The organism is Psychrobacillus sp. FSL K6-1464 (assembly GCF_038003145.1).
Taxonomy (GTDB): Bacteria; Bacillota; Bacilli; order Bacillales_A; family Planococcaceae; genus Psychrobacillus; species Psychrobacillus psychrotolerans.
In genome coordinates, this window is record NZ_JBBOOP010000001.1 from 1,844,079 (window position 1) to 1,901,749 (window position 57,671).

Here is a 57,671-nt window from a genome sequence, read left to right on the forward strand (position 1 = left end):
GATGATGTCCACATCCATACAGCAATACGCCTAAGTGGATTTGTTTTCTTTGATTTCCTTTCATTAGCTACTCCTCTACCTATGTCATGAGTGACTGCTTAAATCGTCTATTTTTGTAAGACTATCTATTGTAAATTAAGTTACTAGTTCATTGTCAAACCGCCATCTACTGTTAAATTCTGACCTGTAATACCATCAGCATTTTCTGAAGATAAATAAGCGACCATATTGGCTACATCTTCGGGACTAGTTACTTTCTTCAAAGGCGTTGATTGAGCAATTAAATCGAATACTTCAGGAGTTGTAACAGAACTGGCATCAGTCGTTTTTAATAATCCACCTGAAACTACATTTGCTCTTATGCCGAATTGTCCCAGTTCAGCGGCGATATTTCGCGTAAAACCAATTAGTCCAGCCTTTGCTGTTGTATATTCATGATAAGGAACAACAGGGTTTTGATACAAATTGGTACCAATGCTTATAATACTTCCATTTCGTCGTTCAATAAATTGAGGTATAACGCTTTGGACTACATTAAATGCGGCTTTTAAAGTGCCGTCTAGTTGTTTTTGATAATCCTCCCAAGTAAGTTCTGTAAAGGATTTCTGTTTGTTTGGATCAAATTTGAAACCTACCAATGCATTGTTGACTACAACATCTAATTGACCAAAATATTCGGTTGCTTTCTTTACCAAGGCATCGACTTCTGCCCGATTTGTGACATCTGCACAAATTGCAATTGCATTATCTTTACCTAGTATAGAAACAAGCTTTTCAGCGGCATCTTTACTTTTATAGTAGTTAATAACCACTTTAAATCCTTGTTGTGCCAATTCTTTTACAATAGCTGATCCCAAACCTCTACTACTGCCCGTTACCAATACTGTTCTGTTCATCATAACCACTCCCATGCTGTTAGTTTTGCTGAAACTTAAATGATAAAGTGATAGATATAATAAAAAAACGCAACCTTCCTTTAGGAAAGTTGCGCAAATACAAATAATTGCATAGTAAAAATTAGGCATCATCAGCCTGCTATTATGTATTAGAATCTACACTTTCCTCCGCTAGTATTAACTAGTTCAGGTTCAAAGGGTTTGAGTAAATACTCATCTCAGTTAAATAACACCCCTAGTGATTATATTTAAGTTACTCTCAATGTATAGTTTTTAGAATTTTATGTCAAGTCTTGTTTGTTAGGTGTTAAGGCATCGCTAAAATAATCAAGCCATTTTTCTCACAATAACTGGGCTTGAATCTGTATAGCATATATAAAATTACTTATGAAGCTTTCTCTATTTTATGTATTTAAGTACCTTTGGAACATGATTTGAATATAATAATGAGGTGAAACTATGTGTATTTCAACTAATATAATCGAACAACAAGCTTTTTTGATCAGCGATAAGATAATTAATAACTCTATATATAAACCAGTAAGTTTGGATTTTATTGATGAGAAAAATGTTGGGATATCAGATTTTACAATGAAAAGTTTCAGAGAAGAGATACCACTAATTACAAGGGTAAATTTAGAAAACAGTGAAGGATTACTAATTAGTGTAGAACCAAATGAAAATGGTTTAAGGTGCGCTATGGGGGAAATTTCTTATAAAGCTTATAAAAAACTGCAAAATCAAGAAAGTAGACAGTTTATTTCGTATTTCTTCGCTATATCGAGCATTTTTCTATTGATATCCTGGGCCTCTATTAGGTGGTTTTTTATATAATTCTAATGGAGAAAAAGACTAATAATAAATGGATAACTTAAAATGAATTGTAGAGAGGATCTCGACTAGTCAAAAAGAAAAAATAAATTATTAAATGTAAATTTTATTGAAATTGGAACTCATTTTATTTTCAAACGTATTTAAGTAAATAGCCATTTTGTAAAAGAAGTGTTAAAGATGGCAATACAAAGTAGGTGAATATTTGATTACAATAAAGAATTTACAGCAGGTAATTACTTATATTCAGTATAAATTTAAATGAACGGAGGTGTGGAAAATGGTGAAGAAGATTGCGATGGGATTCTTGTTCATGCTACTCGCTGGTTGTGCTGTAATTGGTGTTAGCACGTTGCACTTTGAAGGAGAAAGTGACCATTGGTTAGTAAAATATAAAGCAGTGGATGATGGGAAATCACAAACAGCCAGCTACATTATTGACTATATCGGTGAAGGGGATCCTCCGGAAACATTTGATTACATAGTTTCCACTAGCATAGCTAAGAGCGAGCAAAAAGTTACGGATGCGAGTTTTAAAGGAAAGGGCAGGCTCGAAGAAGGGAACATTCAACATGAAGTAAGGGTAGCGGAAGATGAAGTTATTGTGGCGGAATTTTCTTGGGATGGTAAAACGGAAAAAGTCGTATTAGAACTTAAATAAACGGATTACTCAATATACGGTTGCTTTACTTCAACAAGGAGTAAAGCTTTTTTCTTATTGAGCTAAAGCACCCGTTAGTTTAAGTGAAACTCTTCACATTGTTATAATTCAACGGTCTCCTTGTTCTTGAAATTTCTTAAGCCCACGAACATTGCAACAGCTATACTAATTAGTCCACTTACTAAAGCAATCCAGAATAAAATCCTTCCGCCAATGGTTGGTGAATTAAAAATAAAACCACTAAGTAATAACATAATACAACTTAATAATCCCCAAAATCCTGTAGTCCATTTAGACTTACTTTTTATAAGAAGATAACCAACTACACTCAAAATATAGAATGCACTAACTATCATAATAGCGGGAAATAGTGGGTGAAATTTAGCTGCATAAACAAAATAATCAAGTTGATTAATATCACGACCATTCGTAATCTCAATGTTAAATAATTTAGTAAATGGTGTTGAATACCCCCATTCCAAAGAATTATTGGTTATTGTACTTCCTTCATACCAAGCTATAAATGTTGATACCACTAAAGTAAAGATTCCAACGATAAATTGCAACACATACTTAAACATTTTTCGTCCTCCTAGTAACCTCCATTTATTACCAAGACGCCTTACATTACTTTCTGCATTAGTTGCATAACAAATCAGACTGTTTCTCGTTAGTTTTATTTTGCTAAAGCACCTCGTTAGTTGAAGAAGGATTTTTAGATATATTTGAATCAATTGTTTTCTAGGTTGATTTAACTGTTCATGAGGAATGAAGTACATCTTTCTTTTTCATATTAATTTGGGTCTTTTCCGATGTTTTGTGGCTTGTTCAAAGGCATAAGCAAGTTTGATTAATATACCTTCACTAAAAGCAGTACCAGCAAAAGTTATACCAAAAGGTCTTCCACTTTCCTTGTATCCAGCAGGTAGAGCAATAGATGGATATCCAGCTTTAGCAAAGATTGTCGACCCTATATATGAAGGGAAAAGAATTGCATCAAGGTCATACTTTTTCAAAGCAAAATCAATCCCAGACTGAGAAAAATATAAATCATCAAGTTTTGCATTCAAATATTCAGGATTTCTTAACGTATTAGGTAATCCCACAATTTCCTCCAACTTATTCTGTCCGTATTTCAATGCCCTATCTGCATTACTCTTGTTAAACTGAATCAGATCGGTTATAGAATGTACAGGTAAATGCGAAGGGAGTTTGGAAAGATAATTTTCTAGGCTATGTTTCAACTCTGATACTAGTACCACCCTTTTCCACTCTCTATGAAAAGAAGGAATCTCGATATCTTCAGTGACCATAGCACCTTCTTGATTTAAGGTCTGTATGGCACCCTCAAATAATCCCGCATCATATTCTTCAGATCCATAAAACGCTTTAGAAGCACCTTTGAATACACCAATTTTCGCTCCCCTTAAGCCCGTAGAATCCAAAAAAGTTGAATAATCCCGTTGAAGCCTTCCTATGTTTTTATGGGTAGCGGCATCAAGATTATCAACACCAACTAAAGCTCCCAATAAAATAGAAGCGTCCATAACGGTTCTTGCCATTGGACCAGCCGTATCTTGAGAATATGTGAAAGGAATTATACCTGTTCGGCTTATCAATCCAACCGTAGGTTTTATACCTACCACAGCATTTGTAACCGCTGGACTTAGAATAGAAGCATCTGTTTCAGTGCCAACAGCTAATACTGTAAAATTTGCAGCAACTGCCACAGCTGAACCTGAACTGGATCCACCAACAAAAAGATTAGCATCGCCATATGGATTTAATACTTGCCCACCTCTGGAACTATAGCCTGCCCACATTGTATTTGACATCCCATTAGCTAGTTCTGTCATATTAGCCTTTCCTAAGAGTACTGCACCTGAGTTACGGAGCTTTTCAACAATGAATGCATCATGACTACTAATATGATTCTCTAATGCAAGTGTTCCTGCACTGGTATGCATTGAATCATTTGTTTCAATACTGTCTTTCAGAACAACGGGAATACCGTGCAATGGACCTCTAACACCAGTTGTTTTTCTTTCATAATCTAATGCTTCCGCAATGAAGATTGCGTCAGGATTTATTTCAAGAATAGAATTTATTTTAGGTCCATCTTGGTCATACTTTGCAATTCTGTAAAGATAATACATAACTAACTCTTTAGAAGTTATCTCTTCATTTTCCATAGCTACTTGAATTTCATTAATTGTTAATTCTTCTCTAAAAAAGTTATTAAACCTTATTTCCAATTTAATGCCCCTTTATTGCTCCATTTTTTATTCATAAGTAATTATTCTATATTAATTCAAATATCCCTTTTTTAACTAAACATCCTCTTCTGGTGATATAGAAAAAAGAGCTGCCTAGGCAGCTCAATGATCTTCAACTAAAGCACCCGTTAATGCAATAAGGAAATTGCTACTAGTAGCTGATGTAGTGAAATTTTATTTATATTTGTTTAATTTAATCTTCAAGTAAACAAATATTTAAACGCTGCTTGATTTATATGCTTCAACATATTCCTCTAAATCCAATACTTCAATAACCTTAGACCAATGTAAAGCTGTCCCTACGAAATCCCTTATATCCTATCCTTTCATTTCATATGTAGCTTCGTCATTAACAGTACCTGTAGCATCTTCAATAAAAGTGACCTGATAGCCCCTGTCATAGGCTGCTATTGCAGTAAACTGGCAACAAAACTCAGTGTTAAATCCTGTTATAAAAAGATGTTCTACACCCAGTTGCTCTAACTTTTCACTAAGTTCTGTATGAAAGAAAGCACTAGGTGTCTTCTTTTCAATTACAATGTCTGCATATTCCTTTAGAGAATGATGAAGTTCTGAGCTTGGTAATTTTTTATTGAAAGGGCTTTTTTCATCATCATCTAAATTTCTTATAAATATTACAGGTTCTTCATTTACTTTAAAGTCTTGAATAATACTTTCAATACTGTTCAGTTCTTGCTGAAAATCTTTAAATTCCACAATTACATTTTGTACATCAATTACTAATAGTGCTTTCATACTGCGGCGTTAGTTCTATAAGAAAGACTTATCAAAATAGAAATTGAACATAAAAGTCTCCTTCACTCAAACATACACTTCACTGTTTTAAGTGACGATGATTGGATATTGAGTTTTAACAATGTCTCTTTCTTTCAATTTCAGCATTTGAATTATGAAAATGATAAACCTATTTACAATCGTGAAATAGATGACTGGTTGTATGAAGAGTTTCTATCAATTAACGAATCAACATTATCATTTGAAGTCGTTTTGTCCTCAGGAGGAAATATACTTTTACACTTTCCAGAGAAGTCGGTATCGATGAAAAAGTTAAAAAAAGCCTCTCAAATATCAAGAGGCTATCTATTTTAGTTAAGATTATTCAATGCTGTTACAATTGAATGTTCCCCGTTTACTACATTAAAGGAACGATGATATGTTTGTTTATTCTCTAAGGCTGCAATAAGTGTATGTGCTACGTCTTCCCGAGTAATGGTGCTCGGCTTGGCTTCCGCCCCTACCGTAATTTTGCAAATTGCAGGTTCATTCACAAGTCCACCTGGTCGAACTATCGTGTAATTTAAACCGCTCGCTTCGAGCATTCGGTCAGCATAGTGTTTCGCTACATAATAAGGACGCATTCCTTCGTTCCAATTTTGACGTTTATCAGCATCATATGCACTTACCATAATATAACGCTCCACTCCTGCTTGTTTAGCAGCCTCCATCGTTTTTACTGCACCATCTAAATCGATTAATAATGTTTTATCTGGTCCTGTATGTCCACCCGAACCTGCAGTAAAGATGATGGCATCTGCTCCAGTAATTACTTTTTCAAGATCTTCCACAGAGCCTTCTAAGTCCGCTACTATTGCTTGGATATTGCGATCCATAAGCTTTTCCGCTTGCTCTTTTTTTCGGACCACTGCGGTCACCGTATGAGTGTTACTTTGATGCAATTCATTTACTACATGTTGCCCAATTTGTCCGTTTGCTCCAATAACTATTACGTTCATTAGAAACGTCTCCCTTCTATATTGTTCTCCCTCTATCCTTTCACAAGTTAAAAGTCATTACAATTAATCAGCTTTTTCCCAAACAAGAAATAAACCAGCCAAGAGTTATTACTCTAGCTGGTTTATGTTGGGTAAGAATCAGGCGATATCCTCCACTACATTATTTTGTAGTAGATACATCTTATGATACAAACCTTTTTGGTTTAGGAGCTCCTGATGAGTCCCTCGTTCAACTATTTCCCCATGATGCAGTACAAGAATTAGTTCTGCATCCTGTATAGTACTTAAACGATGGGCAATCGCAATAGTCGTCCGTCCTTTTCTCATTTTTTCTAAACTACTTTGAATTGCAACTTCCGTTTCTGTATCAATGTTCGCAGTTGCTTCATCTAGCACTAAAATCTTAGGATTAGTAGCTATCGTACGAGCAAATGCTACGAGTTGTCTTTGTCCGCTTGAAAAAGTAGAGCCTCGTTCCGTTACTTTTTGTTTATAAGCATTCGGTAGTTTCTCTATAAAATTATTTGCCTGTACAAACTCCGCCGCTTCTTGTACTGCCGAATCCGTCATATCGGATGCATGAAGGCGAATATTACTTTCGATATCCCCATAAAACAGGAATGGATCCTGCAGAACGAGCCCAACCTTATCACGCATCTCTGCTGATTTGAAGTCTTTCACAGATTGTCCATCTATTTTAATATCACCCTGCTCGAATTCATAAAAACGCATCAGCAAGTTAATAATCGAACTTTTCCCACTACCGGTATGTCCGACTAAAGCAACAGTTTGACCAGGTTCAGCCGTAAACGAAATATCCTTTAGCACATCTGTTTTTCCATCATAGGAAAAAGTAATATTTTGGAATTCAATTTTCCCTTGTTCGATTTTCGCCGTTTCTACGTTTTGTTGTTTAGGTGCTAAGTCTGTCTCATCCAATAACTTGAAAACCCTGGATGCTGCGACAATTGCCTGTTGAAAAATAGAAAGCCGCTGCATTACTTGATTGATTGGCTCGAAGAACCGATCGATATAGGTAACAAAAGCATATATAACACCGACTTCTACGATATTACTCATAGAGGTAATCCCGAAGTAGCTAAGTACCATAATAATCGCTAAGGCATAGACCAAATCAATGGCTGGACGAAGTAATAAGCTATCCAGTTTAATATTTCGTCTACCAGCTTTCCAGTGTGAATCATTGATTTCGTTAAATTCATCCTGTAGACGATCTTCCTGTCTAAATGCTTGAATCATCGTCATTCCTTGTAAGGACTCAGCTAGCTTGGCATTTAACTGGCTTAATCGTTCTCTAAGATCTTGATAAACTACCGAACTATATTTTCGATAAGTTAGGATAATTATAGCTAATATTGGCAATAGAATCGTCGTAACTAGTGCTAGTTTCACATTTAATATAAACATGGCGATATATACACCAATTACTAAAAAACCACTTTGTACAAATCCAACCAACACACTAACGAACATATCCTTAATAGCTTCAGTATCATTAGTAACGCGGGATACAATACTACCCGCTGGTGTTTTGTCAAAATAGCGCATTCCTAATTTGTGAACTTTTGAAAATACATCAATTCGCATCTGCTGAATAATTTTCAGCGCTAGCTTTTGGAAAGTTAGTAGCTGAAAATAGCTGACAATTACGTTCCCAACTTGTATAAAAATATATCCAAGTGCAAGGCCTACGAGGGGTCCAGTTGGGAAATATCTAGGGGTTAAAAAGTCATCCATATACGTCTTGATCAAATAAGGCCCAAGAATATCACCTGTCACGGTTAGTATTAGTAATAGTAATGCGATGGCTATTACTTTTTTATGTGGTTTCAAGTAGCCCAGCAAACGTTTGAAAACCACCCACTGGTCTTTACCTGTTAGCTGTGGTTGTTTGTCATTCATTATGCTTCACCCCCCTGTTCCACTAATGACTCTAACTGCTGTAGTTGGTACATTTCATAATAGATTCCTTGCAGTTCCATTAACTCTTCATGCGATCCTTTTTCTACAATTGTCCCATCATTCATCACAATGATCTGATGTGCGTGTTGAATTGCACTCAGTCGATGAGAAGTAATAATAGTAGTTTCATCGCTGCGTTTAGCTTTTAATGCTTCTAGAATCGCTTCCTCGGTTTTAGCATCGACTGCCGATAAAGAGTCATCTAAAATGAGTAACTCAGGTTCCATCATCAGTGCGCGCGCAATAGATATACGTTGTTTTTGCCCGCCAGATAATGATACTCCGCGTTCACCAACAATTGTATTATAGCCATTTGTAAAATGTAAAATATCCTCATGAATATAAGCTAATCTTGCAGCTTCCTGCACTTCTTCTATCGTGGCATTTGCATTGGCAAAAGCTATATTACCAGCAACTGTAGTAGAGAATAAGAAATGATCCTGTGGTACATAACCAATCGCTTCACGTAAACTGCGTTTTTTGTATGTATCAATTGAAAAGTCACCATACAAAATATTCCCTGTATATCCTTCAAATTCTCGCATTAATAGCTTTAATATAGCTGTTTTCCCCGATCCCGTTTTACCGACAATACCGAGTGTCTCGCCTCGTTTAAGTGTAAAGTCTACATTATGTAATGCGCTGCGATTGTCACCTGGAAATTTGAAGTCCTCAATATGGAAATGTATATCTCCTTCGGGCTTTACATTCACTGCATCTGGAATATCATCTATTTCAATCTTTTCGTCCATTAGATTTTTAATACGGTCATAAGATGCGCGTCCTCGCTCCACAATATTGAACAGCCAACCGAACGCAAGCATTGGCCAAACGAGCAAACCAAGATAAGAAGTAAAAGCAAATAAATCCCCAATCGACATTTCATCGGCAAGTATGTATCTAGTACCAAATACTATAGATAAGAAGAAACACATCCCTACGACTAAAGAAATCGTCGGATCAAATAATGCGTCTACTTTTGCGACCCGTATATTTTTTTCTACTACTTCTTCTGATAATCGAACAAAATCCTTCGTATCTTCTTTCTCCTGCCCAAATGTTTTAATAACTTTTACACCAGAAATACTTTCCTGTGATTTGTCATTTAAGTTGGAAAAAGCTTCTTGTGCGTATCGAAACCGTTGATGTAATAGTTTACCATAATAGCTTGTTAGAATAGCCATTAGAGGTAGTGGTAACAATGCTATCAATGTTAGCTTCCAGTTTATCGTAATCGCCATTGCTGCTATTACGAACCCCCCTGTTGCTAGTGAATCTACAAGTGTCAGCACGCCTGCTCCAGCTGTCTGTTGAACTGCTGATAAGTCATTTGTAGCATGGGCCATTAAATCTCCAACACGCTTTTTCTGATAAAAGGATGGAGACATTTTCGTAAAATGACGAAACAAATTTTCTCTTAGCTGTCTTGCTAAATATATGGACGAACCGAAAATCATAATTCGCCAATAATATCGCAAAACATACATCCCAATCGACGCGAGTGCTAAAACAACTAACCATTTCACCAAAAACTCCGTAGTTAGAGTTTTTTGACTGATTTCATCTACTACATACCCTATTATTTTCGGTGGCAGCAGCTGTAGAAATGCTACGAATAGTAACATTAGAATCCCAATCAAATACTGCTTTTTTCTCTGTTTAAAAAACCATCCTAAATCTAAGAATACTTTCACTTTTCTTCCCCCACTATATGTATTAAGACTTTACCATTTTAGCAAATATTTGAACATTCCGATAGATGAAATAAAGAAATAATTCGGTTTCTGAAATATTCTTATTAGGTAACAAAAATTGAACGTTAACAATTTATTCACTTTTCGAAATTTATCGCAAAATATTTAATGTTTTCGCTTAAAAACCGTATATAATAGATAAATATATTGAATTCACTAGAATAGGAGAGTTTATATTGAGCCAATCAAACCAACGTGCGTATAATTTCAATGCAGGGCCATCTGCACTTCCAGTAGAAGTGTTAGAAAAGGCACAACAAGAATTAGTCAATTTCCATGGGACAGGTATGTCTATTATGGAAATGAGTCACCGTAGTTCCACGTTTGAAGAAGTACATAATGAAGCTATTTCTCGTTTACGTAAACTTTTTGCTATTCCTGACGATTATGAAGTTCTATTCCTACAAGGTGGAGCAAGCCTTCAATTCACTATGGTTCCGATGAACTTCCTACAGCTTGGAAAAAAGGCAAGCTATGTGATGACAGGAGTTTGGTCTGAAAAAGCTTATAAAGAAGCTACACTTTTTGGTGAACCTGTTCAAACTGCTAGTACTAAAGAAAATAAATATCGGAATATCCCTTCTTTAGAAGAAATCGATTTCGGGTCAGATGACGCATATGTTCATCTAACATCCAATAATACAATCTATGGAACACAATGGTCGGAATTCCCTGACACAGGCGAGGTTCCATTAATCGCAGATATGTCTAGTGATATCATGTCAAAACCTATAGACATTAGTAGATTTGATCTGATTTATGCAGGAGCACAAAAGAACTTAGGCCCCTCTGGAGTAACTGTTGTTATTGCGCGGAGGGATTTTCTTGCAAAAGCCAATAAAGAAATACCAACAATTCTAAAGTACAGCACACATGTAGAAAGTAATTCCTTATATAACACACCACCAACTTTCGGCATCTATATGCTTGGCGAAGTGTTAAAATGGATAGAAAAACAAGGCGGATTAGCTGCTATTGCTAAACAAAATGAGGAAAAAGCTAAACTGATTTATGATGTAATTGATAACAGTAATGGCTTCTATACAGGACATGCTTCAAAAGAAAGCCGTTCTCTCATGAACATTACATTCCGCGTAGCAGACGAGGAATTAGAAAAACAATTTTTAACTGAAGCAAAAGATGCAGGATTTGTCGGCTTAAATGGTCATCGTTCTGTAGGTGGTTGCCGTGCTTCCACTTATAACTCGGTTCCACTAGAAACATGTAAAGCTTTACGGGATTTCATGATTGCATTTCAAAATAAACATAAATAACTTTTTAAAACCCAAGGTGAATTTACCTTGGGTTTTATATGAATTACTCTTCTTTTCATTGATGACATTTAGGAGGAATATCTTTAACATAACTACTGAGGTTCTTCGAACGAATTTATAGACTTAAGAACGATAGCTTCATTTATATCCTTTATTTCACTTTGTTTACCGCTTAGGGTGTATTAATAATTTCTATTTATGTAAAAAAGAGCTGTATAAACAGCTCACAGTTTGACGACAAAGGTATTTTTATAATAGGTTATGAATAATAATAAATGGGTTTATTCATTCTATTAAAAGTAAGATATTGAATACTCTATTGGAACTGTTTATAAGGCAAGGTCCACCACGAAGACTCCAGTGGGAAAAGTGATGTGCACCCAAAATGTTGGACTTAAAACTAACTTGGGGGTGCACGTTATGAACATAAAAAAAGCAGAAGTAATTGATGCCTTTTTTGAGAAAGGAATGTCATTAAGAAAAATCGCACGCGACCTGGGTGTCGATAAGATGGTTATTAGTAGTTGGATAGAAATCTATCGATTTCATGGAATGGAAGGATTAATGGCTCCTGCTTGTAAAGGTTATGAGGAATCTTTTAAAATACACGTAATACAACATATGATAGAGACAGCTGAACCTTATTCAAAAGTAGCTGGTCGTTTTAACATTCCCAGTCGTGCAACCATCTGGAAGTGGATGCATCAATACATGTCAGAAGAGGAATGGACGCTCTATTATTTGAAAAGGGAGCGTCGTGATATGAAGAAAAAGCAGCCGAAACAAGGTATGACAGACATCGGAAAATTACAAGAAGAGCTTGAATACTTAAGAGCAGAGAATGCTTATTTAAAAAAGTTAGATGCCTTAGTTCAAGAAAAAAAGAAGTCCCAACCAAAGAGAAAGTAAGAGTGATTGATGAATTAAGGCATGAATTTCCTCTACAAATTTTATTACATGTTTCTGAAGTAAAAAAAGCAACTTACTATTATCATAAGAAGAACTTAGAGAAGGCAGATAAATACGCAACGATAAAAGAAGCGATTGAACGTATATTCTACCAACACAAAGAGTTGTACGGGTATCGCCGAATTGTTTTAGCCTTACGCAAAGAAGGATTTTTTATTAATCATAAAACGGTACGCCGCTTAATGAATGACCTTGGTTTACATGGTGTTCAAAAGGCAAAGAAATATCGTTCGTACCGTGGCGAGGTTGGTCAGATTGCGAATAATAAAATCAATCGTCATTTCGAGACAGAAAAACCAAATCAAGTATGGCTAACAGATGTAACAGAATTTAAAGTAGCCGGCAATAAACTTTATTTATCCGCCTTTTTAGATGTGTTTAACCGGGAGATTGTCGGTTATTCTATTACACAAAACCCGAACTTTGGACTAATACAAGATTCTTTTGGAAATGCGATCAAACGGGCAAATTTATCTCTTCAAGATCAAGTATTGATCCATTCGGATCAAGGCTGGCTGTATCAAATCCCGCGTTTTCAACAGTTGATAAAACCTTATAACATGTCACAAAGTATGTCACGCAAAGGAAACTGTTTAGATAATGCCTTAATGGAAGGTTTTTTTGGTATTTTAAAAAATGAATGTATCTATCGAAATTCATTTCGCTCTTTAGAAGAAGCGACGCAAGAAATAGAAACCTATATTGAATATTACAATACACTACGCATCAAACAAAAACTCAATGGGATGAGCCCCATTGAGTATCGCTTAAACTATGAAAAAGCGGCATAATAAGAGTACAACTTTTGGGGTTCATATCAAAGCTTGAGCTGAAGACCCCGCAGGAACGTAGTGACGAGGAGGCTAAAGCCAAGCCCACGGAAAGCGAAGTGGTGGGCCTTGCCGAGTTTAATATTCAACTCTATACACCTAAAATTGAGTTTGTCTACAGTCTGAGAGTTGTATAAACAGCTCATTATGTAAAGCACTATATTATTTTCATTTTTCGATCGCCATCCTCAAGTTCGAGATGACTCCTAGTAACAATATTAATGAACAAATCATTTTCTCAAAAGGTGTTCCTAGCAATTGTTGTACAAAACCAACTGACCAGAGTACTACAAAAAGCCAACATATAACGGTAATTCCTCTTCGGTACTTCTTTAATACATTTTTACTTATAAAAAGCGTAAATCCTATTCCAATAATAGAAATAAAAATATTGATTATAGATACTGGTAACTGAGTAGTGAAGGATTCAGAACGTCCGCCATTAATCCATGTTAACGGAATAATTCCGCTTAGAATAAGAAGATGTAGTAAGATAGTCAAAGAGTAAAAAACAATCCCTAGTATTACAGCAGTTTTCAGATTAATTTCTCTCAGTTTTTCTAACGTATAATCATCTCATTTCTTCCCATTTTATAATAGGTTCTAGTTATGTACTTATTCCTATCCTTTTTGAAGTATGACACTTAACGGCTAAAATATTTTCCTGTTAACTTTCCTGCTAAGTAGTGCATTGCTCTTCAAGTTAAACATCTTCGTACCCTTCTCCCACTTTAATCAGTAACTTTAAAATATATTCTAAACAGCTCTTGTCCCTAAAATAGCATATAAAAAAGGAAAGTATCCTGTAAAAGACAGAATACTTTCCTAAGATAGCTTACTTTATTTAATTATTAAAGTTAGTGCTCTATCATTTCGTGTGCAATATCATGTCCGTCCAATTCCGACGAGTAGTAAGTTGGCCAATTTGTAACTTCTTCTAGTAGAGCCGTACGGTCGTCACCCCAATATAAATGGAAGTGGTCAGATTCATTCGGACTAATGCTATGATCACTAAATTGAATAAATTGAGGCAGTCCATCACTCTCTCCTACTAATTTAAATATGTATCGGACCCCTCTGTTTCCAGCTTCATATGTTAGTATTTCATATCCATCATTGATATATTGCCCGGAATACTCTGTTTCTCCTTTGTAGAAAGTAACTTTCTCCCCTTGAATTATAATTCGCTCCACATTCGTCTTATAACCTTTGTCATAATATCCCTTAATCTCTTCGGTTGTCTTAGAATCGTCCAGCTCAGCTTTATATTCGAATACTTCGTCAAGTGTACCGTCTTGAAGATAGGGATAAACGGACTGCCAATCGCCTTCCAAATCCGAAAGGGAACGATTACTTACCTGGCTATCATCGAAAAACCCATCGTAAATTTCTGTCTTTTCATCATGTCCATGACTATGTTCATGATCATGGTCATGCTCTTGCTCACTAAAATCTGTTTGACTTTCTGCACTGTTTACTTCTTTTTCAGTGGAGGCCCCATCTGGTTCTGAATTCTGACAACCTACCAATATTGAACTTATGACTACTACACTTAACCCTGTTGCTAATGAAATCTTCATCTCTAAATCTCCTTTTCATAAATCGTAATGATTACTATTTAGAAGTATATACATGTCTTTTTTAAACGTCAAGTAAAAATTAACATATGGAGAATAGGACAAAATGGGTTGGGAGACTAATGTTATCTAACTAAAGCTCAGGTGGTTAAACAATATGTCATTATGTATAATTAGTTCATCAAGAAATGTCGAGAATTCATAAGGTATTTTCAACTGCTATTAATAACAGTTGAAGAGTCTGCGAAATACGAACACTTTCACCGATTTGGAGGAGCAAACGATGAAATCTAAAATTCAGTTCTTATTATCAATGATAATCTTTGGCACAATCGGTGTGTTTGTTCGATACATTGATTTGTCTTCTAGTGAAATAGCTTTACTACGCGGTTTAATCGGCAGTTTGTTTTTAACAACTGTGATGTTCCTGATGAAAAAGAAAATTTCGTGGGCAATAGTTAGAGTAAATGCGCTTATTTTATTACTATCTAGTATTGCTTTGGGTGGAAATTGGATTTTCCTGTTCCAAGCATTCAAGCATACGACTCTTTCTAATGCGACTTTAAGTTATTATTTTGCACCAGTTATTGTTCTAATTGTTTCGCCATTTGTACTCAAGGAAAAATTATCCGTGAAGAAAATAATTTGTATTGCTGTAGCTATGCTCGGTATGTTATTCATTGTTGGTAATGGTGGTGTAAATACATCTGGATTGAATGACTTAATTGGCATTGGTTATGGTTTAATGGCAGCTGTGTTATATGCTTCTTTAATGTTGCTAAATAAGTTTATTAAAAACATGGATGGGCTAGAAACTACTGTCCTTCAACTGGGAACAGCCACAATACTTCTCATGCCATATGTTTTCTTTACGGAGGGATTTGGAATTTTAGAAGTATCTAGTTCTTCCATTCCTTTTATATTAATCTTAGGGGTTATACACACGGGTATTGGATTCTTGTTATTCTTCTCAGGTATGCAAAAACTAAAAGGACAAAGCATCGCTGCACTAAGCTATGCAGATCCAATCACCTCATTAGTAATATCTGCGCTTATCTTGCAAGAGCAAATGACTTTTGTGCAAATACTTGGTGGTGCATTACTTTTAGGTGCAACATTTGTTAGTGAAAATAATTCTATTAATCTCCCAAACAGATTAAAAACAACAACTAAATGATTTAACAAAACAGTAGGAATATGAGATTCCTACTGTTTTATCATTTAAAACTAAGATACTACGTATATAAATTGTATTTCTATTCGTATCTTAGCCATACTAATGTATCCTTACTAAAATGGAGAATAGATGTATGAATAAGTTACAATATGTTTTAGCCGTTTGTGCTTTCGTTGTATTTTGTGTTTTATGGATAACTTATGAAACACCATTCATCCAAGCTTTTGATGAGGTTGCTTTTAATACGTTATATGGCAACAGTTTTATTGCAATATTCCATTATTTAGGTGAAACCAAGTTTATTTTTGCGATTATGATACTTGTTCTAATCCTCCTTTGGATTCGAAAACAAGACTACAGGTTAATGGTTTTTGTCCTACTATCCATCGGGGTGGGATATGGTTTATATCAATTTTTAAAACGAATTATTGAACGTCCTCGACCTGAAATTGTAGATCAGTTTTCTACTTTTAGTTTTCCATCCGGACATGCTTTTCATGGGTTAGTTTATTTATTAACAATCTCCTATCTAATTACGCTACATATTAATTCGAAGAAAATATCGCTCATCGTTTGGATTTCAGCCATTATATTAGCAGTGCTCATTGGATTTTCTCGAATAACAGAAGGACGTCACTTTGCTTCGGATATTGTAGCCGGGTGGCTGCTTGGCTATAGTTGGTTCATCCTTTGCGTATGGTGGTTAAACAGAGAACATCGGAATTTAAGCGAACAAACAAAAAGACTTAAGTCCACTAGAACTTAAGTCTTTTTGGTATTCCTATAAAATGTTCATTAGCTAGTCTTCTTCGGCGTAAACCAAGTAATGATAAACGCTATTATAGAAATTACAAACATATAGAAATACGTGTTACTTGCCGCATTAATATAAGCAGTATTAGACTCTAACGAGACATTCACTAATTGAATCGTATAGATTGTCATTATAACAGCTGTCCCTATTGCTCCCGCGAGCTGACGAACCGTATTATTAATAGCTGATCCGTGAGAAGCTAATTCTTTTGGTAAGGCATTTAAAGCAGCGGTATTTAACGGCATTGTGATAAATGCTAAACCAATACGCAATAAAATTGTACGAACTAAAATATATATTGTGGTTGTTTCGGGTGATAAATCAATAACCGCAAGCATCGATATCGCGATTAACCCTGTTCCTAAGATAAACAAAGGTTTTGCCCCAAATTTATCGAATAACTTCCCAGTTACTGGAGAAAGTATGGCATTAATAATTGCCCCAGGTAATAATAACAATCCTGCACCGAGTGCAGTAAACCCCCGCCCGTCCTGCAAATAAATCGGCAGCAATATTAAATCGGCATACATTAAAATGGTAATAACAATATTCACAACTGTCGTCATCGTAAACACTTTAAATTTAAAAACACTTAGATTCAATAGAGGCTCCGCAGATTTTATCTGTCGGTAACAGAACAAGATTGTTACGAGCAAACCTCCAACAATGGAAGTAAGGACGACTAAATCATCCCATCCTCGGCTACCTGCACTACTAAAGCCGAAAAGAACAAATCCAAACCCTAAAGTCGAATATATCACACTTACTATGTCGAGTTTTGCTTTGGACGTTTCCGCAACATTCACTAAATATTTACTTGCTAGAATGATGATTACTGCTACAAATGGAATCATCATGATAAATAACCATCGCCATGATAAATATTCTAAAATAACCCCTGCTAAAGTTGGTGCAATTGCTGGTGCAAAAATAATGGCAAAACCAATCTTGCCCATAACCGCGCCACGTTTTTCCGCTGGGTATAAGTATACAATTACCGTCATCATTAATGGAATGATAATTCCTGCACCTACTGCTTGAATCATTCTACCTGTTAATAGTACGCCGAAATTATTGGCACATGCTGCAACAATCGAGCCAATCAGTAAGAATAACAAAGAACTAATAAATAACTGACGAGTTGAAAATCGTTTCATTAAGTATGCTGTAATGGGCACTAACACTCCGTTTACAAGCATAAAGCCAGTTGCTAGCCATTGTATCGTCGAGGTATTTACATTAAAAACAATCATTAAATCACTAAGTGCAACATTTAATAGTGTTTGATTTAAGGTAGAAAAGAAGGTTCCTGTAATCATAATGATAAGTAGTATTTTTTTGGTAGTACTTGAGATTTCGTTTGGCATATAAAATTCCTTCCCATATAATAAATATTATCGACAAAGTGTCTATGAAATATATTAGCAAAAACAAATTAACATCCGTATACATTCAGATCATTTCTGTCGATTAGTAGATAATTTATACGAAAAAGGACCGATTCATATGACTTATAAAGAAGATCCTCGTGCTATACGTACACAGGAAATGCTCAAAGAAGCCCTCTTAACACTACTACAAGAAGGTCATTCTCTACACCAGATTTCTATTCAAAAATTGACACAGCGGGCAAACTTGAACCGGACCACCTTCTATTTACATTATCAGAATATTAATGAGCTAAAAGAACATTTAACGAACGACATTTTCCAAGTACTAACAGACAAAATTGAAAATTTAACTTCCACCTTTGACCGAAATCGACAACAGCATTTACTACAGTTATTAGATTATCTTCTGGAACAAAGAAATCATATATTGGCTTTAGTACAGTTTGAACAAATTGAGAAACACTTACTTTTACTGATGAAAGATTTAATAGTTGTTAGAAGGAGTAATTCTAAGAGTATAGGTAGAAAAGTCGTTGTAGATCCAGATGTCAAAACTGCTTCTATTGTAGGTATCATTATGTGGTGGTTAAAAGATGGCCTACATTTAGATTCAACCTATATTGCCGAGCAAATTAATCTTATGTATCGCTCCTAGTTCACTACAAAAATATGCCAACACATCAATTATTCAATGTGTTGGCATTAATTATTTTTCAATTATTGAACTGTCATATTATCAAATGGAATTGATTCTCCATTTACTAGAACATCTATCATTTCGTGTTCTGGACCTGTTGTTACATAATACGTATTTTGCTTTATGACTTCATCTTTTAGATTGGTTTCATTAAACATAATATTTAACTTATCTCCTTGTGTTTCTAAATATGCTTCTACCTCTCCAGTTGAATGAAATATAATATAATAACCTTTTTCCCCATCATTAATTGATTGAAGCCTTAAACTGGAATTCACATATTCTTGTAAATCTTTAGGAACATTTTCAATTTCTTTAATACTCATTGTGGAAGAATTACATGCTGATAAAATGAAAAGCATTAAAATTCCTAAAACAACTATTTTCTTTAACATTGCTACCTCTCCCTATTAATTGGTTCCTATTTAATGTAGTCAATTAAAGTCCAGTCATATGTATGGATAAACCCTTTGTCTTTTTATTTTACTGACATTTCTAACCGGGTCTATATTTTAAGACTTGATGCAATATAAAATTCCCTCTTTTTCCTCTTTCCATTAATCATCCGAGTTATTTATATTTGCATAACTACATAGTTCGATCAAAGTCCCATCAGTTGATGCTGGATTTATATATATGAGTCTTCTTCCACGAATGTTGGTACGTAGTGTGTCCTCTAAAAAACGGACTCCCTTTTTTCTAGCGTCGAGTATGGCTTTGTCCAAATCGTTCACTCGATAAGCGATATGATGTACACCTTTTCCTCGTTGCTTTATAAATCGAGCCATTGGCGAGTTCTTGTTGGTCGGCGCAAGTAATTCAATCATTTTATCACTAGTTCTGACAACTGCGACATGGACTTCTACTCCAGGGGCATCACTCGTATATTGGTCCTCCAGTGTTCCATTTAACACATTCAGGTAAAAGGGAAGTGCGTCATCAATACTTCTTACTGCAATTCCGATATGATCTAAAACATGTTCCAATTTAGTTCCTCCTTCATTTTAGTTTTTAATGGCACGATAAATCCTTTTGATCGTTTCCATATGCAGGGCCTCATGATAAAAACTGAATAGAAAAGTTTCTCCAAGTGTATGAAATGTAATTCCAGCTTTGTTAGTGAAAGGCTCAGGCAATCTATTCTGTAGTTTTCCAGGTAAGTAATGTTCTATTCGTTGTTTTTGTGCAATTAGTTCCTCCGAAATATGTGCTAGAGATGGTGGTGTTCCAATCCAATCAGCGGGTTTCGTACCCGCACTAAAAAATACTTCATATGCTTCCGGAAGATTCATCTTATCGCTAGAAACACCAAATACAAGCTTTTCCTGTATGTATGCAATATGACCAAAGTTCCAACGAATATTATTCGTAAATCCTGGTGCAATAATATCTGCCAGTTCCTCGGGTATTTGTAGGATAGATTTTTCTGTTATTCCCCTTACTACTTGCATATGCTGAAAAATTGTTTGTTCCAATATTAATCCCCCTCTTTTCTCTTAACACTCCTGCTCTTAAATGTATTCTCTTTGACCACACTAAATCCCTTCCCTTTCTCCTATTAAAAGAGATTCCTCAAGTTTTTTAGAACTCTTTATTGTATTATGTATTCTTTTTTCCTTTTTTCTTCTATGTAATGGTTGTGAAGCGTTTGGCTAATCGCTAACTTACATCATTCTAGGGGGAAAATAAAATGACGATTTATCTAAAGGAATATCAAACTTTTGAAAGTGTTACTGAAATGGATGGACATATTAGATCGCATCTAACGGAGCTTTATTACAAGTTGAGTGATACGGATCGTACAGTGTTATCCTTCCTGGCACAATATGCTTGTAAGTATCCTGGTGCTGCTCATTTAAAAGTAAAAACAGTTACACAATTGATTAATAAATCGGATTCAACGGTTCGAAGATCGTTACTTAAGTTAGAAAATCTTCGTATTATTGAAAGAATCTCTACCATTCGACGTGTGGCAAAAGGTTATGGCGCTAATATTTTAGTCATTTTGCCTTACGTTGACCAATCGGAAATGATCAGTCGTGAGGTATCTCAAACTCTATTAATATCAAGCACTGAAGAGCATTTCACGGAGAAAGAAACCGATTATTCTTTAAGCCCTAAAAAAGAATTATTACATAATACGTATTTTAAAGATACTGCGGATAATTCTTTACATAAAAACTCAAATACATTCTACCAACAGTTTAAATCAACTATTTTCTCCATGCTTGGAAAAGACCAAAGGACAGTAAGTCAATTGTATGGCGTCTACAGAAGCTTAACTCACCGTGTCATTAATTGCTTCCCTCAGTACAAAGATTTCTATGAAAATGTTGGATACCAGGCACTATCAATCTCCTTACATGCTACTAAAAAGAAGAAAATTCATAATCTTGCAGGTTATTACGCAGGTATTTTTGAAAAGATTTGCCAACGAGACTTATTTGAATTCTATGAGGAATTGGAGGAATGATCTCTTGTGAAGCAAATGAAGCTACTGTTTACCACTTTAACATTGGTTATTAATAGGCATTGTTTATTACCTGTCTTATTTCTGTTTTTTTCTCTAGGAAGTGTTGAATTTGAAATTAAAAACAGCGAGTTAGCAAACGATTTATCGTTCACTTACTCGCTGTGAAATAGCTCCGAGGACTTTACAGTGCTCTTAAAATTACTCAAACAGATTCTATTCTATTTAAGAGGGCATTCCCATAATCGCTTTAGGCTCCAGGAATTCTTCAATCCCATAATCTCCCCATTCGCGACCAATGCCGGATTGCTTAAAGCCACCAAATGGGGCCGATATGTCTGATTTACTATTATTGATTCTTATTTGTCCTGCTCGAATATTTAAAGCCACTTTTTTCAGTTCTTCTTTATCATTTCCGAATACGTAACCAGCAAGACCATATACGGTATCGTTGGCGATTTTAATAGCTTCGTCAATATTCTTATACATAATAACGGACATAACGGGGCCAAAAATTTCCTCCTGCGCAATTGTCATATCATTTTGCACATTCGTGAAAACAGTTATTTTGGAAAAGAAACCACGCTCCATTCCATCGGGTTTGCCAGGTCCCCCGATAGCGATAGTGGCTCCCTCTTCCTGTCCTTTTTGGATATAGGATTGAACGGTTTCCCATTGTTCTTTGGAAACCTGCGGCCCCATAAATGTACTTTCTTCCTGTGGATCGCCAACAGGAAACTCCGTTACTAATTCTTTCATTGCTTCTATAAAATCGTCATGCATTTCATCATGTACTATCACTCGTGTTGCCGCGGAGCATACCTGTCCCGTATTTGTAGCAATTTGAGTTAATGCAGTTTTTGCTGCTTCTTTTACATCAGCATCCTTTAAAATGACTAATGGAGATTTTCCTCCAAGTTCCAATGATACATTTTTAATACCATCTGCTGCATTTTTCATCAAACTACTTCCGACTTCTCCCGAGCCAGTAAAAGATACCAAATCGACATCCGGATGAGAGGAAATTGCCTCCCCTACTATTGAACCGGAACCATTCACTAGGTTAAATACTCCTTTAGGAACACCAACTTTATCAAAAATCTCCGCTAGAATAATAGATGCAAAGGGAGTTTTAGATGCAGGCTTCACTACTAAGGTGCTCCCTGCTGCCAATGCACTAGCGAGTTTTGTAGAAATTTGATTGGTTGGGAAATTCCATGGGGTGATAAGTCCAGCTACACCAATCGCTTCCTTTTGAATATAAGAATTTTCTCTTTCCTCTATGAATTCGAAGGTTTTCAACTCTTCTGCAGCCTGCCTAAAATGTTGAAGGCCCATTTGATAATGGATTTTCTCTGATTTGGTGATTGGAGCACCAAGTTCTTCGGTTATTATTTTTATCAAATCATCTTTCCGATTTTCGTATTCGTTTGCAATATCCTCTAAAAGTTTTATCCGGTCATCCACTGATGTTTTTGAAAAAGTTGGAAACGCTTCTTTGGCAGCCTCCACAGCTCGATCCACGTCATCTTTCGTGCCGCTGCTAATCTTACCAATTACTTTCTCTGTTGCAGGGTTTACTACTTCAATTGTTTCTGAACCAGTAGAATCCACCCATTCCCCATTGATGTATTGTTTTGTATGATTAAGCATAATAAAACTCCTTTATAAAATTGACTTATTTTATTTGTTCCCTTTTTGGCTGTTCGTAAACAAGTGGATACCAAGGATGGGGGTGACTTCTTTGGTGGAGCAGTAATTCCTATAACAAAAAATGACCCCCGAGTTGAAGTCGGAAGTCATTTTAAAGGTTTACTTATTGTGCTGTATATCCGCCATCCACCGTTAGAACATTTCCAGTCATAAAGGAAGAATCATCTGAAGCCAAGAATAGTACTGCTTTAGCCATTTCCTCTGACTGCCCTAGACGCTGCATTGGGGTCATCGTTTTTAATACTTCTTTGCTTTCTTCCGGAATAATCGGTGTATCGATGAAACCTGGTGCCAGTGCATTTACACGAATATTTTTGGTTGCATATTCTAATGCCAGTGAGCGAGTTAAGTTAATAACTCCGCCTTTTGCCGCATTATAAGCAGCAGATCCAGGAGAACCTACCCACCCATACATAGATGCAGTGTTGACAATTGTGCCACCACCAGATTTAAGCATTTCACGAATTGCATCACGCGCAACTAAGAATACGCCGTCTAAATCGACATTCACTGTATTCCGCCATTCTGCATACTCTAACTCTTCTGTAGGAGTAACGCGACCAATTCCAGCATTATTGAAAACTATATCTACTTTACCAAAAGCGGCGATGGTTTCTTTATATATATTTTGAACTTCTTCTTCACTTGTAATATTTGCTTTAACAAATAGTGCTTCGGCATTTTGAGCTTTTAGCTCTGCTTCAAACGCTTTGCCTTTTTCTACATTTAAATCTACTAACACAACTTTTGCGCCTTCTTCAACAAAAAGTCTTGCTGTTGCAGCACCAATTCCCGATGCACCACCTGTGATAATAGCTACTTTTCCTTGTAATTTCATTAGAAAATCTCTCCCTATCTAAATAAAATTTAAATATCTAAACTTTATATCTTGAATTGAAGATATTTATATTCTAAATATAGTCTTCTTACTTCCTAAAGTCAAAGTATTAAACTACCTAAGTTTCACTTTTTATGTCCACCGAGTAATCCTGCACGTTTTCTTGCAGTTCCTGCTTCTGTATATGAAACTGCACGTAAAACGGAAGTAGAACCGTATTTACTACGTAAGGCATCCATTGTTTTTCCAAGCTTCCGTTCCTTCCATTTACTTTCTTCGAACAAGCTTAGTTGCATGGAGTATTCTGGTTCTAAATTGGTAATCGAGATGGATAATTTTCGAACAGGACGGCGATCATAAAATTCATCAAAAATTTGCTCACATACTTTATAAATCGTCATGGTGGCGTTTGTCGGCTCATCAATAGAACGGGAACGATTAAATCCACCGCCAAATTCCTCTTTACTATACCCAACAGATAGATGTATGGTTCTTCCAACCATTTCCGCTTCACGTGCTCGTCTAGCTACGTCCTCGCACATTTCCAAAACGACTGCCATCACTTCTTTTTTACTACGATAATCTCTAAATAATATTTGTCCCTTACCATAACTAATCTGCCCTTCAGCAAGAGGTGCTCCGAGCTCGGATAGATCTACTCCCCAAGCATGGTAATACAGTTGGTTGCCCATTACACCAAACTTTTCCTCGAGTAAGGATAACGGGGTATTCGCCAATTGACCCACTTTAAAAATCCCCATATTGTTTAATGTTTTTTGAAGACGTGATCCTATCCCCCACATTTCAGTTAAAGGTGTTACCGGCCACAACTTTTCCTGAATATCTTCATATGCCCATTTAGCAAAGCCACTTTTTTTCGCCTCCAGGTCGAGTGCCAACTTAGCCATAAGCATGTTTGGCCCCATACCCACTGCACATGGCAACTGAAATTGAGCATATAATTCGTCTTGTATACGTTTTATCGTGTTTTCAATAGGTCCCCAAAGCTTTTCTGTTCCGCCAAGATCTACAAAACACTCATCGACACTATACACATGAATGGACTCATGTGGGACGAACTGATGTAAATAGCGTGTAATTTCCATCGATACTCGAACGAAAAACTCCATTTTAGGTTCAATAAGATGTATGGAAGGGTGATCTGGTATTTCAAACAAGCGAGTTCCAGTCTTCACACCAAACTGTTTTTTCATAGGTGGAGATGCAGCAAGCACGATACTTCCTTTTTGCTCCAAATTTCCGATGACTGCAATCGGTGTAGTCGTAACATCCAGGCCAGCATCTGCTGCTGCACAGCTCGCAAAAAAACTTCGTATATCAATACATATAATTTTCCGGTTTTTTAGTCCTTCATACATAATATTCACCACTCTCTTTCGGAACGTATGTTCTTTATAGTATATTACAAACAAACGTTCTTATTCAATGGTAAAAAATTGGGTAGATAGGCAAAAAAACGTTGTACTATTCGCTTTCTCCTTTTATTTCTCCTCGTTTAGCTCATTGATTTTTTGAATGGCATCATTGACAGTCTGGACTCCGATAACTTCTATTGGAAGATTTAATGATTCCACTACTTCATTGGCTTCTTCTAAATTTCCAAGAGGGAGAATTATATACGGGAGATTTATTTTATTTGCACTTAGAACTTTTTCTTTTACTTGACCTATTTCTATTACTTCCCCAGTTTTACTGATAGCTCCTGTCACACCAATTGTTTTTACATTTTTAACTTCCTCTTGTTCTATTAGACTGGATAATACGAGAGCCAAACCCGCACTGTTCCCATTTACATTATTTCTAGATAAAAATTCATCAATTGCTATATTACTCGTACTTAAATACGCATTTACATTCATGGACATCTGGTGAACATAATCTACTTCTAAATTGATACCAATCAATTGAATAAGTGCTATAGTTTTATTCGCATAGCGATGGATATTAGTAACTTGGTTTATATCAAAAATCATGGAGTGACTGTTAAGCTCTAAAAAATCTTGTTCTTCTAAGCCTTCCTCCAGTAGTACCTCGGTCGTATTTACACCCAACACGTAGATTCCAGAGCTTTTTACTAGTTCTTCTGGTGGATGATAAGATGATACGACATACCGGTTCCCTTCCATTGAAATCAGTGGTACTTCATATATCAATAAAAGAAACGAAGCGATAAAGGAAAATAGGAAGATATGTTTTAACGTGTTTGTTTTCCTAATTCCTAATAAATAAAATGGCCACAATATAACGAGCAATGCCAGGATGTTGCAAAAGAAAAAACTAGAAATATAATCGAGGAGAAACAAATAGAGCTCCGCATAGTAAACAAAAATTGTCATTACAAACGGAAGTATTTGATGCTTGTTTGTTGATTCAATTATCTTGATCACCGATCCTTCCGATACATACTCTTATACTAATTCGATTAGCTACTAAAAAAACCTTCCTATTGAATCCACAATTTCTAGGAGTCTTACCAAAGTTAAGTGCGGTGCTTGCGAAACAATAGAAACCTGATAGCTATTGCTGATTCGTTCATAGGAAATTTACATCAAATATCCAGATAACAAAGAAAAGCAAACGCTATTAGCTCGTTTGCTTCTTTTTCGATCAAATGGAGTTTTCCATACCTTCCCTTAAAAGCAGAAACTATCGTTCTATTGTTCGTGCTTGTCTTTGTAGAGTACTGTATACAGTTGCTGAATATTATATCCGTACTTATTCCAACCTTGCATTACATCTTTTCAGGAGCTGGCATACCTAATAAACGTAGGCATTCCTTTAAAACTATAGATACGGAAAACGCTAATGTTAACTTAGAAGAAGTGGTTTCATCCTTAGCTAAAATTTTGGTATTCGCATAATATTTATTGAACTGGCGCGATAGTAGTAAACAATACTTTGCTATTTGAGATGGATCAGCATAAGCAAACGCTTTTTCTACAACTCCAGGAAAATCCTCGAGTAGTTGGATAATTGGCCATGTTTCATCTCCAAGTGGTGAAAAGTTGAATTCTACAGCCTTAAAGTTGCCTTTTTGGAGCAACGAACAGATTCTAGCATTAGTATATTGTACATAAGGTCCAGTTTCCCCTTCAAAGTTAAGCATCTGTTCTAACGAAAACTCAATATCATTCATGCGATAATTTTTTAAATCATTGAAAATAACTGCTCCTATACCAACTTGCTTGGCAATTTCCTCTTTATCCTCTAAGGTTGGATTTTTCTCATTAATATTATGCTTTGCTGTGTGAATGGCATCCGCTATTACGTCAGCAAGCAAGATGATTTTACCTTTACGGGTAGACATTTTTTTGCCGTCTTTCAGCATCATTCCAAATGGAACATGCTCTAGCTGTTTAGCCCATTCATAGCCCATTTTCTCAAGTACCGAAAATAGTTGCTTAAAGTGAAGTGTTTGTTCATTTCCTACAACGTAAAACGTCTTAGTCGCTTGATATGTTTGTTGACGATAGATAGCTGCTGCTAGATCACGGGTCGCATAAAGGGTAGCCCCATCTTTCTTTGTAATCAGACTAGGGGGCATATCTTCGAGTTCTACTACAAACGCCCCGTTAGATTCCATTAACAATCCCTTTTCTTTTAAACCGTCTACTACACTAGTCATCTTATCGTTATAAAAAGCTTCTCCAGCATACGAATCAAAGCGAACACCCAAAAGTTCATAGATTTGTTGGAACTCCTTTAAAGATGCATCTTTGAACCAATTCCATAAGTTTAGAGCTTCTTCATCCCCTTCTTCGAGCGATTTAAAGGCTGCACGAGCTTGTTCGTTTAACGAGTCATCTTTTTCTGCCATGTCATGAAAATGCACATAAATCTTTAATAGCTCTGCAATCGGTGCTGCAAGAATATTGTCTTGGTTTCCCCATAATTTATAAGCGACAATAAGCTTGCCAAACTGCGTGCCCCAATCTCCTAGGTGGTTAATACGAACAGCTTCGTACCCATTTTTCTCTGTAATATTCGCTAACGAGTTGCCTATTACAGTTGAACGCAAGTGCCCCATTGAAAAAGGCTTTGCTATATTTGGTGAAGAAAAATCAATGATAATTTTTTCATGCTCTTTCTTTTTACTTCCGTACTGCTGTAAATCGCTCGTAATCGCTTGTAAAACTTGGTTAGTAACCAGTTCTTGATGGAGGAAAAGATTCACGTATCCACCAGCTACTTGTACGTTGGTGATTAAATAATCCTCTAACTTCTTACTTAACTCTAACGCTATTTGCTGCGGAGCTTTACGCATTTTAGGAGCTAATGTAAAACAAGGAAATGCCATATCCCCGTGTTTTGTTTGCTTTGGTTTTTCTAATAATTGTTCCACTTGCTCTACAGTCCATTCATTTTCTAAAGCATTCGAAATGATAGTTGCAATTTGATATGTCAGGCTCATATTTTCTCCTCCAATATAAAAAGCCCTCGTCTCTTATAAGAGACGAGAGCTATATTCCCGTGGTACCACTCTAGTTGCCACAAATGTGACCGCTTTTACGTTCGTAACGAGGTGTCTTCCCCGATTTTCCCTACTCCATTTCAGGACATTTCTCCGAAGTGCGCTTCATCGATCTTCTGTATTAGGCTCCCACCGTCCCTAACTCGCTTCCGCAGTTGTGCATCGATTACTCTCTTCATCAACGAATTTAACTTTATGATTTTACATATAGTACAGTATTTTCAAAATTGCGTCAACACCATCTTTCAAATTTTATAAATACTTATCATTGGTCCCGTCGATTGAATCACTCCACTCGCTTATCCAACTTACACAAGTTCCTCAGAAGCAACTAAAAAATTTTCACCAAAAACCACACTATGAATATAATGAGCACAAAAGGTAAGTGTAAATTATTGGAGGTTAACGACTTGGATAAAAATAAAAACTTTTTATTCCATGAAAATCAAAATGGTCAAAACCACCAAACAGATAGCCAAAGCGCTAAACTCGCTGTCATCGCAGGGGCAATCACTACACTTGGCGATGTTCTTGCTACGATGGCATCCGTATTAGCTATAGAAGAGGCACGGCAGGAACAAAGTGAAAATGGCAACAATGGAAATAGTAAAAATATGCAGAAACAGCTTGATTATTTAACATCTGAAATGGAAAAAATAAAAAAACATCTAAATCTGCCTAGGAGATAAAATTTAACTTAGTATTTTTAACTAGCATCTCTGCGGGTATTTTTTTGAGGGAATGGTGATCAGCTAATACAATCTATATAGTAAAACTGATCATTTCCTTTTTATTGTAAGGGATTTAGCAAATACATAACCTGTCAGTCCTAAAGATGCACTAATAACGTAGCATTTATAACTGTTTTCTTGAAAATAGTGTTCGAGTTCATTGGTTTCCTCGTATTCCCAAATCGGCCAAGCATATAATTTATAAGTGTCAAATAGTTTTCTATTCTCTACAAAAAACGATTTCAATTCTACTTCTTCTATATCGAATATAATACTTCCTGCCATTACATAACTGAAATTATGTGCTAAATAATTCCGAAAAGTAACAGTTACAGTTTCATCTACAACCGTTTGTATATCTAAAAGTAATTCATTTTCTAGAAAACTAACTGAGTAAGCAATTAAAACACCATCGTGAATAGATACCGTCATTCAAATCCCCCTATAAATGGCAACAATATCGTAAATTGTAGTGAGAGAAATACCTGTTAGCTTATGATATTTTCTATTAATTTGTTTACTGTGAAGAATTCTGTTTTTTAAATTTAAAGGTATATTTAAATAAATATACTAGCAACCGAATTAGTAAGATATAGATAAAGGTCTCGCAAAAACTTATACATAACACAAATACATAGCGTCCAAAATCTTCGGCTTCATTTACACTGAAGTCCTGCAATTGCCAATCAAAAAAAATATTGTAGTAACTCACCCAAAGAAAAATGGGTATCCATAAGCACCAATAATTCTTAGGCATACTGATCATATGACCTTTCACTAACATTGATTCACATCCATTTCTTTAGTAAATTCCCCTTTAACTCAATATAGCTAAGCTTTAAATATAGATTATTTTAGGTCTAATGCACATTCAAGAATTTCTTGATAAAGTTCGTTCCAATCATGATAATATTCTATTACTTCTCTAGTATTAATCAGTATTCTTTCAGCAGACTCAAACTGTGCTTGAAAAGCATGCATTAGCTCAATGTCTATCCGGTAAAACACTTGATATCCTACCTTTGGATAGATACTACTTGTATCCCATTTTAGGTTTTCATGATGGTCCACAATAATATGACCTAAAAGGGTGGTACTTCCTGTTATATAAGCCTCTTCGTATGTCTCGCGCTTTAGACATTCTTCGGGACTCTCTTCAAGCTCAATATGGCCACCTGGAAAATCCCAGCCTCTATGATTTAACTTAACCAAAAGAAGCTTTTCTCCTTTAAAGCAGAAGCCATGAACGCTTGTTATCAAACTTCTTGGAGGAAGTTGTGAATCACGCTTCCAGGTTAATTTTACTTTTGAATCTCCCCAGCTCACATATTTAGATGTCAATTCTTCACTATCCTTTCAAAATAGTAGGGTAGCTAGCATCATTCTTTTTTATTTTTGGTATGTAACCTATCTAGGGCATGGAGTGAATGGGATTGTACTTAATACTTCCATAGCATGCGTATCGGTGGTATCGAATTCGTATGTGATTCAGCTTCACACCACCTCAAAATGCCATTCCCTATCAAATGGGTTTGTTTGACCATTTCTCCAATACCTTTATAAATTCTCCTTGTCTCTTCTCCAAAACATACTATTCCACCTCTTCTGTCCCTAAAATATTCGTTACGGACTATCGTTTCACCTTCATTTTTGTTGTTAATATTTAGTAATCCGAATTACAATAAATAATTCTTTTTCTTAAAAATCCCCTTATATTATTACATTATCACTTTCTTTTTTTCATATTCTATATACATGGATGTCCTGGGGAGTGATGCATTTGATAAAAAAAGGCTTGGTTATATTAGTTGGAAGTGTTTTTATAGCATTAGGTATTAATCTTTTTTTAATCCCATATAAAGTGTTAGATGGTGGAATTATCGGGATCGCACTCATTTTAAATTATCTCTGGGGTTTAAAGCCTGGATTAATGATTATATTATTTAGTATTCCGGTTTTTATTATTGCGTGGTTTAATTATCGGGAATATTTCTATAATAGTTTGCATGGAATGATCATCTCTTCTTTTTTGATAGATATTCTACAACCAATGGTAGGGTTTATACATATCGAGGCGATTTATAGCTCCATATTAGGTGGAGTTTTTGTTGGAGCAGGAATAGGTTTAATGCTACGCTTTAAGACCAGCACGGGGGGCACCGATTTAGTAGCTCAACTACTCAGTGTGAAAACGGGTGTGAATGTAGGTATACTGATTTTTATTATCGATTCGATTGTGGTGTTATGCGGTGGGCTATTATTATCTGTTGATACATTACTTCTATCGATAATTACGATATTTTTTGTTGGTGTAACAACGAGTTTTATTACGAGGAAAGTAACGATTTCATAATAAGAGCCGCTAAGGATATAATTCCTTTAGCGGCTTAATGTTATTTTATACGTAGTTCTGTTTCTTTATCAAAGAAATGTGCTTTACTCAGGTCAAATGCTAAGTCGATTGTGTCCCCTGCTGTAATATTGAAACGAGAGTCAATACGAGCGACAAAGCTTTGATTGTTCACTTGTGAATATAGAATGATTTCCGCACCCATTAGTTCCGCAACCTCCACAGATGCATTCACTTTTGTTTCCGGAGAGAAGTCTAGGAATACTTGCTCATCATTAATATCCTCTGGGCGAATACCAAGAATGATATCTTTCCCGTCATACCCACGCTCTTTAAGGATCTTCAGTCTGCCGTCAGGAACTAATAACTTTACATCATCCATGATGAAATAATTACCGATCAATTTACCATTCAAGAAGTTCATCGCTGGAGAACCGATAAATCCACCGACAAATACATTGTCTGGCTCATCATACACTTCTTTTGGCGCTCCCACTTGTTGAATGATCCCGTCCTTCATAACTACTAATCTTGTAGCCATTGTCATTGCTTCTGTTTGGTCATGGGTTACATAGATCGTAGTCGTTTGTAGACGGCTATGTAGTTTTTGAATTTCTGCACGCATTTGCACACGAAGTTTTGCATCTAAGTTAGATAACGGCTCATCCATTAAGAAAACTTCTGCATCACGAACGATTGCTCTACCAAGTGCTACACGCTGACGCTGACCACCAGAAAGAGCTTTTGGCTTACGATTCAATAGATTTTCTAATCCTAAGATCTTTGCAGCATTATCCACACGTTTTTTAATCTCATCTTTTTTAAATTTGCGAAGCTTCAACCCAAAAGCCATATTATTGTATACATCCATATGAGGGTAAAGTGCGTAGTTTTGGAATACCATCGCAATATTACGATCTTTCGGTGGCACATCATTTACGCGTTTGTCTCCAATATATAAATCACCAGAAGAAATTTCCTCTAATCCAGCAATCATACGTAATGTTGTTGATTTCCCACAACCAGATGGGCCAACTAGTACTAAGAATTCTTTATCTCTTATTTCTAAGTTGAAGTCTTCTACAGAAACTACTTTATTGTCGTATACCTTTTTAACATTTACTAATTTAAGTTCAGCCATTCTATTTCCCCCTTGAAATTGTAAGTGCTTTCATTAGTAATAGAATACTATATTTCTAATTTTCAAGAAATGGGAATAGTGCACAAAGATGAACCAGATCTTTGTGTATATTTACTAACTATTATTTTCTTGCTAGCAATGCCAAGGAAACAGTCATTGCATTATGAAATTGACGAATATCGATTCCCGTCTTATCAACGAAGCGATCTAATCGATATTGCAGGCTATTTCGGTGTAAATGGAGTACTTTTGCTGTTTCGGAAAGGTTCAAGTTACATTCGAAAAAAGTCTCGATCATTTTAATCGTTTCTTCATCATATATGTACTCATGTAATATAGTTTTAGAAATATCCAGTCTTAATCCTTCATCGGTCTGCTTTGTTAAGATAAAAGGTATAGCATCGACATAAGTCACTACCGATTTGTTCGTATACTGGAATACTTGGTTGGCCACATTGGTCAAGGATTTATAGTGAAGGGAAAGATCATTAACATCCTTTTTATATGGTCCCACAAAGAAGTTAATTTTCACATAAAGGTCACTCATTAAAATATCGATTATCTGATCGTATGAAATGCTATCCTCATCCACCATTTGCTGCTCGATGATAAAACCTTCGTGTTCATTGTGCCAAAGAATGGACACTTGCTTGTCAAAGAGCGCATCTATGGCATCTTTAAACAAGATAGGTTCTACCTGATCTTTATTAAACGAAAAATATACGAAACGAAAAGGATTACTAGGTTTCCATTCCTTCTCTCCCTCTATTGGTTCGATAGAGAAAATAAGTTTCCTCCACTTTCCTTCTGCATCCGTTGGATTAGGGAATTTCACATTATAGGGGGATAGAAAAGCCGTTAATAATGAGATATCTTTGGAGGTTAGTTCGTCGTTACGGATGCCAATGACTTCATGGTTGTCTGTTGTAAACCATTTGTAATCTAAGCCTAATTCGTCGGAACTGTCCTTATATACTTGTAGTGTAGAGTAAATTTTTCTTAATTGATCGATCATTATATAAACCTTCTTTCGAAAGAATTACCTTTTTTGCAATCTACAGAAAAGTATTGACTATTCTACTATTATTGTAGCTTATCATAAACCAACACGCTTTTAATTTTTTTGGAAATACAATAAAACCTGTAGGCAACTCATTTTTAGAGTGTCTACAGGTTTTGTTTTTGTTATGCTAGGCGTTTCTTTGCCTCTTCAATTTGTACTTTCACTTGCTCGAAACCAGTACCGCCTAAAGAATTTCTTCTTCTAACAGCTGCTAGTGGTGATAGTACATCATAAATATCTGACTCTATCAAGCTACTTGCCTGCTGAAGATCTTCTAGTGGTAAATCGAGTAAGAAGTATCCACGTTGAATACATAGGAAAACTATTTTTCCAGTTATTTCATGTGCTTCGCGGAATGGAAGTCCTTTTGCAGCTAAATAATCCGCTAGTTCCGTTGCATTGGAGAAATCCTTGTGAACAGTATCATGCAGTCGTTCTGTGTGAACTACCATTGTACGTACCATGCCTTCAAAAATTTTCAATGAACCAACGATTGTATGTACAGTATCGAACATGCCCTCTTTGTCTTCTTGCATATCTTTGTTGTATGCAAGTGGAAGACCCTTAATGACAGTTAATAACCCCATAAGATTGCCGTAAACTCTACCAGTTTTCCCACGGATTAACTCGGCCATATCTGGATTTTTCTTTTGAGGCATAATACTAGAGCCAGTTGAAAAAGAATCATCTAATTCGATAAAATTGAATTCAGCACTTGACCATAATATAATTTCTTCCGCAAAACGAGACAAATGAGCCATTAACATAGAAGAATTACTTAGAAATTCTAGGATAAAATCACGGTCACTCACAGCATCCATACTATTTTCATAAACATTTGCAAAACCAAGATATTCAGCAGCTACCTTACGATCAATTGGAAAAGTCGTCCCAGCAAGTGCACCTGCTCCAAGTGGTGAAATATCGATGCGCTTCACAGAATCTTTGAAACGATCCTTATCGCGTTCTAGCATCCAAAAATAAGCCATCAAATGGTGAGCAAATGAAATTGGTTGCGCACGCTGTAAATGCGTATATCCTGGTGCAAGTGTTTCTACATGTGTTTCTGCTTGTGTAACAAGTGTTTGTTGGAAAGTCTCGATTAACTCAATTATTTCAATTACTCTATTCTTCAAGAATAAATGCATATCTGTTGCCACTTGATCATTACGGCTACGCCCAGTATGCAGCTTTCCGCCTACTGGCCCGATTAAATCGATTAGCATTTTTTCTAAATTCAAGTGAATATCTTCATTGGCAATAGAAAACTCTAATTTGTTTTCAACTGCCAGTTTTTTGAGTTGGACGAGACCTCCTAAAATACTTTGGACATCATCACATGGTAGTATATTGCAGTCTCCTAACATTTGAACGTGTGCAATACTGCCATCTAAATCTTCATTCACTAATGTCTGATCGAATCCGATTGATGCTCCAAATTCATCGACCCATTGTTCGGCAGATTTTTGAAATCTGCCGCCCCATAGTTTAGTCATGCCTTCACCTTCTCTGCTCCCTTGTTCACCATAGCGTGAACTTTTGTTGGTAGTCCCCATAGCTCGATAAATCCTACAGCTGATGCATGATTAAACTCATCATCTTTTGTATATGTCGCTAACTTCTCATTGTATAGAGAATTTGGAGATTTACGTCCTTCTACAATTGCATGCCCTTTAAATAATTTAACGCGCACTGTTCCGTTTACATATTGTTGCGTTTCTTTTAAGAATGCCTCTAAAGCAGTTCTAAGTGGTGAGAACCAAAGTCCTTCATAAATAAGTTCCGTCAACTTTTTCTCCATTACTGGTTTAAAATGAGCTAATTCTTTTACTAGAGTAATATCTTCTAATTCTTTATGCGCTAGAAGTAAGGTATGTGCGCCAGGAATTTCGTATACTTCACGTGACTTTATACCAACTAAACGGTTTTCTACATGATCGATACGACCGACACCATGTTTTCCAGCTATGTCATTTAGTTTTAAGATGAGTTCGTGTAATGGATATGCTTTTCCATCTATGGAAGTAGGAACTCCTTGTAAAAATTCAATTTCAATGACATCCGCAGTATCCGGTGCATTTTCTAGAGAGACAGTTAAATCATAGGCCTCTTCTGGTGGAGCAGCCCACGGATCTTCCAAAATGCCACATTCGTTTGCGCGACCCCATAGGTTTTGATCGATAGAAAATGGGCTGTCTAGGTTAATAGGAATTGGAATATTCTTTTCTTTTGCGTATGCAATTTCTTCTTCACGGCTCCAGCTCCACTCACGTACGGGCGCAATTACTTCTAAATCTGGATTCAATGCTTTAATAGAAACCTCGAAACGCACTTGGTCGTTTCCTTTACCTGTGCAACCATGTGCCACTGCTGTTGCTCCTGTTTGTTCTGCAATTTCTACTAATTTTTTAGAAATCAGTGGACGTGATAAAGCGGAAACTAATGGATATTTGTTTTCATACCATGTATGTGCTTGTAATGAAATTAATGCATATTCATTAGCAAATTCTTCTTTTGCATCGATCATATAACTCTCAATAGCCCCAACTTCTAATGCTTTATTTTTCACGAATGTCAGGTCTTTCCCTTCGCCAACATCCAAACAAACCGCTATAACGTCGTATCCTTCATCTTTTAACCATGTAATTGCGACTGATGTATCTAACCCGCCTGAATATGCTAAAACCACTTTTTTGTTCATTTTTATATTCCTCCATTGCATTTATATACATTGTTTTAGTATTAATATACATAATGTAACATGGAATTTGTATGAATACAACTAATAATTAATAAATATAAGTAATTATTCTTATTTTTGTATATTTATCGATTCTTCCTTTTTTTGTTTTTCTAGTTCAGAAATGAGCGTATATTCAATCCCTCTTATAGCAAACTGGTTCTCTATCTCTCGAATAATATTATGTAGTACGGTTAAGCGAGCATATAATTTGTCATCACCATGGACTATAAACCAAGGTGCATCTGTACGATTCGACTTATCAAATATATCTTCAGCTGCTTCTATATACTGGTCAGATTTTTCCCGATTACGCCAGTCCTCGTCTGTTAGCTTCCAGATTTTATAAGGATCGGTCTTGCGTTCTGTAAAACGTTTCAATTGCTCTTCCTCAGAGACATGTATCCAATGCTTAATAATAATGTAGTTATCATCCGTTAAGGTTTCTTCAAAGTGATTTATTTCTTTATAAGCACGTTTCCATTCTTCTTTAGTTGCCAGTTCTTCTACTCGTTCAACTAATACTCTCCCATACCAGGAGCGATCGAAAATCCCTATTTGTCCATACTGTGGAAGTTTTCTCCAAAATCGTTGCAAATAGTGATAACGGAGTTCATGTGGTTGGGGGGCGGAAATAGGATGAACGATGTATCCTCTAGGATCAAGACACTGTGTTAAACGCTTAATAGCTCCCCCTTTCCCAGCAGCATCCATTCCTTCAAAAACAAGTATGAGACCAATCTTTTTCTCGAGAAGTGTCTTCTGTAAACTTAGTAAATGATATTGTAGCTTCTTTAGTTTCTTTTTGTAGTCCTTTTTAGAATGCTCAAATTGTGTCGCTTCTAAATTACTTAATGATTTTGGCAATAATATCCCTCCTTATTTACTTTTTATATTTTACCTTCTTTTATCCATGTCCAAATTCGGAAACTTCCGTAAACTGATACTAAGAAAAGTAAAAGCATAAATATAACATAAAGTGATAATCTATTGATTTCTTCTAACCCTTCGCTGTTAGCCACTGTCCAAATCGATAATACTAATAGCATCAAATAACAAAATACATTAGGAATAATCCATGCGATTCTTAACTTTGTGTTTTTCAAAAATATTCCCCCTCGGTCTATAAATGAAAGTCAGCATGAATAGATTCCACATAAGTATTTCCTTCTTAAAGGTAAAGCGCCCGTAGTTGAAGAAGAAAAGCGGCACTTCTTCAACAATAACGTCCGATTGTTGTATAAAGGGTTTAATTTTTTTATAAGCTGTAACTATAAACAAAAATTTAATGAAAATTATCGGATAGACGATAATAGTGATTAAAGCCAAGCCCTTCAAACACCACTCTAGAATATTTAGTAACTAATATACGAATTGAATTCCTTATTTGTTTCAATATTTATCCAATTACTATTCTCTGACTCGCGATTATTGAATAAGAGTTAAAGACGATTCTTCTACTAACCTGCCGCTTTAGTTCAATAAGAAAAATGAGCCACCTAAGTAGCTCGATACTCTTCAAGTAAAGCACCCGTAGTTGAACAAGATGAAAAAGCCCTTGGTCTGATTGGTCACATAGCAAAATAAACAAAACAATGCTATGAATCTTAAACAGCCCAAAAGCTTTTATTATTCGTCACCGTATAATCAATCCATTGTAATGAAGAGCCCTATTCGGGGTTCAATTCACTTAATAATAAATCGGTATTTTTTATTTGTCTTTTAATTTCAGCGTATACAAAATAGGAACTTTATTCTACGATAAAATTCTAGGTAATTTTATTTGAGAAATATTATTTCCTTTGTGTAGGGATTAAAAACTAACTAGATTTTTTTTGAATCTTTCATTGCAGTCATACGGTAGATTTCTTTACCAGTTTCTACTTGAGTAGAAGTTGTAGAATGACTGTCTATAACATCTACTTCCTCGTATCTTTGCTCTACTATTGCTTTTGCTTCTGCATAAGTATAACTCGGTTTGACAAATTCATATAACAAAGTGGTACTCCCGATTCCAATGATGAACCAAATGATCATTTTAAAGAGTATCTCTTTATCTTTTTTTTCACCAAAAGCTAAAAACAAAATATAGCCACACGTTACTAAAAATAATGTTAGTATTGTTGGTAAAAAGTAGGAAAGGGAATTAATATGTTCAAATTCTTTCGTATCATAAAAAAAGTAGAACAGGCAGATACATGTCACTATGAAATAAATGATAAATGCGATTAAGCTTTTCTTCTTGATTACATTTTCCCCTTTCCTTATTTTATCTTACTGTCATGGTAATTCGGACCCATGGATCACCTCTTAATCCTTCAATATATCGATATTGTCGATAAGCTATATCCGCTACTGGAGAATCTCTACGACCATTATACAAATAAACGTTTTGACAATAGAACTTAAATAACCTTTCCTTATTCAACTAAACTGTCGCGTTAGTTCAAAAAAAGCTTTACTCCTACTTGAAGTAAAGCGCCCGTAAGTTTAATTGTTCAGATGTGCAGTGCCATATTCTACTAACCACTTATCAATAGCATCTTTTGAATAATAAACTTTATCAACAATTTTTATATAGGGAAGTACACTCGTGCTAGTAGGTGGTCCCCCAACAGGACCTAATTTTTTACTTTCCTCAACACTTAAACCTAAATACGATGCTAATTCTTCTTGTGTTAGTAATTTCTTTACCTCTTCTTTAACATCATTTTCTTCCTGAACAGTTTGACTTGGATAGACATTTTTGTTGGCATTAGCTACTAACCAACTGCCTATTACAATAGATATTGCTAAACTAAAAATAGAAATTGATATTAAATTATTTTTCACTTATATCCCCTCATACTTCCTTGAACATTCTGAATTCTATTTACACAAACCTACCACATTAGTTATAAAAAAGTACCACCTGAAAACTTGAAGTAAAGCACCCCTTGTGTTGAATAATTACAGATATTAACTTATTCAACACAAGCGCAAAAAAACCTTTTTATTGAACTAACCTACGTACGTTACTTCAATCAGAAAACAGCTTTACTCCTTCCTGAAGTAAAGCACCCGCTAGTTAAAGTGAAACACTTCACAATATTACAATTTAATAGGTGTTAACAGTCTTCGTGTGCTTGAAAATTATTAAGAACACGAAGACTGAGCGACATGTTTTGTTAGTATCTTCCTTGTTGATAATATTCGGCGCCTTGGTTATCCACTAAAATACGCTCGCCTTTTCTCGTAAAGACGATGTCAAATCCATCTGCCGATAACCATAAAACTTTTCCATTATCTTTGTAGATAAGTCGAGGTTGTTGGAAATGTTTAAACACATTTTCCTTGCCAATCTCTTTTAGGTATAACTCGACGGCTGACTCTACTTTATTACGTGAACGAGAGCCACTAACAAGCAATTCTCCATCATCTATTGCCACAAACTGATTGTTATTATGACTATATCCACCGAAACCAAAAATTGCTTGCGCCTGCGCTACTTCAATATCAAAACGCTCGTATATATAAAAGGGTTGATCATAAACTGATTCATATATTTTGCCATCAACAATTTGGTAATACGTAACAACTTCGTTCCATTTTTCTCCTTCTTTATTCATCACCATAAATTTCATCCAAATGATGCCGTCAAGCTCCAGTAGAAATTCTGCTGTCGAAAAATCCATATTTTCATACTTTTCAGATAACTCATCTACAGTACCTCCATATGCCGGGGATGCTACTAAATGTAGCTTTTCTGAATCCAGTGCATCAATTGCCTCGAAATACGTGTTAAAAAGTTCACCATGGTCCCCAAGTGCATTTTTTGTGGTAGCACTTAAAATCTCTGATTGGTTTGACCATAATGTAATTGCAAGAAGCAATGCAACGATTGAAACGATGCCTACCATTGCAAATATCGGAGTAGGCGTCCACTTTTTTCTCGGTTTAGCCATTTTTTGTGCAAGGTCCTTCGTCATCCAGGACTCTTCGCCAATCACTTCGTCAATACCCGTTTTCAATCGTTCCATCAAAGCCGTCCTCCTTAAGCACCAATTTAAGTTTTTTTCGCCCACGGGCAAGCCTTGTACGCACCGTAGCCGATGAACAATTTAGTAGCATACCAATTTCCTCTGACGAATAGTCTAAGTAATACGTAAGTACAATGACTTCACGATATTTCACCGGTAATGAAAGAACGGCTTGTGCGAGGTAACGATTTTCTGATTTCGTCACGATATCTTGCTCTGGCGATCGGCCAAATAAATGCTGAATTTTTTCGCCCATAGTCGTATTTTTATAATGCCAACTTCGCAAATAGTCGTAACTGCGATTGATCGTCATTCGATACAAATATGTACGATACGTGGCCTCTTCACGGAACAACGATTGCTTTTCAAATGCTTTTAGTAACACATCTTGGACAATGTCTTCCGCAGCTTGCTTATTTTTCACATATGTATAAGCAAGTCTCAACAACTCATCACCATGATCATATATAAATTTTTCGAGTCGGGTCATATGGCAACTCCTTTTATTATTAAATGTTAGACGGAGCAAGAGGAATTTCTGTTTCAAAAATGAGTGAATAGATCAAATGGGGTATACATCGGAGATGTGGCGATATGTGAGTATTACTAAATGTGGAAGATGTATCGTAATATATGTAGTTTGATTCGAAATCTGCAATTCTACCTGTGATTCAATAAACAGCTCATGTCATTTTTAAATTATCTATTGGAGAATAACGTTATTTTATCAATCCTTCTGACAAGTAATTATTTGAAATTCTCATAGAAATATTATTATTAGATATTTAATTTTTTTGCTCTTTTACTGATTTTTCCAATTGAACAAAACTTCCTCGTTAGTTTAAGTGAACACTTTCACAAGCCTTTAGTTTTAACATAAATATCCAATAAAAATTTATATAGGGAAACCTCTTCTTCGCAGTCATTAACGATTATCAACCTCTTTCTTTAACAGAGCCTAAAAATAAAGGGATCGCAACTGCAATCCCTTTCTCACTATTCACTATTCACTATTCACTATTCTTATTGAAGTAAAATATTTAAGGTATTTGTACGCGCTCAAAGTGTTCGACTATAGGAAATGGTTCATAGTAAGGATGAAGTAATTTTCGCCACACTTGATATTCGGTTGATCCTCTAAAGTCTACAGTATGACTTTCTAAGGTTTCCCACCTTACTAGCAACAGATATTTCCCTTTCACCTCCATACAACGCTGTAATTCATGATTTATATAACCCTGCATAGTAGATATAATTTGAGATGCTTTGCGAAAGTCATCCTCATAGTTTTCTTCTTGTCCTGGTTTAACGTGAATCATTACAGCTTCTAATATCATGTGATCCCACCTTTTTTAATCTCATGTAATGCTTTCTATTTTCTTTAATAAACTACTTAAAGAAATTTGTGACATCGATTCTATTCGCTCATCAAAGTCCTCAAATTTCAAATTTTTCGTAACTGCATTTGGAACAATGATACAACGAATTCCTGCTTGCTTAGCCGCACTTAATCCATTTAAGGAATCTTCAAATACAACTGTTTCCTTTGAAGTTAAATCTAAATCTCTAAGTGTTTTGATGTATAATTCTGGATCCGGTTTAATATTTTTTACATCATCTTTAGTATTGATCACTTCAAAGTAATCTATTATGTTAAGTTGTTCCAAGTAGCTTTGAACCCACTGCTTTGATGAGCTTGAAGCTAATGCTATCTTCAAGTTATTTTGTTTGGCCTCCTCTAAATATTCTTTTACACCTTCTCTGAGCACTGGAGCTCTCATCATGCTTGTGTATCTTGCTGCTGCAAGCTCTTCTAACAATTCACATTCAACTGCATCACCTGCAATTTTTCGAAAGTAACTGTATAAAACATCATTTCCAGTGCCTATACATTCGGAATATCCTGCTAAATCTAAGTCTACTTGATAGCTCTCATAAAAAACCTCTCTGAATGCTTCATACCATATAGTTTCCGTATCCACTAGTAACCCATCAAAATCAAATATAACTGCTTTAATCATTCCCAATACTCCTATTCAATCATTTATATTTTTTAAAAAAACTCGTAAAGTCCCCCATCAAAATAATCAAATTCTTCTTTTGATAATCTCAATAATGTATAACCTTTATAGAATGCATTTAACAATGACTTATCATATATAAAGGAGCGAATGGCAAGTGCCACATCATATCTTGGGTCGCCATAAGCTACTCCGGACAAATCTATAAAAGTTTCGACAGAATTGTCTGCGACTAAAACATTATCTATTGTACAATCTCCATGAATAAGCGTTTGAGGTATAGCTCTAGGTTTGTGTTCTAGGAGACTATCTAATAATCGCGGGTTTCCATCCACCTCATAGTGTTGTAAATTGTATGCAGCCTTTTTCAGTTGTATATCTAACCAACTTATCTGATGATCCCATTCAGGTGGTAGTGAAGTTTCATGCAATTTTTTTAACTTTTCACCAAAGCTTTGAATGAGTATCACTTGTTCCTCATTTGTTTTAACAGCTAACAATGCCTCTCTTAAAGGAACCCCTTCTTCCATACTCATGAGCAGGTAACTATTACCTTCATCTTCCATATAATCGTAAAAAGTTGGTATAGGTAGGGAAGTATTAGTATTCAGTTCTTTCATAACTTTCGCTTCCTCTAATAACCATGTCTTATACTGTGGTAAAGAGGAGCGTTTACAAACATATTTCCCTTGATCGGTATGAAGAAAAACTACTTCAGAAGTTGCTCCCTGCCTTGCTGGATAAGAAACATTTTGAATTTTGCCGATGATTGTCTCAAATTGCTTGGGCAATGCTTTATGTATATACTCTTTCAATTTTTGCACCTCTTTTAAACTGTTTCTTTTATATGGATATTCTTCATCCGCACCACATAATCCTTTTATATACAAATATTATGTAATAATTAGTTGTACATACAACTTAAAATGTCTACCCAAAAAGTTGAATTGCGACAATAATCATGTTAAAAGTTATATAAATTGTGACATTATTGTGAAATGTATGTTACATTCCGTGTTCCGACAATATTTGCAAATTCTATATTATACAATAAGCAGGTTGCTACATTACCTACTAGATATACACTCATGAAATGAAGCTAAATATACATTACGGAGGAAGAATTATTGTGAACAGTCATTTGCAACAAAAATTATTATTGCTACGAATTGAACAAAAGAAACAGGATATGTATAGAAAGGCAAAGAGTCTTGGATTTACTCATCCTATTGTTGTTACTTGCAGTCAAGAACTTGATGAACTACTAAATAGATACCAACGTAAAGTTTCTTGAATTGTATTATTTAGGTACCTAACTTAGTTATTTTTGATGCGATGAAACACACCGCAGCACGAAATGAAAAACCGATTTCTCCTTTTTAAGTGGGAAATCGGTTTTTTTTTGTTATTTTTTGGTGAAATATTTTTTCCCTACTGTTTCGACAATGGACGGTGCTAAAGCGTACAGTTTACTGGTGAAACTCATGTAAGAGGGAAGATCCACCTCTCTTACAGGTTTTTCAATTACTCGTTCAATAGAAGATACTACCTTGTCCGGAGTTAAAAGGTGTTTTCTCATGCTATTTCTATAATTACCCGTTTTATCTGCTAAATCGAGAAAGGGCGTATCTATAGGTCCAGGATTAATAGTCGTAACTACCACACCAAATTCCTTCAGTTCCATGCGGATAGCATTTGCAAATCCGATTATAGCATGTTTAGATGCCGCATACACAGATGCTTTAGGAGTTGCTACTTTACCTGCTTGAGATGCAACAAATATAAAGTGTCCACTCCCTCGAAGTTTCATCTTTTCTGCAAAGTATTTTGTTAACTTCATAGGAGCCAATACATTTACCTGCAACATTTTTTCCATTTCTCGTTCATCCATATCCAATAAATATGAAAAAGTACCAATACCAGCACAGTGAATTATGGTGTCGGGGGTCCCCACATCTTGAAAGAGCGAGTCAAATGATTGGTCAACCGTTAAGTCCGCTTCAATTGTATGAATTCCATTTTCAGCTAGATTTTTTAACACGCTGGAATTTCTTCCAGTAGCCCATACTTCATGTCCAGCTTCGTGTAGATTATTAGCTAGCATTAGTCCAACTCCACTTGTAGCACCAGTTATTAAGATTTTTTTAGCTTTGTTCATATAGCAAAATTCCTTTATCGTTTCGGTTAACAGTTATAAGTTTTTCCTCGATTAAATAATCTATTTGTCCAATCGTCTCGGAAAGCGTTAAACCCAGTTCTTTTTCATATACCTTAGGAAAAAGTTGTTTCGTCAATTCAAAAATGGTTTTTTCACCAGCACTCATCATATCTAGTACTTTAAGTGCTCGTTCTTTTTGTTTTTCGAGTCTATATGCTACAAGCTCCTGAATATTATATACTTCGTTACCATGACCGCTATATACCTTTTCGATTGGTAGCTGTTGAATTTTTTTCAGCGAGGCATTATATTGTAACATCGATTTTGGACGCTCATCATTTGCATTTAATGGTGGCTCAATTAAAGGATTAGACGAAATTTTCTCGAGAATAAGATCTCCACCTATAAGCACTTTTGTACGTTCAGACCAAAATGCTAAATGACTCTGAGCATGGCCTAACGTTTCCAGCACTTCAATATCTGGATGTCCGGGCAAAATATCTCCCTCATACAAATATGTATCAATTGAACGGCTTCCTAAGAGATTTAATGGCCTCCTCATCTTCTCGACCCATTTAAAATATTCCTCTGGAACTCCTTCTTCTTTTAAGCATTGTAGATAAAAATGATCATGATATTGTAAAAATTCTTCATCTCTCGTCATCCATACTTGGTTGTATTCATGACCTAAAATAGTTGCTTTTTCAAAAGCATCTGTCCATCCCGCATGATCCGGGTGATGATGTGTTAAAACAACCTGTTCAATATCGGCCAGTTCATAGCCTGCCTCTTTAATCCCATGTGTTAATGCTATTAATGCTTCTTCTGTTTTTGGTCCAGCGTCAATTAGGGTTAAAACATCCCCTTTAACTAAATATGCGTTTACATCCCCTACCGCAAAAGGTGTAGGAATTATTATTTTATGTATCATCAGAATTCTCCTTAATGAATAGTCATTCATTACATTGTACCTTTATTTGTACAAGTCGTCACGAAAATATGGTTGACTTTGTAAGAGAAGATGCATATAATTTCATTAATTCAGAATATAAAAGCTAAGATGAAGATTAGTACATATATGATGGAGTTAAGAGAGTGAAATGTTTGCTGAAAATTTCACCTCCCGCTCGTATATAGAACCTACTTCGGAGCTACTATGTAAACATGGTCGTACCTTCTCGATACGAAGGATTAAGTTGTGCTGAGTATTTTACAGCAAATTTAGGTGGTACCGCGGAAAACAAGTGTTTTCGTCCTTATTATATATGGGACGAGAGCGCTTTTTTATTTTGCCTATTGCGTAACATTCAAAGGAAAACAGGTTCTACAAAAGGGAGGAAATTATATGACGAAGATTGTATTTGTTGGTGCGGGGGCAATGGCAGAAGCCATTATAAATGGTTTAACAAAAAGTAATAAAATTTCACCGACATCCATTCACGTCACGAATAAATCAGATGTAAACCAACTTAACTATTTAAAACAGACGTACAATGTACAGATCTTATGTGAACAGAAAGAAGCGTTAACTAAAGCTAATATTGTTTTTTTAGCGATGAAACCAAAAGATGCCCAGGAGGCATTAACTAGTCTGGCGCCATATCTCAACAAAGATGCAACGATTATTTCAGTTATTGCTGGGATTAATATTCAAACCATTATAAATGCTTTAGGTAATAGACCAGTTGCACGAGTTATGCCTAATACTTCAGCAGCAGTTGGAATGAGTGCATCTGCTTTATGCTGGAACGAGCTTATAACGGATGAATCTAAATTACTAATAATCGATTTGTTAGAGTCTATTGGTTCGGTAAAAGTCGTAGAAGAGGACGATTTACATGTTGTCACTGCACTTTCTGGTAGTGGTCCTGCTTACTTCTATTACTTTGCGGAACAGTTTGAGTCTGCTGCTGTTCAGCATGGCTTAGATTCAGGCGATGCTCGTCAATTATTTATACAAACAATGGAAGGTGCTGCACAAATGCTCAAAATAGGTGATGTAGAACCAAGTGAACTACGCAGAAGAGTGACAAGTCCAGGTGGAACGACAGAAGCTGGTCTGGAACAGCTAATGGAGCACAAAGTGAGTGAAGCTATATTTGCTTGTATCCATGCTGCAGAAAACAGATCTCGAGAGATTGGGAAAATATTCGAAACGTAATATACAGGTATAAAGGATGTCGATAACATGGATAATTCATATTTTGTTGGTTGGGGTACTTTAGCTTTTATCAATGCAGGTATTGCCCAAGGTAAAAATAGAAGTGGACTAAACTGGTTCATCTTGTCCTTAATAATTGGACCTATCGCTACAGTAAGTTTAGTTATAATAGAGAAAAAAAGAGATCCTAGTGAATAATTCACATTCGGATTCTCTTTTTTTATTTGCATTTAGTTAATAAACCATTTACGAAACTATATTCAGCAAGGTCTTCAGCAATATAGATTGGAAAAGGATAATGTTTCACTTGAGTAAGCATATTGCTTAAGTCAGAGGACAGGAATCTTGCACTAATATGATTTACGACTAAATTTTTAGCGTCCGCATTCTGACAAACCTCTGCAGCATCAACTATCGTGGAATGACCATAAAGCCTTGCAAGCTCAGCGGTTTCAATGTCGAAAGTTCCTTCATGAACGACAATGTCTGCTTTCTCACTTAACTGTATCGAGTTTTCACAATACTTTGTGTCTCCTAATATTGTGACTTTAAAACCTTCTCTTACTTCTCCTGTTACTTCCTCACTTTTGACTATAGTCCCATTGGAAAGTACTACATCATTTCCCTCTTTTAATTGTCTTAATAATGGACCTCTTGGAACTCCCAAAGCATCTGTTTTCTCTATATAAAGCTCTGGAGCAAGCGCTTTTTGTTTAACAGAATACCCATAGCAAGGCATTACATGTTCGAGTAGTTTAGCTTCTACAATAAATTGCTCGTCTTCGAAAACAGTACCCTCTTCTATTTCAATTATGGTAAGCGGATACTTTACATGCGTTTTAGATACAGCAAGCGTTACATCAATCCAATTCTTTAACCCTGTAGGTCCATAGATTGTAAGTGGCTCGTCCCCACCCAAAAAAGAACGAGATCCAAGCAAACCAGGAAGCCCATATATATGATCTCCATGTAAATGTGTAATAAATAATTTTTCGAGTTTACGAGGTTTTAGTGTCGTATGCAAAATTTGGTGCTGAGTGGCTTCTCCACAATCGAACATCCAAAAAGTACCTCTCTCCTCTAGTAGTTTCAAAACAGTAGATGTCGTATTACGCTGTTTTGACGGCATTCCTGCTCCAGTTCCTAAAAATAACAATTGCATATTTGCTCACTTCCTTAACTATTTTGGACATATTCTAAATTATAGATTATATATTTATTTTGTTGTGAAAACATCTTAAAATTGACCATTTTTAAGTTTTACTTGTCTACTATAAATGATTAGATTTACTTACGACTAATATTAGACATTAAGTAATTTATATAGTTAGTCTACCTCTAAATTGCATGTATGTAAAAAGCAAAACTGCAAACAATAACTAAACAACTAAAAGGGGCGTCCAAAGCTTATGAAATTAGAGACATTGATAAAGCCATTAGGCATTCACATAAGTCAAGAAGACGAGTCCGTTGAAATACAAGGCTTGGCTTTTAATTCTTCTGAAGTAGAGAAAAATTTTATATTTGTTGCGATACCGGGAGCTCAGACAGATGGACATATGTATATCGAAGATGCAATTTTAAATGGGGCATGTGTAGTCATTGGCGAAGAAAATCTTACCTCTATTGGAGTTCCCTATATTCGAGTGCCCAATGCACGGAAAACACTCGGATTAGTTGCTCAAATCTTTTATGGTAATCCAACTCAACATAAAATTATGATTGGAATTACTGGAACAAATGGAAAAACAACTACATCCTTTATGCTTAAACATATTTTGGAATCAGTAGGAATATCATGTGCATTATTCGGTAGTGTTTCGACAATTATAAATGGAGTTGAGCAGGAGTCCTACCACACAACTACGGATGCAGTTACCCTAAACAAGCTGTTAGCTACTTGTCATGACCGAGTTGTCATTATGGAAGTTTCCTCCCACGGTTTGGTCCAATCTCGCGTCGAGGGTCTTCGATTTGATGTTTGTATTTTTACGAATTTAGAACATGAGCATTTAGACTATCATAAAACAATGGAATCCTATTTCGAAGCGAAGCAATCTCTATTTGAATATTTAAAACCAAACGGAATTGCTGTTATTAATTCTAATACTTCCTGGGGAGAACGTCTTTGTGCTTTCGTAAACACTTTAAACAAAGAAGTTATCAAAATAAATGGGACAAATCCCACATACATGGTGAATGATGAAGAACTGATATCCCTTGACGCTCCAATACAGTCATATTCGCTTAAGAGTAGCATGAAAGGTAAACATAACTTAGAAAATGCTTCGCTTGCTTTTTCAACTGCAATCTTGCTGAATATAGACCCGTTAAATATTGAGCGTGCGTTAGAAAGTTTTGGTGGAGTACCAGGTAGATTTGAGCTATTTGAACATCCAGCTGGGGCAACATGCATTGTAGATTATGCCCACACAACAAATGCCTTTTCTCATATCTTAGAAGCTGCTCGTTTATATAACCCCCAAAGAATTATACATATTTTTGGGTTTAGGGGAGATAGAGACGTACAAAAAAGAAAAAGTATGGTAGAAGTCTCTTTGGAGAAATGTGAAACATGTATTTTAACTTTTGATGATTTGAATGGAGTACCTTCAGAACAGATGATTCGAGACTTGAACGCATTAGATCCGATGAATAGATGTATTATTATTCCCGATCGAACTTTAGCAATACAGTATGCTTGGGAAAAAGCTCAAAATAATGACCTTATCGTAATTACCGGGAAAGGCATTGAAAATTATCAGAATAGCTTCAGCTTACCTACTGCTTCAGACATTCACACCTTGCATTATTTGAACGATTCATTGGCTATTCAAAATGAGCATTATCAATCATTATGATCATCTAAGAAGTCTTTGCTGAAACTTGTTTTAGATTCTAGTGAAGGCTTCTTTTTTACTTTCATTCCACGCTTAATACTATCTTCCCCAAACTTACCTTGCAGTTGCTCCACAAGTTTTAAAATAGGCTCTTCTTTAGCATGTTCTTCAAAGTTAAAAATAGAAAGCTGCTCTACAGATTCTCCCTTATCGTATACATTATTTACAGTTACTCCTAGTAGACGAATAGGATCTCCATTCCAAGAAGCATTGAATAGTTCTAATGCCAATTGGTATATTTCTTGTTCCTTGTATAAGCGACTAGTTAATGTCTTACTTTTCGTTTTGTTTTTCCAATTAGCATCCCGTATATGTATTGTAATAGAACGTCCAGCTAGATTTTTGGCATCAAGCCTCGCAGCCACTTTTTTCGATAATCGTACAAATACCTTTTCCAGTTCTTCTATATTCGATTCATCATAAGGTAATGTTGTTGAATTCCCTACACTCTTCGTATCATATATAGATTCAGGATCTACTGCCCTGTTATCAATACCATTTGCACGATTTAGTAGTCGAACACCATTTTTTCCGAGTTTTTCTTTTAGTAAATTAGGATTTGCATTTGCTAAATCTCCGATCGATTTAATACCAACCGATTCTAATTTTCTAGCAGTACTCTCCCCTATTCCATGCATATCTATTACCGGTAGGGGCCATAGGATTTCATTTACCTGTCTTTTTCGTAAAACAGTTATACCCATCGGTTTTTTGATATTGGATGCAGTTTTAGCAAGAAATTTGTTAGGAGCAATTCCGATTGAACTAGGTAAATCCAGTTCACGTAATATGCGATCCTGAATAGATTTGGCAAAGCCGATTGCATCATTGTTCATATCCAATTCTGTTACATCCATATACCCTTCATCGATTGATACTGGTTCTACTAAGTGTGTGTAGGATCTTAATATCTCGAACATGGCTTTTGAAGCGATTCGGTAAATTTCAAAATTAGGAGGTAACAAAATTAGTTCTGGACATTTTCGTTTTGCCTCCCAAACGGACATTGTAGTATATACACCTTTTGCCCTTGCCTCATAGGAGCATGTAACAAGTATGCCACGTCTTTCTTTAGGATTACCAGCTATAGCAATAGCCTTTCCTTTTAGTGAGGGGTCATGTGCTTGCTCAACAGAAGCATAAAAGCTATTCATATCTAGGTGAAAGATAATTCTATGTTTTCCGGACAAGTTAGCCCCCCTCCTTCCTTTTTTCTTGGATTAATGAATAAATTTCATTGCTGAACTTTAAATAAATTCTTCATTTGCTCTACACACCAGATTTAAATATAGAAACTAATATACTCTTTAAGGAATGAACTGTAGAGCGCCGACTTCGGCGGGAAAGCGTCCGTCCGAAACGAAAATTAGAAGTTAGAGGACTCTTCAATCCTCAAAACCCTTAAAACACTGGATTAAATTTTACACTTATACTCTCAAAAAAGGTAGCTATATAAGCTACCTCCCCGAATACAGCATGAAATTATTTAGTAACTGTTACTTCTTTTTTTACTTCTTCTACATACGTTTGAATATCATTAAAACCTTCTAAGGAGCTTACCAAAATAGAAGCATCCACGATTGTAATCATTCGATTCTCTAAGTTAGCAACTGCTGTGAAATAACGTGTTTTCGTATAATTCACCAAACCAATTTGCTTTAGATTTTCTTGCTCAATATCTAAAATCTCTTTCGCTTCTTTCACAAGAAGTCCAACCGTCATATTTTCAGTATGCATCGTAACTACTCTTGCTAGTTCCTGATCGACACCACTGCGATTATACAAAATTTGTTCAAAGTCAATAATCGGCACTAGCTCTCCACGAATCTTCATCAAACCTATTAAATAATTTGGTAAGTGTGGAATCGGGTTTACCTGCTCTAACTTTTCAATGGAAACTACATGTTCAATGGATACTGCATAATCTTCATTTCCACATTGAAATACTACTACCTTTTCATTGCTCAACGAAGTCACCTCCTATTTCATTCTGCCGCTACTAGAACGATCTCTACTATTAAATCGGCTAATTTCTCTAATTCTTCAATAGGCATGCGTTCATTTGTTGTATGAATTTCTTCATAACCCACAGACAAGATAACTGTAGGAATCCCAAATCCAGCAATTACATTGGCATCACTACCGCCACCACTAGTTTTAATCTCTGCAGTTCTTCCAATTCGTTCTACTGCACGTTTAGCAACCTGTACAACTGCATGTTCTTCTTCAAAATGAAATCCTGGATACATTAATTGCGTTTCTGTCACTGCTTTACCACCAAACTTTTCAGCAGTTTCAACGAATGTTGCGACCATATGAGCAACTTGTGCATCTAGTTTTTCTTTATTGATCGAGCGTGCCTCAGAAAGTATATGCACTTCATCACAGACGATATTAGTTGCTTGTCCACCTTCAAATCGACCAATATTAGCCGTAGTTTCGGCATCTAATCTACCTAATTTCATCGCAGAAATCGCCTTAGCAGCTAAAGTAATTGCAGAAATACCTTTTTCGGGAGCGACGCCTGCATGCGCAGTTTTTCCAGTAATGGTTGTCCATAGCTTAGATTGGAATGGAGCAGCTGTTACAATTCCACCAACCGTTCCATCGCTATCTATCGCATAGCCATATTTTGCAGTTAGTAAGGAAGCATCTAATTCTTTGGCTCCTACTAATCCACTTTCTTCTCCAGCCGTAATAACGACTTGAATATCGCCGTGTTTAATAGATTGTTCTTTCAAGCGGCGAATAGCTTCAAACAGAGCAGCGATTCCAGCTTTGTCATCAGCACCTAAAATTGTTGTGCCATCAGAATATATATAACCATCTTCTTTAATAACAGGTTTAATGCCTTTTCCAGGTACAACAGTATCCATATGGACTGTAAAGTATATTGGATCTACATTTGCATTTGTACCCTTTAATGTTGCGATTAAATTGCCAGCTCCGTGTCCTGTTTTAGAAGCAGAATCGTCTTCCACAACAGTAAATCCAAGCTGCTCTAATTTGTCTTTTAAAATTGGTGCAATTAATTCTTCATGCTTTGTTTCTGAATCTATTTGAACTAATTCTAAAAATTCCTCAACTAATCGACTCATTGAAAAGTCTCCTTTTTATAATGGAATATTACCATGTTTTTTGTTTGGTCTAGTTTCTTTTTTATTACGCATCATCTCTAAAGATTGAATAAGTTTAATACGAGTTTCTCTTGGATCAATTACGTCATCTACCATTCCCATTGAAGCGGCTACGTATGGATTCGCAAATTTCTCACGGTACTCTTCAATTTTTTCTGCACGAACTGCTTCAGGATCTTCACTTTGTGCAATTTCACGGGCGAAAATGATATTAGCAGCGCCGTTCGGTCCCATTACAGCTATCTCTGCATTTGGCCATGCGAATACCACATCTGCTCCAATTGACTTGGAATTCAACGCAACATAAGCGCCGCCGTATGCTTTTCGTAAAATAACGGTTATTTTAGGAACGGTTGCTTCAGAATAAGCAAATAGGATTTTGGCACCGTGGCGAATAATTCCACCATGTTCTTGTTTAATACCTGGGAAGAATCCAGTAACATCTTCAAATGTAATGATTGGAATATTGAAGGCATCACAAAAACGTATAAATCGAGCTGCTTTGTCCGAAGAATCTATATCTAAACCTCCAGCCATTACTTTTGGTTGGTTACAAACTAAACCAACTACCTCTCCTTTAATACGTGCAAGACCAATCACGATATTTTTAGCGAATTCTTTTTGTACTTCTAAGAAAGAACTTGTATCCACTACTTGATCAATAACTTTTCGGATATCGTATGGGCGAATAGCTTCATAAGGTACGACATCTGCTAAGTCAGGACGATTATCATCCTCTTCTGGTACATCAGCAATAGTAGGTTTTTCTTCAAAGCTTTGTGGTAAATAACTTAAAAGTAATCGAACGCTTTCTAATACTTCCTCTTCAGTTTTTCCACGGAAATGTGCATTTCCACTAATTGTGTTATGTACTTTTGAACCACCAAGATCTTCTGCAGAAATCTTCTCCCCGGTAACAGTTTCAATTACCTTTGGACCTGTGATAAACATTTGGCTCGTTTCATCCGTCATAAACACAAAGTCAGTTATAGCTGGCGAATACACTGCGCCACCAGCACATGGTCCTAAAATGACAGAGATTTGAGGAATAACTCCCGAGTAAATAGCATTACGATAAAAAATTTGACCATATCCATCCAGTGATACAACACCTTCTTGAATACGAGCACCACCAGAGTCATTTAACCCTATGAAAGGTGCTCCGTTTTTAGCTGCTAAATCCATGACGTTTGCAATTTTGAGTGCATGCATTTCTCCTAAAGCTCCGCCAAAGACAGTGAAATCTTGTGAGAACAGATAAATGGGACGACCATTTACTTTCCCATACCCAGTAACTACTCCATCACCTGGGCCCTCTTGCTTATCCATACCAAAGTCTACTGTACGATGTTTGATAAAAGGACTTAACTCTACAAATGAATCTTTATCTACTAATAATTCAATTCGTTCCCGGGCAGTCAGCTTCCCTTTTTCATGCTGTTTCTCAATACGTTCATCTCCGCCACCAAGTTCGATTTTACGTTTGCGATCATATAAGTCATTGATTTTTTCATAAATATCCATATTATTTCTCTCCCCCGGTTTTATCGACTAATTCATAAAGCACGCCACGAGATGCTTTTGGATGTATAAATGCTACCTGAGCACCATGAGCACCTGCTTTTGGAGTTTCCTGTATAAGTCGGACGCCCTTTTCTTTCAGCTCGTCCAAACGCTGTTGTATACTAGTAACTCCAAAAGCTATATGATGAATACCTTCACCCTTTTTTTCTATATACGAATGAATCGTACTTGTTTCATCGATTGGTTGAAGTAATTCTAAATGGACATTCCCGCTATCGATAAACGCTACACGAACTTTTTCTGATGGAACATCTTCAATATGTAATAGTTTTAATCCCAATGTATCTATGTAATAAGGAAGAGAGTCTTCAATACTTTTAACAGCAATCCCGATATGATCAATTTTCTCCATTTTTACACCCCTCTATTAAATAACTATAAAATAATACTATTGATATTCGTTGCAGTCCGAAGTCGAGCCCGTGTCATTATGACCCTTTTCTCGAATTGACTGCATACGGCAGAAAGTATTCCTACTTTTTAAGTATACTCCTTTGGGGTCCCGACTTTCTCACTAGACCCACCGAAGTTGCCAACTTTCACTTCTATCAAAAAATGTGTCGTAATAAACTGATAGATTTTGCAAAATTATATTGTCACAATCCGCATGCAGATAATAACAACATTAGAACGTATTTCTATGCAAAGATTCTATCTATGAAAAAGGCTATCTACAATGAGCTGATGGAATCTCTCATGATAATGACTGTCCCTAAGATTCCAATATCAAGTGATTACAGAAAATTTAAAATAACCCTTTTTCTATTGTACCTATTTCAAAAAAAAATCTCTACCTCTTGTGCATTTTTATGTTTTTGTTAAAATAAAGGTACAAGCTAAAGGAGAGAAATTATGCGCAACCAAACTTTTCGTAAAATTATTGTGTATTTAATGATTTTTGTAATGGTAATGTCTACATTACTATTCGGTCTAAGCTTCATCCTTTAATGTCAAAACCTGTTTCTATCGTGTCCAAAGGACTTTGAACAGGCGTTTGCCATTCTATTACCAAGTGAATTTTAGGGATGCTGGTTGGTTGTGACGATGTCATAACCAACCAGCATCTCTTTTTCTTGCAAAATCTTATGATGTTTACCTGTTTATCGCCATAATATATAAAAAAGTTCAATGTATGGATCTTTGAGAAATGATAAAAACCAGCGAATGCATCTATATGCTTCCGCTGGTTTTTATTATTTAAACTTCTTCGCAGTATTCTTCAAATAATTCTTGAAGATGTGTAATGACAGAAGTAGGTGCATGACCTTCTATTTCGTGACGACCGATTTCTGCTACAGGTTGTCCGTCTTTTAACAGAACAAATGATGGAGAAGAAGGCAAGTGATCATCTCCGAATAGATTACGCGCTTGTTGAGTAGCCAATTTGTCTTGACCAGCAAAAACAGTTACTAAATGGTCTGGACGTTTATCATAATGTACAGAGTTTGCCGCAGCAGGGCGTGCAATTCCTCCAGCACATCCACATACAGAGTTTACCATTACTAAAGTTGTTCCTTGACGAGCAAATGCTGCATCTACTGCCTCAGGTGTTTCAAGTTGCTCATAACCTGCTGCGTCCATTTCTCCACGAGCTTGTACTAGTATATCGTTCATATATAAATTGAAATCCATATTCATTTATGCCACTCTCCTTTTTTTACTATGTTAATCTTATCAGATTATCCGTTTGGATTCGAGGAAAATAGATCGTCAACCGCTTGGGAAACTGTTATTTTTTCATCTCGCACTAAATGTTCTAAAGTTGCCATAGCTTGCTTTTTAACAGTGGATGAAAAAAAGTCATCGTATAATCGATCCACAATCATCGTTTTAAACCATTCAATTGTTTGTTCTCTTCTTCTATGTTGCCAAACCGACTTTTCTTTCATCACTTGCTGGAAGTGTAGTATATTTTCCCATACTATATCTAATCCAATTTTATATAGCGAAGATACTGCAAGTGCTGGAGTTTGCCAATTAGGTGAAGACGGTGCTAAAAAATGGAGGATTTGTTTGTACTCCGCAACCGTTTTTTTAGCTAGCTTTTCATTGGATCCATCTGCTTTATGGACAATAATAGCATCCGCAAGCTCCATGATTCCTTTTTTCATCCCCTGCAATTCATCTCCGGCACCTGTAAGCGCTAATAACAAAAAGAAATCAACCATACCTCTTACTATTGTCTCACTTTGACCAACTCCAACCGTTTCCACTAAAATGACATCGTATCCAGCAGCCTCGCAGAGAAGCATTGTCTCTCGAGATTTTTTATGCACGCCACCAAGTGTCCCAGCAGTAGGCGAAGGTCTGATAAACGCATTCGGATGCTTAGCAAGCTCTTCCATTCTCGTTTTATCTCCGAGAATACTGCCTCCAGTCAAAGATGAACTAGGATCGATGGCTAATACCGCAACTTTATATCCCTGATCACAAAGCATTTTACCAAATGCCTCGATAAATGTACTTTTTCCTACTCCAGGCACCCCTGTTATTCCAATACGTATACTATTGCCAGTACACGGAAGTAAGTTTTTTAGTAATTGCTGTCCAATTTGCTGTTGATCATTTACTGTACTCTCAATATACGTTATAGCTTTAGCTAAATGCAGCCTGGAGCCACTTTGAATTTGTCGGATATATTCCTCTTCATTAATTTGAAGAGGCTTTCTTTTAGAAAACTTTTTAATAGAAGCTTTCCCCACCCCATCATGTTGCGATTTAATGCCATTCATCACATGCATAGAAGATTCGTTATTATTATCCGTTTTTGACATTAACCTTCCACTTCCTCGTAGCCAAGACGCTTGTATATCTCTTCGATCACTTTTTGTGCAGCAACCGGAATAACTGTTCCTGGACCGAAAATAGCGGAGGCACCATTTTCACGTAGAAAAGCATAATCCTGAGCTGGAATTACACCACCAACAACAATTAGTATATCCTCTCTACCAAGCTTAGCCAATTCCTCTTTCAATGAAGGAACTAATGTCATATGTCCAGCAGCTAAAGAACTTACACCAACAACGTGGACATCATTTTCGACTGCTTGCAGTGCAGTTTCTGCAGGTGTTTGGAATAGCGGGCTAATATCTACGTCAAATCCTAAATCAGCAAATGCAGTTGCAATAACCTTAGCTCCACGATCATGTCCGTCTTGACCCATTTTGGCGATTAAAATACGTGGACGACGGCCTTCATTTTCACGGAAGTCTTCTGCCATTTGTTTTACTGCATTAATCTCTTCTGCATCATTAAAGTTAGCGCTATAT

The 57,671-nt window shown here is 36.0% G+C and carries 62 protein-coding genes, 1 riboswitch and 2 other annotated features (2 of these 65 cut by a window edge); of the genes, 17 read left to right on the forward strand and 45 right to left on the reverse strand.

Features of this window, described 5'->3' with window-relative positions:
• On the reverse strand, nt 1–64 hold the 5' end (the start) of the coding sequence (locus MKX39_RS09065) for an NtaA/DmoA family FMN-dependent monooxygenase (protein ID WP_340769249.1). 1,256 nt of this gene lie to the left of the window's left edge; 64 of the gene's 1,320 nt are visible here — the first part of the coding sequence; it begins with the start codon at nt 62–64; its stop codon lies off the left edge, out of view.
• A gap of 79 nt (nt 65–143) precedes the next feature.
• Entirely contained in the window at nt 144–896 is a 753-nt protein-coding gene (locus MKX39_RS09070) for a 3-oxoacyl-ACP reductase (protein ID WP_340771387.1), read from the reverse strand.
• Nucleotides 897–1,042: 146 nt separating this feature from the next.
• A riboswitch (TPP riboswitch) is annotated at nt 1,043–1,143 on the reverse strand.
• A 212-nt stretch (nt 1,144–1,355) separates the two neighbouring features.
• Here MKX39_RS09070 and MKX39_RS09075 point away from each other — a divergent pair.
• Complete coding sequence (locus tag MKX39_RS09075; protein WP_340769251.1) at nt 1,356–1,730, forward strand: hypothetical protein; 375 nt, start codon at nt 1,356–1,358, stop codon at nt 1,728–1,730.
• A gap of 277 nt (nt 1,731–2,007) precedes the next feature.
• Nucleotides 2,008–2,388 carry a hypothetical protein gene (locus MKX39_RS09080; protein WP_340769252.1) on the forward strand — a complete coding sequence of 127 codons (381 nt, stop codon included), beginning with the start codon at nt 2,008–2,010 and terminating at the stop codon, nt 2,386–2,388.
• Between the two features lie 101 nt (nt 2,389–2,489).
• Here MKX39_RS09080 and MKX39_RS09085 read toward each other — a convergent pair whose 3' ends face one another.
• The 3 genes from MKX39_RS09085 to MKX39_RS09095 form a co-directional block, all read right to left on the reverse strand.
• On the reverse strand, nt 2,490–2,969 hold the full coding sequence (locus tag MKX39_RS09085) for a YjdJ family protein (RefSeq protein WP_340769254.1): 480 nt from the start codon (nt 2,967–2,969) through the stop codon (nt 2,490–2,492).
• 207 nt (nt 2,970–3,176) lie between these two features.
• Nucleotides 3,177–4,643, reverse strand: coding sequence for an amidase family protein (locus MKX39_RS09090; protein ID WP_340769256.1), 1,467 nt, complete (start codon nt 4,641–4,643; stop codon nt 3,177–3,179).
• Between the two features lie 339 nt (nt 4,644–4,982).
• Nucleotides 4,983–5,420, reverse strand: a complete 438-nt coding sequence (locus tag MKX39_RS09095) for a cysteine hydrolase family protein (RefSeq protein WP_419958457.1) — start codon at nt 5,418–5,420, stop codon at nt 4,983–4,985.
• A 108-nt stretch (nt 5,421–5,528) separates the two neighbouring features.
• Between MKX39_RS09095 and MKX39_RS09100 the strand changes: the two genes are divergently transcribed.
• The gene (locus tag MKX39_RS09100; RefSeq protein WP_340769257.1) at nt 5,529–5,774 is read left to right on the forward strand and encodes a hypothetical protein; all 246 of its coding nucleotides are present in this window, start codon (nt 5,529–5,531) and stop codon (nt 5,772–5,774) included.
• Here the strand turns inward: MKX39_RS09100 and MKX39_RS09105 are convergent.
• The 3 genes from MKX39_RS09105 to MKX39_RS09115 form a co-directional block, all read right to left on the reverse strand.
• A complete protein-coding gene (locus MKX39_RS09105) occupies nt 5,771–6,418 on the reverse strand; it encodes an SDR family oxidoreductase (RefSeq protein WP_340762314.1) in 648 nt (215 codons plus the stop codon). The genes MKX39_RS09100 and MKX39_RS09105 overlap by 4 nt on opposite strands.
• Before the next feature lie 138 nt (nt 6,419–6,556).
• Nucleotides 6,557–8,341 carry an ABC transporter ATP-binding protein gene (locus MKX39_RS09110; RefSeq protein WP_340769258.1) on the reverse strand — a complete coding sequence of 595 codons (1,785 nt, stop codon included), beginning with the start codon at nt 8,339–8,341 and terminating at the stop codon, nt 6,557–6,559.
• A complete protein-coding gene (locus MKX39_RS09115; protein WP_340769260.1) occupies nt 8,341–10,095 on the reverse strand; it encodes an ABC transporter ATP-binding protein in 1,755 nt (584 codons plus the stop codon). The genes MKX39_RS09110 and MKX39_RS09115 overlap by 1 nt, the downstream gene beginning before the upstream one ends.
• Before the next feature lie 236 nt (nt 10,096–10,331).
• On the opposite strand from MKX39_RS09115, the gene serC reads away from it, so the two are divergent.
• The 3 genes from serC to MKX39_RS09130 all read left to right on the forward strand — a co-directional run bounded on the left by serC (nt 10,332) and on the right by MKX39_RS09130 (nt 13,189).
• Nucleotides 10,332–11,429 (forward strand): 3-phosphoserine/phosphohydroxythreonine transaminase, encoded by a 1,098-nt coding sequence (serC, locus tag MKX39_RS09120; RefSeq protein WP_340769263.1) that lies wholly within the window; start codon nt 10,332–10,334, stop codon nt 11,427–11,429.
• Nucleotides 11,430–11,849: 420 nt separating this feature from the next.
• Nucleotides 11,850–12,338, forward strand: a complete 489-nt coding sequence (locus MKX39_RS09125; RefSeq protein WP_340769264.1) for a hypothetical protein — start codon at nt 11,850–11,852, stop codon at nt 12,336–12,338.
• Entirely contained in the window at nt 12,254–13,189 is a 936-nt protein-coding gene (locus tag MKX39_RS09130) for an IS3 family transposase (RefSeq protein ID WP_340771389.1), read from the forward strand. The genes MKX39_RS09125 and MKX39_RS09130 overlap by 85 nt, the downstream gene beginning before the upstream one ends.
• Nucleotides 13,190–13,396: 207 nt before the next feature.
• Here the strand turns inward: MKX39_RS09130 and MKX39_RS09135 are convergent, their stop codons facing one another.
• Both MKX39_RS09135 and MKX39_RS09140 read right to left on the reverse strand, forming a co-directional pair.
• Complete coding sequence (locus MKX39_RS09135; protein WP_340769265.1) at nt 13,397–13,729, reverse strand: hypothetical protein; 333 nt, start codon at nt 13,727–13,729, stop codon at nt 13,397–13,399.
• Nucleotides 13,730–14,085: 356 nt separating this feature from the next.
• Entirely contained in the window at nt 14,086–14,808 is a 723-nt protein-coding gene (locus tag MKX39_RS09140; protein ID WP_340769266.1) for a ZinT family metal-binding protein, read from the reverse strand.
• 280 nt (nt 14,809–15,088) lie between these two features.
• Between MKX39_RS09140 and MKX39_RS09145 the strand changes: the two genes are divergently transcribed.
• Nucleotides 15,089–15,982 (forward strand): DMT family transporter, encoded by an 894-nt coding sequence (locus MKX39_RS09145; RefSeq protein ID WP_340769267.1) that lies wholly within the window; start codon nt 15,089–15,091, stop codon nt 15,980–15,982.
• Between the two features lie 133 nt (nt 15,983–16,115).
• Nucleotides 16,116–16,748, forward strand: coding sequence for a phosphatase PAP2 family protein (locus MKX39_RS09150; protein WP_340769269.1), 633 nt, complete (start codon nt 16,116–16,118; stop codon nt 16,746–16,748).
• Nucleotides 16,749–16,777: 29 nt separating this feature from the next.
• Here the strand turns inward: MKX39_RS09150 and MKX39_RS09155 are convergent, their stop codons facing one another.
• Nucleotides 16,778–18,163, reverse strand: a complete 1,386-nt coding sequence (locus MKX39_RS09155) for a DHA2 family efflux MFS transporter permease subunit (RefSeq protein WP_093534121.1) — start codon at nt 18,161–18,163, stop codon at nt 16,778–16,780.
• 139 nt (nt 18,164–18,302) lie between these two features.
• Here MKX39_RS09155 and MKX39_RS09160 point away from each other — a divergent pair, with 139 nt between their 5' ends.
• Complete coding sequence (locus MKX39_RS09160) at nt 18,303–18,842, forward strand: TetR/AcrR family transcriptional regulator (protein WP_093534119.1); 540 nt, start codon at nt 18,303–18,305, stop codon at nt 18,840–18,842.
• 62 nt (nt 18,843–18,904) lie between these two features.
• Here MKX39_RS09160 and MKX39_RS09165 read toward each other — a convergent pair whose 3' ends face one another.
• The 3 genes from MKX39_RS09165 to MKX39_RS09175 all read right to left on the reverse strand — a co-directional run bounded on the left by MKX39_RS09165 (nt 18,905) and on the right by MKX39_RS09175 (nt 20,359).
• Nucleotides 18,905–19,279: a hypothetical protein gene (locus MKX39_RS09165; RefSeq protein ID WP_093534117.1), complete on the reverse strand. Its 375-nt coding sequence runs from the start codon at nt 19,277–19,279 to the stop codon at nt 18,905–18,907.
• A gap of 162 nt (nt 19,280–19,441) precedes the next feature.
• Complete coding sequence (locus MKX39_RS09170; RefSeq protein WP_340769273.1) at nt 19,442–19,870, reverse strand: VOC family protein; 429 nt, start codon at nt 19,868–19,870, stop codon at nt 19,442–19,444.
• Nucleotides 19,871–19,888: 18 nt separating this feature from the next.
• Nucleotides 19,889–20,359, reverse strand: a complete 471-nt coding sequence (locus MKX39_RS09175; RefSeq protein WP_340769275.1) for a DinB family protein — start codon at nt 20,357–20,359, stop codon at nt 19,889–19,891.
• A gap of 215 nt (nt 20,360–20,574) precedes the next feature.
• On the opposite strand from MKX39_RS09175, the gene MKX39_RS09180 reads away from it, so the two are divergent.
• Nucleotides 20,575–21,357, forward strand: coding sequence for a helix-turn-helix domain-containing protein (locus tag MKX39_RS09180; protein WP_340769276.1), 783 nt, complete (start codon nt 20,575–20,577; stop codon nt 21,355–21,357).
• Nucleotides 21,358–21,579: 222 nt separating this feature from the next.
• Here the strand turns inward: MKX39_RS09180 and MKX39_RS09185 are convergent, their stop codons facing one another.
• The 5 genes from MKX39_RS09185 to argS all read right to left on the reverse strand — a co-directional run bounded on the left by MKX39_RS09185 (nt 21,580) and on the right by argS (nt 28,337).
• On the reverse strand, nt 21,580–23,007 hold the full coding sequence (locus MKX39_RS09185) for an aldehyde dehydrogenase family protein (RefSeq protein ID WP_340769277.1): 1,428 nt from the start codon (nt 23,005–23,007) through the stop codon (nt 21,580–21,582).
• Between the two features lie 163 nt (nt 23,008–23,170).
• On the reverse strand, nt 23,171–23,905 hold the full coding sequence (locus tag MKX39_RS09190; RefSeq protein WP_340769278.1) for an SDR family NAD(P)-dependent oxidoreductase: 735 nt from the start codon (nt 23,903–23,905) through the stop codon (nt 23,171–23,173).
• A 125-nt stretch (nt 23,906–24,030) separates the two neighbouring features.
• Entirely contained in the window at nt 24,031–25,284 is a 1,254-nt protein-coding gene (locus MKX39_RS09195) for a Y-family DNA polymerase (RefSeq protein ID WP_340762328.1), read from the reverse strand.
• A 123-nt stretch (nt 25,285–25,407) separates the two neighbouring features.
• Nucleotides 25,408–26,313, reverse strand: coding sequence for a S16 family serine protease (locus tag MKX39_RS09200; protein WP_340769279.1), 906 nt, complete (start codon nt 26,311–26,313; stop codon nt 25,408–25,410).
• Between the two features lie 344 nt (nt 26,314–26,657).
• Nucleotides 26,658–28,337 (reverse strand): arginine--tRNA ligase, encoded by a 1,680-nt coding sequence (gene argS, locus MKX39_RS09205; RefSeq protein ID WP_340769280.1) that lies wholly within the window; start codon nt 28,335–28,337, stop codon nt 26,658–26,660.
• Nucleotides 28,338–28,372: 35 nt separating this feature from the next.
• Nucleotides 28,373–28,588, reverse strand: a binding site (T-box leader).
• A gap of 219 nt (nt 28,589–28,807) precedes the next feature.
• Between argS and MKX39_RS09210 the strand changes: the two genes are divergently transcribed.
• Nucleotides 28,808–29,086 carry a hypothetical protein gene (locus MKX39_RS09210; protein ID WP_093534099.1) on the forward strand — a complete coding sequence of 93 codons (279 nt, stop codon included), beginning with the start codon at nt 28,808–28,810 and terminating at the stop codon, nt 29,084–29,086.
• A 90-nt stretch (nt 29,087–29,176) separates the two neighbouring features.
• Here MKX39_RS09210 and MKX39_RS09215 read toward each other — a convergent pair whose 3' ends face one another.
• Together MKX39_RS09215 and MKX39_RS09220 are read right to left on the reverse strand one after the other, a co-directional pair.
• Nucleotides 29,177–29,560, reverse strand: coding sequence for a hypothetical protein (locus MKX39_RS09215; protein WP_093534097.1), 384 nt, complete (start codon nt 29,558–29,560; stop codon nt 29,177–29,179).
• 417 nt (nt 29,561–29,977) lie between these two features.
• On the reverse strand, nt 29,978–30,469 hold the full coding sequence (locus MKX39_RS09220) for an NUDIX hydrolase (protein ID WP_093534093.1): 492 nt from the start codon (nt 30,467–30,469) through the stop codon (nt 29,978–29,980).
• 433 nt (nt 30,470–30,902) lie between these two features.
• On the opposite strand from MKX39_RS09220, the gene MKX39_RS09225 reads away from it, so the two are divergent.
• Nucleotides 30,903–31,481, forward strand: a complete 579-nt coding sequence (locus MKX39_RS09225; RefSeq protein ID WP_340771391.1) for a YitT family protein — start codon at nt 30,903–30,905, stop codon at nt 31,479–31,481.
• 40 nt (nt 31,482–31,521) lie between these two features.
• On the opposite strand, the gene MKX39_RS09230 is transcribed toward MKX39_RS09225, so the two are convergent.
• The 13 genes from MKX39_RS09230 to MKX39_RS09290 all read right to left on the reverse strand — a co-directional run bounded on the left by MKX39_RS09230 (nt 31,522) and on the right by MKX39_RS09290 (nt 43,277).
• A complete protein-coding gene (locus tag MKX39_RS09230) occupies nt 31,522–32,619 on the reverse strand; it encodes an ABC transporter ATP-binding protein (protein ID WP_093534089.1) in 1,098 nt (365 codons plus the stop codon).
• A gap of 121 nt (nt 32,620–32,740) precedes the next feature.
• Nucleotides 32,741–33,634 carry a PucR family transcriptional regulator gene (locus tag MKX39_RS09235; RefSeq protein WP_340769282.1) on the reverse strand — a complete coding sequence of 298 codons (894 nt, stop codon included), beginning with the start codon at nt 33,632–33,634 and terminating at the stop codon, nt 32,741–32,743.
• Nucleotides 33,635–33,804: 170 nt separating this feature from the next.
• Complete coding sequence (gene argH / locus MKX39_RS09240) at nt 33,805–35,178, reverse strand: argininosuccinate lyase (protein WP_340769283.1); 1,374 nt, start codon at nt 35,176–35,178, stop codon at nt 33,805–33,807.
• Nucleotides 35,175–36,383, reverse strand: coding sequence for an argininosuccinate synthase (locus MKX39_RS09245; RefSeq protein ID WP_093534083.1), 1,209 nt, complete (start codon nt 36,381–36,383; stop codon nt 35,175–35,177). Before MKX39_RS09245 ends, argH begins: the two co-directional genes overlap by 4 nt.
• Before the next feature lie 111 nt (nt 36,384–36,494).
• Nucleotides 36,495–37,289: a polyphosphate kinase 2 family protein gene (locus tag MKX39_RS09250; protein WP_340769284.1), complete on the reverse strand. Its 795-nt coding sequence runs from the start codon at nt 37,287–37,289 to the stop codon at nt 36,495–36,497.
• 23 nt (nt 37,290–37,312) lie between these two features.
• Entirely contained in the window at nt 37,313–37,528 is a 216-nt protein-coding gene (locus tag MKX39_RS09255; RefSeq protein WP_340769285.1) for a hypothetical protein, read from the reverse strand.
• Between the two features lie 718 nt (nt 37,529–38,246).
• The gene (locus tag MKX39_RS09260; RefSeq protein ID WP_340769287.1) at nt 38,247–38,507 is read right to left on the reverse strand and encodes a hypothetical protein; all 261 of its coding nucleotides are present in this window, start codon (nt 38,505–38,507) and stop codon (nt 38,247–38,249) included.
• 405 nt (nt 38,508–38,912) lie between these two features.
• On the reverse strand, nt 38,913–39,254 hold the full coding sequence (locus MKX39_RS09265) for a DNA-binding protein (RefSeq protein ID WP_340769289.1): 342 nt from the start codon (nt 39,252–39,254) through the stop codon (nt 38,913–38,915).
• A 335-nt stretch (nt 39,255–39,589) separates the two neighbouring features.
• Complete coding sequence (locus tag MKX39_RS09270; protein ID WP_340769291.1) at nt 39,590–40,441, reverse strand: hypothetical protein; 852 nt, start codon at nt 40,439–40,441, stop codon at nt 39,590–39,592.
• The gene (locus MKX39_RS09275; protein WP_340769293.1) at nt 40,416–40,931 is read right to left on the reverse strand and encodes a sigma-70 family RNA polymerase sigma factor; all 516 of its coding nucleotides are present in this window, start codon (nt 40,929–40,931) and stop codon (nt 40,416–40,418) included. Before MKX39_RS09275 ends, MKX39_RS09270 begins: the two co-directional genes overlap by 26 nt.
• A 550-nt stretch (nt 40,932–41,481) precedes the next feature.
• The gene (locus MKX39_RS09280) at nt 41,482–41,778 is read right to left on the reverse strand and encodes an antibiotic biosynthesis monooxygenase family protein (protein WP_340769295.1); all 297 of its coding nucleotides are present in this window, start codon (nt 41,776–41,778) and stop codon (nt 41,482–41,484) included.
• A 21-nt stretch (nt 41,779–41,799) separates the two neighbouring features.
• Complete coding sequence (locus tag MKX39_RS09285) at nt 41,800–42,462, reverse strand: HAD family hydrolase (protein ID WP_340769296.1); 663 nt, start codon at nt 42,460–42,462, stop codon at nt 41,800–41,802.
• 32 nt (nt 42,463–42,494) lie between these two features.
• Nucleotides 42,495–43,277 (reverse strand): aminoglycoside phosphotransferase family protein, encoded by a 783-nt coding sequence (locus tag MKX39_RS09290; RefSeq protein ID WP_340769297.1) that lies wholly within the window; start codon nt 43,275–43,277, stop codon nt 42,495–42,497.
• A gap of 311 nt (nt 43,278–43,588) precedes the next feature.
• Between MKX39_RS09290 and MKX39_RS09295 the strand changes: the two genes are divergently transcribed.
• On the forward strand, nt 43,589–43,756 hold the full coding sequence (locus tag MKX39_RS09295; RefSeq protein WP_093535637.1) for a Spo0E family sporulation regulatory protein-aspartic acid phosphatase: 168 nt from the start codon (nt 43,589–43,591) through the stop codon (nt 43,754–43,756).
• 111 nt (nt 43,757–43,867) lie between these two features.
• Here the strand turns inward: MKX39_RS09295 and MKX39_RS09300 are convergent, their stop codons facing one another.
• The gene (locus MKX39_RS09300) at nt 43,868–44,620 is read right to left on the reverse strand and encodes an SDR family NAD(P)-dependent oxidoreductase (protein WP_340769299.1); all 753 of its coding nucleotides are present in this window, start codon (nt 44,618–44,620) and stop codon (nt 43,868–43,870) included.
• The gene (locus MKX39_RS09305; protein WP_175496145.1) at nt 44,607–45,551 is read right to left on the reverse strand and encodes an MBL fold metallo-hydrolase; all 945 of its coding nucleotides are present in this window, start codon (nt 45,549–45,551) and stop codon (nt 44,607–44,609) included. Before MKX39_RS09305 ends, MKX39_RS09300 begins: the two co-directional genes overlap by 14 nt.
• A gap of 117 nt (nt 45,552–45,668) precedes the next feature.
• Nucleotides 45,669–45,881 (forward strand) — a binding site (T-box leader).
• An 84-nt stretch (nt 45,882–45,965) separates the two neighbouring features.
• On the opposite strand from MKX39_RS09305, the gene proC reads away from it, so the two are divergent.
• Entirely contained in the window at nt 45,966–46,781 is an 816-nt protein-coding gene (gene proC, locus MKX39_RS09310; protein WP_340769301.1) for a pyrroline-5-carboxylate reductase, read from the forward strand.
• 27 nt (nt 46,782–46,808) lie between these two features.
• Nucleotides 46,809–46,979 carry a hypothetical protein gene (locus MKX39_RS09315; RefSeq protein WP_175496144.1) on the forward strand — a complete coding sequence of 57 codons (171 nt, stop codon included), beginning with the start codon at nt 46,809–46,811 and terminating at the stop codon, nt 46,977–46,979.
• Between the two features lie 22 nt (nt 46,980–47,001).
• Here MKX39_RS09315 and rnz read toward each other — a convergent pair whose 3' ends face one another.
• On the reverse strand, nt 47,002–47,943 hold the full coding sequence (gene rnz, locus MKX39_RS09320; protein ID WP_340769302.1) for a ribonuclease Z: 942 nt from the start codon (nt 47,941–47,943) through the stop codon (nt 47,002–47,004).
• A 247-nt stretch (nt 47,944–48,190) separates the two neighbouring features.
• Between rnz and MKX39_RS09325 the strand changes: the two genes are divergently transcribed.
• Nucleotides 48,191–49,642 (forward strand): UDP-N-acetylmuramoyl-L-alanyl-D-glutamate--2,6-diaminopimelate ligase, encoded by a 1,452-nt coding sequence (locus tag MKX39_RS09325; RefSeq protein WP_340769304.1) that lies wholly within the window; start codon nt 48,191–48,193, stop codon nt 49,640–49,642.
• Here the strand turns inward: MKX39_RS09325 and MKX39_RS09330 are convergent.
• From MKX39_RS09330 to mce, 5 genes are all read right to left on the reverse strand, one after another.
• Nucleotides 49,630–50,871, reverse strand: a complete 1,242-nt coding sequence (locus tag MKX39_RS09330) for a DNA polymerase IV (protein WP_340769307.1) — start codon at nt 50,869–50,871, stop codon at nt 49,630–49,632. The genes MKX39_RS09325 and MKX39_RS09330 overlap by 13 nt on opposite strands.
• Before the next feature lie 292 nt (nt 50,872–51,163).
• Nucleotides 51,164–51,649, reverse strand: coding sequence for a chemotaxis protein CheW (locus MKX39_RS09335; protein WP_093534055.1), 486 nt, complete (start codon nt 51,647–51,649; stop codon nt 51,164–51,166).
• A gap of 17 nt (nt 51,650–51,666) precedes the next feature.
• Nucleotides 51,667–52,779 (reverse strand): M20/M25/M40 family metallo-hydrolase, encoded by a 1,113-nt coding sequence (locus MKX39_RS09340; protein WP_340769309.1) that lies wholly within the window; start codon nt 52,777–52,779, stop codon nt 51,667–51,669.
• 15 nt (nt 52,780–52,794) lie between these two features.
• A complete protein-coding gene (locus tag MKX39_RS09345) occupies nt 52,795–54,342 on the reverse strand; it encodes an acyl-CoA carboxylase subunit beta (protein WP_340769310.1) in 1,548 nt (515 codons plus the stop codon).
• A 1-nt stretch (nt 54,343) separates the two neighbouring features.
• Nucleotides 54,344–54,754, reverse strand: coding sequence for a methylmalonyl-CoA epimerase (gene mce / locus MKX39_RS09350; RefSeq protein WP_093534049.1), 411 nt, complete (start codon nt 54,752–54,754; stop codon nt 54,344–54,346).
• A 500-nt stretch (nt 54,755–55,254) separates the two neighbouring features.
• Between mce and prli42 the strand changes: the two genes are divergently transcribed.
• A complete protein-coding gene (gene prli42, locus MKX39_RS09355; RefSeq protein WP_175496143.1) occupies nt 55,255–55,350 on the forward strand; it encodes a stressosome-associated protein Prli42 in 96 nt (31 codons plus the stop codon).
• A gap of 249 nt (nt 55,351–55,599) precedes the next feature.
• On the opposite strand, the gene MKX39_RS09360 is transcribed toward prli42, so the two are convergent.
• The 3 genes in view from MKX39_RS09360 to scpA are tightly spaced (at most 41 nt apart) and all read right to left on the reverse strand, a layout consistent with a single transcriptional unit that may run on beyond the window.
• Entirely contained in the window at nt 55,600–56,040 is a 441-nt protein-coding gene (locus MKX39_RS09360) for a BrxA/BrxB family bacilliredoxin (RefSeq protein ID WP_093534047.1), read from the reverse strand.
• A 41-nt stretch (nt 56,041–56,081) separates the two neighbouring features.
• Complete coding sequence (gene meaB, locus MKX39_RS09365) at nt 56,082–57,176, reverse strand: methylmalonyl Co-A mutase-associated GTPase MeaB (RefSeq protein WP_340769311.1); 1,095 nt, start codon at nt 57,174–57,176, stop codon at nt 56,082–56,084.
• On the reverse strand, nt 57,176–57,671 hold the 3' end of the coding sequence (gene scpA / locus MKX39_RS09370; RefSeq protein ID WP_419958787.1) for a methylmalonyl-CoA mutase. Its footprint extends 1,658 nt past the window's final position; the window shows 496 of its 2,154 coding nt (coding positions 1,659–2,154); the start codon falls outside the window, past its right edge — the gene reads right to left on this strand; its stop codon occupies nt 57,176–57,178. Before scpA ends, meaB begins: the two co-directional genes overlap by 1 nt.

Excerpts from the sequence above, each read along its gene's own strand:
- MKX39_RS09070 (WP_340771387.1), bottom strand. The coding sequence starts at position 896 with ATGAACAGAACAGTATTGGTAACGGGCAGTAGTAGAGGTTTGGGATCA.
- MKX39_RS09075 (WP_340769251.1), top strand. The coding sequence starts at position 1,356 with ATGTGTATTTCAACTAATATAATCGAACAACAAGCTTTTTTGATCAGC.
- MKX39_RS09080 (WP_340769252.1), top strand. The coding sequence starts at position 2,008 with ATGGTGAAGAAGATTGCGATGGGATTCTTGTTCATGCTACTCGCTGGT.
- MKX39_RS09085 (WP_340769254.1), bottom strand. The coding sequence starts at position 2,969 with ATGTTTAAGTATGTGTTGCAATTTATCGTTGGAATCTTTACTTTAGTG.
- MKX39_RS09095 (WP_419958457.1), bottom strand. The coding sequence starts at position 5,420 with ATGAAAGCACTATTAGTAATTGATGTACAAAATGTAATTGTGGAATTT.
- MKX39_RS09105 (WP_340762314.1), bottom strand. The coding sequence starts at position 6,418 with ATGAACGTAATAGTTATTGGAGCAAACGGACAAATTGGGCAACATGTA.
- MKX39_RS09110 (WP_340769258.1), bottom strand. The coding sequence starts at position 8,341 with ATGAATGACAAACAACCACAGCTAACAGGTAAAGACCAGTGGGTGGTT.
- MKX39_RS09125 (WP_340769264.1), top strand. The coding sequence starts at position 11,850 with ATGAACATAAAAAAAGCAGAAGTAATTGATGCCTTTTTTGAGAAAGGA.
- MKX39_RS09140 (WP_340769266.1), bottom strand. The coding sequence starts at position 14,808 with ATGAAGATTTCATTAGCAACAGGGTTAAGTGTAGTAGTCATAAGTTCA.
- MKX39_RS09145 (WP_340769267.1), top strand. The coding sequence starts at position 15,089 with ATGAAATCTAAAATTCAGTTCTTATTATCAATGATAATCTTTGGCACA.
- MKX39_RS09150 (WP_340769269.1), top strand. The coding sequence starts at position 16,116 with ATGAATAAGTTACAATATGTTTTAGCCGTTTGTGCTTTCGTTGTATTT.
- MKX39_RS09155 (WP_093534121.1), bottom strand. The coding sequence starts at position 18,163 with ATGCCAAACGAAATCTCAAGTACTACCAAAAAAATACTACTTATCATT.
- MKX39_RS09160 (WP_093534119.1), top strand. The coding sequence starts at position 18,303 with ATGACTTATAAAGAAGATCCTCGTGCTATACGTACACAGGAAATGCTC.
- MKX39_RS09165 (WP_093534117.1), bottom strand. The coding sequence starts at position 19,279 with ATGTTAAAGAAAATAGTTGTTTTAGGAATTTTAATGCTTTTCATTTTA.
- MKX39_RS09180 (WP_340769276.1), top strand. The coding sequence starts at position 20,575 with ATGACGATTTATCTAAAGGAATATCAAACTTTTGAAAGTGTTACTGAA.
- MKX39_RS09185 (WP_340769277.1), bottom strand. The coding sequence starts at position 23,007 with ATGCTTAATCATACAAAACAATACATCAATGGGGAATGGGTGGATTCT.
- MKX39_RS09190 (WP_340769278.1), bottom strand. The coding sequence starts at position 23,905 with ATGAAATTACAAGGAAAAGTAGCTATTATCACAGGTGGTGCATCGGGA.
- MKX39_RS09195 (WP_340762328.1), bottom strand. The coding sequence starts at position 25,284 with ATGTATGAAGGACTAAAAAACCGGAAAATTATATGTATTGATATACGA.
- argS (WP_340769280.1), bottom strand. The coding sequence starts at position 28,337 with ATGAGCCTGACATATCAAATTGCAACTATCATTTCGAATGCTTTAGAA.
- MKX39_RS09215 (WP_093534097.1), bottom strand. The coding sequence starts at position 29,560 with ATGACGGTATCTATTCACGATGGTGTTTTAATTGCTTACTCAGTTAGT.
- MKX39_RS09225 (WP_340771391.1), top strand. The coding sequence starts at position 30,903 with ATGCATTTGATAAAAAAAGGCTTGGTTATATTAGTTGGAAGTGTTTTT.
- MKX39_RS09230 (WP_093534089.1), bottom strand. The coding sequence starts at position 32,619 with ATGGCTGAACTTAAATTAGTAAATGTTAAAAAGGTATACGACAATAAA.
- MKX39_RS09235 (WP_340769282.1), bottom strand. The coding sequence starts at position 33,634 with ATGATCGATCAATTAAGAAAAATTTACTCTACACTACAAGTATATAAG.
- argH (WP_340769283.1), bottom strand. The coding sequence starts at position 35,178 with ATGACTAAACTATGGGGCGGCAGATTTCAAAAATCTGCCGAACAATGG.
- MKX39_RS09245 (WP_093534083.1), bottom strand. The coding sequence starts at position 36,383 with ATGAACAAAAAAGTGGTTTTAGCATATTCAGGCGGGTTAGATACATCA.
- MKX39_RS09270 (WP_340769291.1), bottom strand. The coding sequence starts at position 40,441 with ATGGAACGATTGAAAACGGGTATTGACGAAGTGATTGGCGAAGAGTCC.
- MKX39_RS09275 (WP_340769293.1), bottom strand. The coding sequence starts at position 40,931 with ATGACCCGACTCGAAAAATTTATATATGATCATGGTGATGAGTTGTTG.
- MKX39_RS09280 (WP_340769295.1), bottom strand. The coding sequence starts at position 41,778 with ATGATATTAGAAGCTGTAATGATTCACGTTAAACCAGGACAAGAAGAA.
- MKX39_RS09285 (WP_340769296.1), bottom strand. The coding sequence starts at position 42,462 with ATGATTAAAGCAGTTATATTTGATTTTGATGGGTTACTAGTGGATACG.
- MKX39_RS09300 (WP_340769299.1), bottom strand. The coding sequence starts at position 44,620 with ATGAACAAAGCTAAAAAAATCTTAATAACTGGTGCTACAAGTGGAGTT.
- MKX39_RS09305 (WP_175496145.1), bottom strand. The coding sequence starts at position 45,551 with ATGATACATAAAATAATAATTCCTACACCTTTTGCGGTAGGGGATGTA.
- proC (WP_340769301.1), top strand. The coding sequence starts at position 45,966 with ATGACGAAGATTGTATTTGTTGGTGCGGGGGCAATGGCAGAAGCCATT.
- MKX39_RS09315 (WP_175496144.1), top strand. The coding sequence starts at position 46,809 with ATGGATAATTCATATTTTGTTGGTTGGGGTACTTTAGCTTTTATCAAT.
- rnz (WP_340769302.1), bottom strand. The coding sequence starts at position 47,943 with ATGCAATTGTTATTTTTAGGAACTGGAGCAGGAATGCCGTCAAAACAG.
- MKX39_RS09325 (WP_340769304.1), top strand. The coding sequence starts at position 48,191 with ATGAAATTAGAGACATTGATAAAGCCATTAGGCATTCACATAAGTCAA.
- MKX39_RS09340 (WP_340769309.1), bottom strand. The coding sequence starts at position 52,779 with ATGAGTCGATTAGTTGAGGAATTTTTAGAATTAGTTCAAATAGATTCA.
- MKX39_RS09345 (WP_340769310.1), bottom strand. The coding sequence starts at position 54,342 with ATGGATATTTATGAAAAAATCAATGACTTATATGATCGCAAACGTAAA.
- mce (WP_093534049.1), bottom strand. The coding sequence starts at position 54,754 with ATGGAGAAAATTGATCATATCGGGATTGCTGTTAAAAGTATTGAAGAC.
- prli42 (WP_175496143.1), top strand. The coding sequence starts at position 55,255 with ATGCGCAACCAAACTTTTCGTAAAATTATTGTGTATTTAATGATTTTT.
- MKX39_RS09360 (WP_093534047.1), bottom strand. The coding sequence starts at position 56,040 with ATGAATATGGATTTCAATTTATATATGAACGATATACTAGTACAAGCT.
- meaB (WP_340769311.1), bottom strand. The coding sequence starts at position 57,176 with ATGTCAAAAACGGATAATAATAACGAATCTTCTATGCATGTGATGAAT.